Origin of the sequence: uncultured Maribacter sp. (genome assembly GCF_947496775.1) — a bacterium.
GTDB lineage: Bacteria > Bacteroidota > Bacteroidia > Flavobacteriales > Flavobacteriaceae > Maribacter_B.
The window spans coordinates 1-57,671 of sequence record NZ_CANMDU010000011.1 but is presented as its reverse complement, the minus strand read 5'-3'; the positions used below and the strand labels follow the sequence as shown (position 1 = coordinate 57,671).

Below are 57,671 nucleotides of genomic sequence, written 5' to 3'. Positions count from 1 at the left end.
TACTAAAAAATCTCCAAAATTGGCTCATAAGTTAATGTATATTTTTGGTCCTCCGGGATGGAGCCATGATGGTAGTACTATGACAGTAAAGCAGCAACAACGTTTGTTTAAAGACCAAAAAACTAAAAATCCAAACTCTGTTTTTAGTAGACCTAATTAGAGGATTTATTTTTTTTTAATAGTATTTAATTTGTAGCAATTTACATGGCTGGAGAAGCTAATTTACAAGAGCTTATTAAAGGGATAAGTCCTAAACTCCATGATGGAGAATATGTTTTTTGTACAGTAAAAAATATAGATAAAATACCTAGAAAAGATACTATCTGTGAGTTCAAAGAACAAGAAGGAACAACTATTGTTATTGAAAAAAACAAAGCAGATTCTTTGCAATTGAAGTATGAATTTATTGCATCTTGGATTACGCTTACGATTCATTCTGCGCTAGATGCTGTTGGTTTAACAGCTGCAATTGCAACGGAGTTAACTAAGCATAAAATTAGTTGTAATGTTGTTGCGGGCTACTTTCATGATCATATTTTTGTAGATGTAAAAGACGCAAAATTGGCTATAAATTGCTTAATAAGAATGTCGGAAATCTAGTTTAAACTGTTTATTATTGTTAATATATATAATTATCTGATTTTAAGCAAATTAAAATTTAATATATGTTGCTATGTGTAAAGATAGTTTTCTTTTTAGACCTGCTATTTTAGATGATTTAAGTGTTTTAAAAATTTTTGAACAAGGAGTAATTAGTGCAGAAAGACCGTTTGATTCTACGTTGAAACCAGATCCAATTTCTTATTATAATATTGCTGAATTAATTACTTCTCCAAAATCTGACGTACTAGTTGCTGTGTATAATAATAAAATAATAGCTTCTTCGTATGTAAAAATTTTAGAAGCAAAACCATATTTAAAACATAGCGATTACGCCTATTTAGGTTTCATGTATGTAATGCCTCAATTTCGAGGAAAAGGAATTAATAAAGCTATTATAGAAGAAATAAAAAAGTGGTGCTCTTCCAAAGGTATTTATGAATTGCGTTTAGATGTATATTCAGCTAATATTTCTGCTATTAGGGCATATGAAAAAGCTGGATTTCAAAACCATCTAGTTAATATGCGGTTGACAATAAAATAATTTAAGTGTAAAACACTAAAAGAACACATTGTTTTTTAAATTTAGAAAGTTTTTTTAAAATAGTTATGGCAGATAATTTAAAAGGAAAAATTAAAGAATATGGCTTAGGAACAAAGACTTCTTATGATGGACATAGGACTTTAAATAAAGATGGTACTTTTAATGTTACTAAAACTAATCGTCCTTTTTTGGAAAGATTTAATTTCTTTCACTCTCTAATTTCTATGCCGTGGTGGCGTTTTTTTGTTATTATTTTAATAGGTTATTTTGTAATAAATATTTTTTTTGCTGGCCTTTATGTATGGATAGGGGTAGAAAATCTTACGGGTATAAATAGTTCGGATAATGCAAAGGCTTTTTTAGAGGCATTTTTCTTTAGTGCGCAGACCGTAACTACTTTAGGTTATGGGAGGGTGGCACCTATTGGTGTAACGGCAAATATAGTTGCGGCGATAGAATCAATGCTAGGCTTGCTATCTTTTGCATTGGCAACGGGGATGGTTTATGGTAGATTTTCTAAACCTAGACCAAAGATAAAATATAGTTCTCATGCCGTTGTTGCTCCTTTTAAGGCAATTAATGGATTTATGTTTAAAATAGTAAATCCGCATGAAAATCAACTATTAGATGTGGAGGCAAATTTAACTTTGTCAATGAAGAAAGATGATTCCGGAGCAAGAGATTTTTATCAGTTAGAGTTACAAATTCCTAAAGTTATTTTCTTTCCATATATGTGGACTATAGTGCATCCAATAGAAGAAACAAGTCCATTGTTTAATTTGGATGAAGCTTGTGTTTTAGAAAAAGATGCAGAGTTTATTGTTAGCATAAAAGCATTTGATGAGTCTTTTTCACAACATATTTATTCTCGTTCGTCTTATAAAGCTTCTGAAATTAAATGGGGCGAAAAATTTGTGTATACGGTTAAGTCAGAAAATGGAGGGATGATTGTAGATGTTGGGCGTTTAGATGAAACGGAAAAGATAAATTTAAATTAAAGTAATATTTAAACTTTTGATTAAAGCTAAAATCTTTAATTTGCTGATTATAAGTTATTTATAAATTATATTTTATTATTTGATATTGAGTGTAAATGGGAGAAAATGTAGCCTGCAAAATCTTTAAAGGTCTTCCTTTATCCTCTCCAAAAAAGGATCGAATACGTACTGCGTTGACCAAGGTAGAAGTTAAAAAAAGCACTCTTATTTTAGAAACTGGTGGGCTCATATTGTATCAATATTTTGTGCCCTCTGGTTGTTTAAGGTCATTTTTTGTGGATCCACATAGGAAAGAACCTACCGTACAATTTGCAGTTAGAGATTTGTAGATTATCTACCATACTGCTTTCTTCTCTTCGGTTTTCGGAACCCTTCAAATATAATGTTTGCAAGATGTTGCCTCGTATAAAATATCTAGAGAAAGTTAGGGTCTTTTTATGTTGAAGTTCCAACATTAGAAGGCTTTTTTAGAAAGAAAATGTAAAAGGCTTTTGTTGGTTTTCAAAAAAGAATTTTTGGAAACTTTGCATACTCTACATAGCTTTTATAATGACGTATCTAAACATAGGGTAACGCGTAATAAACTATCATATAGTATCGTACTTAGGTGTGACTACAGAAAGCCTCAGTAGAAACAGAAAAGAAATACCTACTTCTGCTTCCTAGTTTCTTATCATATATCAATTTTTATCTCAATTTTGGCTTCTACCTTTGTGTTTTGGTTTTATATAAACGAAGGATACATGAGGAAAGGAATACTTATAATCTTAACATTAGGGCTATTTATAAATAGTTCAGCGCAGCTTAAAAAAAGAACAGTTAAAAATATACGCGAAAAATATAAAAGTACAAAAAAGGTATTATTTGTAGTAACAAGTCATGATGTGTTAGGAAATACCGGTAAAAAAACAGGGATCTGGATAGAAGAATTTGCTGCGCCTTATTATCTGTTAACGGATAAGGGGGTAGAAATAACTATTGCGTCTCCTAAAGGAGGGCAGCCACCAATAGATCCTAAGAGTGAGTTGTTGGATTTTAAGACACCAGTAACCGTACGTTTTAATACCGACAAAGTAGCACAAGCCAAACTAAGCAAAACAATAATGCTTGCAGAAGTAAATACAGCAGATTACGATGCTGTCTTTTACCCTGGCGGACACGGACTATTATGGGATCTTGTTGAAGATAAAGTTTCAATAGCAATAATAGAAACTTTCTATGCAAGAAATAAGCCTATAGGTGCGGTATGCCTTGCACTAGGAGTTTTTAAAAATGTTAAGAAAGTCGATGGTACGCCATTGGTAAAAGGGAAAAAAGTTACAGGGTTTACAAATACAGAAGAGGAGGCGGTACAATTAACCAATGTAGTTCCTTTTTTAGTAGAAGATATGCTCCTAGACAATGGTGCTATATACTCCAAAGGAGTAGATTGGAAACCTTATACAGTGGAAGACAGATTGCTTATAACAGGGCAGAACGCTGCATCTTCAGAGAGGGTTGCAGAGATTCTTTTAGAGCGATTAGAAAAATAGACGACTAACTACTTTTTTAATCCAAAAGCGGTATTGATGCATAATCAAGCCGTTTTTTTTGTATTTTTTCTTTTTCTAGGTATATATAGGGGTAGTGCAAATTGTTAATATTTGTAGGATAAATATTTTGTTTTTTTGAAGGTTGTATATAATTATGAGAGTATTTTGGAGTAGTGTTTTTGTGTAAGTATTATGTTTACACAGTTGTTGTGCTTAATTAACAAAACGAATGATTGAAGAATTTACGACAAAGGATAGAAAAAAAGAGTTTGACAAGATATTTAAAGAAAAGATTGTAGTTTTTTTCAAAACACAAGGATTTGAAAGACATACTAAAACATCTAAACGGATATTTAAAGATTTGGGAAATGGCTTATCGGTATTTATCTTTTTTGAATATAAAACCTTTGGACATGGATTTTATGACATAAACATAGTGTATTTCGATTCCGAAATTGGAGATGTCTACGATGATGAATATTTAGCGATGGCTCAAATAAAAAAGCCTACAATTCGCGGACATAACTCAATAGAGTTAAATTCTTCGACTGATTTATGGATAGAAGAAATGAAAATGAATATAATTCCATTTATTGAAACAAATTCAACCCATAAAGCCATATTGAATTCGGATAAATTTTACTTTTCTAAAGCACGAGAAAATGAATGTAAAGAACTAATGAAAAGAAAATCTGAAAAGCAATAACTAAGCACAACACGGTGTATAAGTAATAGCGGTTTAAATGATAAAACGAAAGTATAAACATATAACAAAGGTCATTGCAAAACCGAAAGATTTGCGAGTAGAAATCCGCTACTACTCATACACAAAACCGTTGTTGGTAATTACCAAAAAATGTCGATAGAAGATATAACTGAATTAGGTGAAAAAGAAAATAAAAAAACACCTCTTGAATTAGGACAAAGGTTAATTGAGCTAAAATCCAAAGAATATGGAATTTTAGAATGTATTGCATATGTTAGAATTAATCAAAATTGTTCTCTTTTAGAAGCTAAATCTATTACTATTAACTCTTCGGCTTGGATTGACAAAAAAGAAGAATTTAATAAACATCAAGAAGAGCAAATGCAAGAGTTTTTAGAAGTATATAAAAACGATAACCGAAATATAGAAATACAAGAATGTAATTTGAATATTAGATATGATTTACCTAATGAGGTTTTAGATAAATTACCTTTAGTATATAAAAAAATGAAAGGTTGGATTGGATTTGGAGAAAACAGAATTCCATATTGGTTCAGTTTTAATGAAAATGAAAAATCAATATATGCTTCTATTGAACCCAGCGGACTTCACTTTATTGGGAAAATGGAATTAAACGAATGGATAGAATGGAAAACTGAAATAAAAAAAATTGCAACGGAAATTTTAGAGTTTAAAGTTGGAGAAATCGAAGAGGGAGAAGTTGGACACGAAATTGAATGGTTAAAAAAGCCCAATGAAGAAAACATATCTAATAGTAAATGGTGGAAATTCTGGAATTAAAAAAACGACCTACAACACGGTGTGTAAAACACAGCTAATAGTTTCTTACCCAAAAGGTTTGTGTATATTTATAAAGTCCGCCAAATTTTTAATTTGGCTTTTAAAAAGAGATAAATTATAAACAAAATATAAAAATTCGGCTTTGTGTCAATCCGAAAAGTTAGTGTCTTTTTCCGCGCTACGTTTCATACACAAACACGTTATAACACATTTTAAAAAACATGTATTCAAATGAAATATAAGAATCTTATTTTAGATTTTGATGGTACATTAGCAGATACCAAAGAAAGTATTTTACAGTCAATGAAGTTTGTGGCTCATAGTTTTGACATTGATAATTATGACGAAAAATTAATAGAAAACTTAATAGGATTGCCACTGCAAACTACTTTTGAAGAAGCCTTTTCAATTGACGAAAAATTAATACAAGAAGCAACTTTAATTTATCGTAAACATTATAATGAAATTGTAATCGACACGATTTCTCTTTTTAATGGTGTAAAAAGCACATTGTTAGATTTTCATAAACAAGGAATAAATCTTACTGTTGCCTCAAGCAAAGGGAAAGAGGCATTAATTAAAATACTCAAAAAGCAAAATGTTTGCGACATTTTTACATTTGTTGGAGGCGAAGAAGATGCTAAAAATAAAAAGCCTTCACCAGACATTGTAAATCTCATAATAAATAAATATAATTATCATCCATCTGAATGTTTAGTAGTTGGCGATACAATTTTTGACATTGAAATGGGGCAAAGGGCCAATGTAGATACGTGTGGAGTTACTTATGGAAACAACACGAGGGAAAAATTAGAAAAACAAAAGCCAAATTATATAATCAATAGTTTTAAAAACCTGGCAGAGATTGTATAAATTAACCTTAATCCTCTCTTTTGTTTTTTGTAGTTTGTACTATGAATTTAAAGAAAATCAAACCTAAGGTGTATAATCGCTAATTTAACCCGTAACTGACGGTTATACGAGACCGTTGTTATTAATTTCGTTGCAATTTTTGATGCTTCAGCCTGTATGAAAAGATTAGTAGTTATGTCCTTTATTTTTCTTGTATCCGGACTTTCATTACATGAACAGGTTAATTCAATTACGGAATCTGACTTGTGTGGTTGTTGGATTTTTGATTCACCTAAAAACAATCAACGCCTTAAAAAAAATATATTTATCTCGTGTAAATTTTCAGGTTCTAAACTTTCGCTGAAAAAATCAAAACTCATATTTCTTGCTAATAAATGTGAGTTTCAAGAAGTAAAACTAAGTTCGGTAATTTGCCTAATAATAAAAATATGAAAAGAATTTTATTTGTACTATCAGTTTTAACTGTTACTTATTCGTACTCTCAAGAGAAAAAAATATGGGCTAAATCTTTTATGAATAAAAAAGCCCCGGAAATTGTGGTGGAAAAATGGTTAACCGATAAGCCAGAAACACAAGGAAAGTTTATTCTAATAGATTTTTGGGCAACATGGTGTGGTCCTTGTAAAAAAGCAATTCCTGAATTGAATGTATTTCAGAAAAAATTTATAGACAGCTTAGTGGTTATAGGAATTAGCGATGAAACTAAAGCTAAAGTAAAAAAAATGAAAACCCCAAAAATAGAATATTATAGTGCAATAGATACAAGGAAGAAATTAAAAGAGGTTTATGAAGTTCAGGGGATTCCCCATTGTGTGATTATTAATCCTGATGGGGTTGTGGTTTGGGAAGGTTGGCCGCACCTTAAAGGGTTTGAGTTAAACGAAGAAGTTATACGTAAATTATTAAATAGTTACTAGTTGTTTTAGGTGCTTAAAAAATCATGTTATATGTTATATTAATCATAAATAAATAACTGGGAATAACAACCTTTTAAAAAGTTTGTTATTTTTAATTGCGGGGCGATAGGCTATTAGGGCTTAATTTTCGGACGTTTGTGTTGAAATAAATAAGTGTTTTTCTTGTGTATTATTTTACGTTAAAGGAAGGGGTAAAGTTGTTCGTTTTTATGAATACCTATTAAAAATGTTGTTGTTTTTTTGGTTTCTCTTAATTCTAAAGTTTTAGTATTGCAGAAGTATTTACGGTTTTTAGTATTGCTAATTACATTGATTGTTTTTAAAGGGTTTAGCCAAGAAAATACAAAATTGCTGCATGGTAAAGCCATAAGCAGCAAGAATGATGTTTCTAATATCTTAATTGTAAACTTAAACTCCAAGAAATCTACTATTACAGATTCTTTGGGGTTATTTTCTCTTGAGGTTGCATGGAGAGATTCTGTTAGGTTTACTGCGGTGCAATACCAAGCAAAAGAGTTGGTAATTACAGATGCTATTTTAAAGAAAGATTTGGTAATAATAAACCTTGCGGATAATGTTATTAATTTAAAAGAGGTTACAGTTATGCCATATAATTTAACAGGTAAGATTAATTTGGATATAAAGGCGTTACAAGTTGAATCTGTTGTTACTTCTTCTAAATTGCATTTACCCAATGCAAATATTGAAAAAATGCCTCAAAGCGAACGTCTTCTTATAGAGGCAGATAGGGGTAAGTATATGCGTTTTTATGTTATTGCCTTGACTATAAATACCCATAAAGTATTGAATAAACTCTCTGGTAGGACAAAATCTTTTGAGGAAATGGTGGCTCGTGACCTAGATATGCAATTGGAGGGTGAAATAATAGATAAATTCTCTAAGAAAACAATGTCCGAAGATTTTGATATTCCTGAAACCAATATAGATGGGTTTCTTACCTATTGCATGTCTCAAAAAGACTTTTCGGAATTGGCTAAAGCAAAAAATGCAATGGAAATTTGGGAGTATTTAATAGTTAAAAGTAAGGAATTTAAAAAGGCGGTTTCCTTAAATAATTAAATGTCCTTGCAGTATATATACGCATGGCAAGTTTTATAGTATTACAACCTCAATCATCTCGTAAAAGTGTATTGGTCTTAATTGCTTAGAGACAAAAAATAAATATGTTTGTATATTTAAACCTTTATCTAGACTAAGAGTCTTAATTTAAATAAAATGCAGAACAAAAATGACAAATAAAAAGACTCCTTTTTCCTTTCAAATAAGAATTGTTCATAGGTATTTAGGCTTTTTTTTAGCGGGAATAATGGCCGTTTATGCCTTAAGCGGAATACTTATGGTTTTTAGGCAAACCGATTTTTTAAAAAGTGAGGTTGTTGTAGAAGAGCAATTTAAACCTAATCTATCGGAAGAGGCATTGCGTTCTAAATTTAGGAAAGGTGTAAAGGTGGAAAAAATAGAGAATGGAGTTTTTTATTTTAAAAATGGTAACTACAATCAAGAGACGGGAGTAGCAACTTTAAAAAAAATGAAATTGCCATTTCTTTTGGAGAAAATGGAGCGAATGCATAAGGCAACAACAAATAGCCCTCTGTATTTTCTAAACATATTTTTTGGCTTTGCACTATTGTTTTTTGTGCTTTCTGCATTTTGGATGTATACCCCTAAAATGCCTGTTTTTAAAAAGGGAATGTATTTCGCTGCTGCGGGAATAATACTAACTCTTGTTTTATTATTTGTATAAAAAGTTTTTGTGTAGTTATATTTAGCTATACTTTTAAAGAGTTGGAGTAGGAAGGCAGCTATCTATATAGTTTTATAGAGTGCTTTGAGTTATAGTATTATGGTGTATATAAAAATAGATTAAAATGAAAACTAGTAGTATTAGAATAACTAAAACTATAAAAATGTCCTTAAAGTATTCTTTTAATTTGTTTTTTCCATTTGTATTTATTTGGTTAACATCTTGTAAGTCAGATAAAAAAACAATTCCTAAAAATCAGCAACCCAATATTGTCTTAATTATAGCTGATGATGTTAGTTGGAATGATATTGGTCCTTATGGAAATTCAAAAATTAGAACCCCTAATTTAGATAAACTAGCGGACGATGGAATGTTATTTACAGAAGCTTTTTTAACCACGAGTTCCTGTAGTCCTAGTAGAACTAGTATAATATCGGGCCTTTATCCTCACAATACAGATGCGGAACAGCTCTCGTGGCCTTTGCCAGAAAACAAAAAAACTTTTGTGCAAGAGTTGAAAAATGCAGGATATTGGACAGGTTTAGCTGGTAAATATCATTTAGGGGACCCGGTAAGAGATGATTTTGATGTTCTTCTGGAAATGCAATGGAAAGATGCTCCTATTGGTTTAGATAGACGATTAGTTGGTGATGGAAGTGGATGCGATGACTGGATGTCTCTTTTGCAAAATCGTCCAAAAAATAAACCTTTTTTCACTTGGCTAGCATCTTTTGATGCGCATCGTCCTTTTTATAAAGGAATAAGTAACACTCCTCATGAGGCAGAAGATGTTATGCTGCCGCCATACATGCCTAATACCGAAAAAGTAAAAGAAGATTTTGCTCTTTATTATGATGAGATAAATAGAATGGATGCTTATATAGGTAAAGTAGTAAAAGAGTTAGAGAAGCAAGGGGTTGCAGAGAATACTATTGTCCTTTTTATAGCGGATAACGGTAGAGCTTTTCCTAGAGATAAAACAACGCTTTATGATGGGGGTATAAAAACACCATGGATTATGAAGTGGCCTGCTAAAATAAAAGCAGGGACCACGAGTAATAGTTTAGTGAGTTCTGTAGATATAGCACCTACGTTTATGAAATTAGCTAATCTTGAACCTTTGGAAGAGTTTAATGGTAGTAGTATTGTGCCATTGTTAGAAGATGGTAAAATTGAAATTCATGAAGAGATTTATGCCGAAGATCATTTTCATGACTATGAAGATTATACTAGAGCGGTACGTACTAAAAAATTTAAATACGTAAAAAATTATTATACAGATTTACCCAATACGCCTTCTGCCGATATAATTAGGGGGAGAAGTTGGCAAAGTATGCTTTCTGAAAAAGCTAAGAATTCTTTAAATAAAGCTCAGTTAAAATGTTTTGAAATTCCAAGAGATGAAGAGGAGCTTTTTGATATTGTTAATGATCCTAATGAGCTTATTAATTTGGCTAAAAATCCTGAGTATGCAGAGGTATTAGCCGATATGCAATCTAGATTGAGAAAGATTAGGAAAGAAACGAATGATGTTATGCCAACAGAAAGAACTCAGGATGATTTTTTTAGAGAAACAGGCTTTCCAACTAAGTATCGCATAAGGCCAAGACCCTCTAAGGCGGTATATATGAAGGCAAGAGAAGAAGGTAAGGTTTTGGAAAACCCTAATTTTAAAGAGTAGTTGTTAGGTGCTTTGTTTTTAGTTTATTAGCGAGGAGTAATAATTTTTTGGGACAGATGTAATTAGCATATTTACAGTAGTATTAATTTCTTTATTTAAAGTTTTAATTTAATTAATGAAACAAGATATTTAGGTATATATATAATATGTGTCTTTTTATGCGTTGTATCTAATACATTAGTTTCGTTTCATTTATTAACTCGTATTTAATGAAAAAAATTTCAATCTTACTTCTTGTAATATGTATCTCTTGTTCCACTAATGATGTGGATATTTCTAAGTATCCCATTGTTACCACTATTAAAGAAGTATCAAAAGAATATGATATCCAAGTAGATTTAAGTGGAAAATCAGAGACAAGTAGTTTGACCAAATATTTGGACGGCTCTATAGAGCTAGAATATACTTATGATTTAATTGAAACAGATTTCTATACTCCATTGTTTTATTCTATAACTATTACTAAAGATAAAACTATAAAAGACGCTAAGGAAAACTATAAACTTAGTAACGATGCGTTGGGTTTAGTTGTTAATTCTTTTGGACAAGGAACCGAAGAAGTTACAAACATGGATTTGCCTGGTGATGAAAATTACTATGCTAATCGCACTTATGATGGAGCTCCTAATGGTTTTTTATTCTCTATGAGAGAAGGTGTTTATTCATATAGTTTAATAGTATCAGGAATATACATGGAGGATAACAGTTTTATATATGATGTAATTTTACCTGAAATACAAAATTTAAAAGATTTTGATGTCATGGAATAGGGTGTAATTTGTTCCTTGCTGAAACGATTTAATAACAGAACATAGGTAAATATGTATCTTTAAGTTAAATTAGAAACTTAATGCAACATTATTTAGAAACGCTAACAAAAGAATTTGAGCATTATAAAAATGCTGAAATTGCTTTGCAACAAAAAGCTTATGTGCGTAATCAATTTGAATATTTTGGATTAAAGACAGCTGTTAGAAGAGGTATTCAAAAACCTTTTTTGGTTAAAGAATATTTGCCGTTGCATTCCGAATTAAAAAATATTATAGAAATGTTATGGGAGAAACCGCAAAGAGAATTTCAGCATTTTGGTCAAGAACTTGTTTTTAAATATGTTAAAAGATTAGAAATTAAAGATATAGCGCTTTTTGAGTTTATGATAATAAATAAATCTTGGTGGGATACCGTAGATTTTATTGCTGTAAAATTACTTGGAGCTTTTTTTAAAATATTCCCTGAACAACGTAAAAAGTATATAGAAAAATGGTTGTTGTCTAATAATATATGGCTACAACGGTCTGCTCTTTTGTTTCAGCTAAAATACAAAGATCAAATAGATACGGAATTACTAAGTAAGGTTGTCCTTTTTTTACTCGGGTCCAAAGAGTTTTTTATAAATAAAGCTATAGGATGGGTTTTAAGAGAATACAGTAGAACAAACCCTACATGGGTTGTTCGTTTTGTTGAAACTACAGAATTAAACCCTTTAAGTAGGCGAGAGGCTCTTCGTTTGATGTAGTATAGGTATCTTGCCTTGGTACAAGAAAGCCTTATATGTTTTATATATAAGGCTTTTTTGTTTTTATAAAGAGTTATTCTTCTATGGTGCTAGACTTCCCTTTTTTGTTTTTTTTCATGCGTAAATCAAAAAACTCAACCATTAAGGAAAATGCTATTGTAAAGTATAAATATCCTTTTGGTATTGTTCCAACTTCATTTCCAAATACTTCTAAATGTGCTAAATGAGCCGCTTCAGCAATCAGCATAAAACCTATTAATATTAGGAACGAAAGCCCCAATACTTGTATAGAAGGGTGTCTGTTTACAAATTCTCCGACAGGGTTAGCAAAAAGCATCATTATAACAACAGAAATTACAACAGCAACAACCATAAGAACAAGAGCGTCGTTTGGGTTTGGTGAAATTCCATTTGTCATTCCTATAGCTGTTAGTATAGAATCAAAAGAAAAAACAATGTTAATTATAGTTATTTGAACAATTGCATTGGAAAGTGAGGTAGAGCGTGCTTTGGTAACTTCTCTTTCGTCATGCCCTTTATCTTCTACTTTTTCATGAATCTCCTTCGTACTTTTATAAAGTAAAAACAAACCACCTGCAAATAGTATAAGTGCTTGGCCACTAATACCACCGCTGATCCAATCGGAGTTAAGTATCCAGAATGGTTTTTTCATGGAAGTTAACAGAGAAATACCAAAAAGAAGAACAATACGCATAGCCATAGCAAGTACTAATCCTATGTTTGTAGCTTTTTTTCGTTGTGTTTTGTCTAGTTTTCCGGCGGCTATAGAAATGAAAATGATGTTATCTATTCCTAAAACAATTTCTAAAAAAGTAAGAGTTAATAATGCAATCCAAGCATCTGGATTTGAAAAAATTTCGAACATGGTTATTTGGTTTTAGTAGCAGTTCCTGTTTTTACTATAAGTTTTTTATTTTCGTCTTTTACTGCGCTTTTGTATTCAAATGTATAAGAATCATTTGTAGTGCTAAGAATTTTGTAGTGTATAGCTGTATTGCTATGGATATCTTTTAAAACAAATTCGCAGTCATTTACCCAACGGATTGATGCGCTGTCTATCTTGTTGTCATAGTAGTCTATGCTGTAATTAGCATCTCTAATGAATGTGCCAGTTTTTGTTTCTCCATTTATTTTATAATTAAAAGTGAATTCTCCAGTCTTAAAGGCTTTGCAGTCTCTCTGAGGTTGGTAACAAGAAATGGCAACACAAAGTAATAGAATGCCTAGGGTGATTTTTTTAATCATAGATACAAATTAAATAAATTACAAGTTAATCCTAGCAAATATTTTGAAATACTTCTGGTAAACAATTTAAAGAAAGGTTTAACCTTTGAAAGATTTAAAAGTTCCGTCGGTGTAAAAGAAAACTATTTTTTCTATAGATTTTGATTCTGTTAAATCATCCGGCTTTTCTTTAGATACGTTTTTTGATAAAATAGGGGAGGTGGAGTTTAGCTTCTTTTCGTTTGCAGGAAAAGAACCTTCTCCTTTAAGAAGCCAATATAAATTTACTTCAGGAAAAACGTTAACCACTCTTAAAACAAAATCTAGACTTGGATTATTTCTGCCAGATAATAAATGAGAAATACTAGAGCGCTGTACATTTATTTTATCTGCAAAAGTAGAAGCAGACAAGTCGTGATACTTAAGAATTTGGGTTAGTCTTTTTATAAAATTTTCTTTGTTTACCATTGTAACCAATATGTTGTTTTATGAATTATATGCCATATATTTTTCTCGTTAATAGATTGTTCTTGTTAGAATTAATATTTAAATATATAGTTTTTATAAATAACTATAACTAATTGATTATTAAATATTTGAAACTTAGAAAAACAAAACATTAAGAATTCTTTAATTCATCATATTAGATGAAAGTAATTGTCATGTAACAAATGCATGATTTGTGGTTACAAATGTAATTTATATTGATTGTATTTTTGCATTGTTACTTAAAAAAAAATAAATGTTATCATCAATAGAATACCAGAATATTAAAGAAGAATCTGTGCAAGGACGTTATGTTGTTATGGAGCAAATTGAGCTCATTTTGGGTCGCCTTCCAGAGGAATTTACAATAGAAGAAATTGGTTATTCTGTAAAAAATAAAAGCATTAAAAGTGTTACAGTTGGTAGTGGAAGTAGAAAAATTTTAATGTGGTCTCAGATGCATGGAAATGAATCTACAACAACAAAAGCTGTTTTAGATTTATTAAACTTTTTACAACAAGATACCCAAGAGGTTGTAGAAATAAAGAATAAATGTACCATTAAAATAATACCAATATTAAATCCGGATGGCGCGTTTGCATATACAAGAATTAATGCAAATGAGGTAGATTTAAATAGAGATGCTCAAAACCGGAGTCAACCAGAAAGTGTTGTTTTAAGAAAGGTATATGACTCCTTTAAACCTAACTATTGTCTTAATTTGCATGACCAACGTACCATTTTTAATGTAGGGAATACCAATAAACCAGCAACAGTTTCTTTCCTTGCACCAGCGCATGATTCCGAAAGAAATATATCTAAGTCCAGAGCAATTAGTATGCAGTTAATTGTGGCAATGAATGAAGAATTGCAAAAAGTAATTCCTGGGCAAGTAGGAAGATATGACGATGGCTTTAATTCTAATTGTGTGGGGGACGCTTTTCAAATGTTAAATACACCAACTATACTTTTTGAATCCGGACATTATCCTGAGGATTACCAGAGAGAGCAGACTAGAAAATATATATTTATATCTCTTGTTAAAGTGTTGGTTGTTATAAGTAGTAATTCTGTTCAAGAGTATAAACTTAAAGAATACAGTAAAATACCTGAAAATGGCAAGCTGTTTTTTGATATTTTAATATTAAATACGGAAAAGCTAAATTCTCATATAAAAACGAAAAAGGATATTGGCATTCTATTTAAAGAAACACTAAAAGGTACTAATCTTGAATTTGTACCATATATTGATAAGATGGGCGATTTAAAAAATAATTTTTTTGGACATAAGACTTACGATTGCGAAAAAGAAGAAGAGCTGATGAACCTGAATAAATTACCTTTCATAGACGAAATTCTTAAAAATATTGTGTGATTTTACTAAAAACTTAAAAAACTTTACATTTTTGTTAAAAATACTCAAGTTTTATTAAATTTAATTCTGTAATTTATTATTTTTGCATCTAAATTAATTACAAAATGAGTAAGGTTAAGTTAGACGAAATTGATCACCAAATTCTGGATATGTTGATTGACAACACCAGAACACCATTCACAGATATAGCAAAAAAGCTTTTAATTTCTGCTGGAACGGTGCATGTTAGAGTTAAAAAAATGGAAGAAGCAGGAATTATAAAAGGTTCTTCTTTAACTTTGGATTATGTTAAATTAGGGTATTCTTTTATTGCTTACGTGGGTATTTATTTAGAAAAAACGCATCAGACTAAATTTGTTTTAGAAAGATTAAATGAAATACCAAATGTTACTGTGGCGCATATTACAACTGGTAAATTTAATATCTTTTGTAAAATAAGAGCTAAAGACACTACGCATGCTAAAAATATAATATTTAAGATAGATGATATTGAAGGCATTAGTAGAACAGAAACAATGATTTCGTTAGAAGAAAGCATCAATGATAAAAAGAGATTAATGCATACCATCTTCAACGAGTTGTAAATGTGTTAATTTATATTTAATTATAAGAGTCCCTTTCATTTTGGATTGGGACTTTTTTTGTTACTATTATAAATATGAAGAAATCAGAATTAAAACCAATAGAGTATAAAGAGTTTTATGCTACTTATTTAAATGCAATAGGGGATGTGAACTTATTTACTGAATTGGTGGATGGTAAAAATTGGATGATTCAATTTATAAATAGCTTAGATGAATCTAAATTAGGCTATTCTTACGGAGAAGGTAAATGGACAATTGCTGAAGTAATTATGCATATTATAGATACGGAAAGAGTGTTTCAGTATAGAGCCTTTAGTTTTTCTAAAAATGACAAAAGTGCTTTACCTGGTTTTGATCAAGATGAGTATATGGCAAATACAGATGTTAGTAATCGTACTAAAGAAAGTATCTTAGAAGAATATTTATCTGTAAGAGAAGCTAGTATTTCTTTATATAAAAATTTACAAAATACACAGTTAAACTATACCGGGACTGCAAGTGGTATAAGGTGGAGTGTTGCTGGTATTGGCTTTGTTATTAGCGGTCACCAAAAACACCACTGTACTATTTTGCAAGAAAGATATTCCTAGGATTTAGATTCCTCCTCATTCATATCTAATTCTAATTTCTCTGTTTCTTCTATTTTTTTAGAAGCATTTGAGTTAGTGCCTCTTTCTAAACTGTCTTCAAAATTTGCAATAAAGTTAGATAAGCTTTTACTGATTTTTACAAGGTATATGGTGTCTTCCGTGCGTAATTCTACAGTTTCTATAATTTCACCATTTAAATTCTTAAATATTATAATATCTTCATCGCCATAGCCATGTGGGTAGGTATCTATTAATAATGTTGTTAAATTATGATCTAATTTTTTGTAATCTACTAGTTTGCGTAACATGTGAATATGGTTTATAGGTTATTTGTAAACCTAAACTATATAATTTATGCTTTGCAAATTGTAGAGAGTTGTAAAATGAAGATTTTAGTACATGAATGTCTTATTCTTTGTAGTAAGAAAATGCTTCATAATATAAATCGTTAGAAACTTTTATATCGTATACAGCTTTTCCTATGCTATTTAATAAAACAAAATTAATATTGCCATGAGAGTTCTTTTTATCAAATTTTAATAATTTTAAAATACTTTCAATATCAGCATCCGCAAACTCAATTTTTGGGTAACGATTTAAAAATGTTTCTTTAATATCTTCTAGCTGTTCTTTTGGTAGCCCTGTTAATTTATATGATAAATAACCTTCGAGTATCATTCCTATAGCAATAGCTTCGCCATGTAAAAGAGTGGGTAGGTCTTTGCTTTCTAAATAATGAGATTCTACGGCATGGCCTAAAGTATGTCCGTAATTTAATATTTTTCGAAGATTTTGTTCCGTTGGGTCAATAGTTACTACATCATTTTTAATAATAACGGAATCATGTATATGATCTTCCATTTCTTTGAAAGAAGTAACTTTTTTTAACTCGCTCCAGTATTTTTCATCTTTGATAAGACCGTGCTTTAGCATTTCTGCAAATCCACTTTGAACTTGTCTATCTTCTAAAGTCTGTAGGAAATAAGGAACAATAAGCACCATCTGGGGTTGGTTAATTACTCCTACTTGGTTTTTTAAAGGACCTAAATCTACTCCTGTTTTTCCTCCAACAGAAGCATCTACCATAGAAAGAAGCGTAGTCGGGATATTTATAAAGTGTATACCTCTTTTAAAAGTAGAAGCTACAAATCCTCCTAAGTCCGTTAAAACCCCGCCGCCTAAATTCAACATAATACTTTTACGATCACCACCAAGTTCAGATAAAGCATTCCAAACACCTAAGCATGTTTCTATATGTTTGTTTTCTTCTCCAGATACTATTTCTATAATTTCAAAAGAATAATCTCCAGTTATTTGAGACATAAACATTGGAAGACAATGTTCATGTGTATTCTCATCTACAAGAATAAATACCGTAGAGTAAGCTCCTTTTTCTAAATGGGTATTAAGAGCTTCGAAAGCATCTTCATTAAAATGAATAGAATAAGAGGAGGTGGCTATAGATTTCATATAAAATTTAAGATTTTCTTACATAGTTAAACTGCCGCAGGACGAGCCTGCAAGGTACTAAATGGAAACTAATTTTTATTTAGAGGCAAGCCTCAGAACATTTACATTTTTATTCCAAAGTAAAGCTCTAAAAAAACGTTTATCACTGCAAAATAAAGGTAATTTTAAACGTAAAATATATAAAATGTGTTATTATATTTGATTCTGATTAATATAATAAAAAATGAAGCATATTTTTGAGAATACGGCAACAGCATTTGCTTTAAAAACGGATTCTGAATTAGAAAGAGGGTATTTCCTTTTTAAAATGATAGCTAATGAACCATTAGTGAAAATGGGAACGTTAATGACCAATTTTGCAATAAAGGCACATTTGCCTGTGGAAGGTTTAATAAGGGCAACCGTTTTTGATCATTTTTGTGGAGGTGTTAATGAGGAAGATTGTCTTCCTGTGGTTAGCAAGATGTGGAAAAAAGGAGTTTGTTCTGTTTTGGATTATTCTGTTGAAGGAAAAGCAGAAGAAGCAACTTTTGATCAAGCTCTTGAGAAAATATTGAAAATATTAAATTTTGTAAAAGAAAAAGATTCCATCCCTTTTGCAGTATTTAAGCCAACCGGATTTGGAAGATTTGCTTTGTATGAAAAAGTAAGTAAAAAAGAAGATTTATCTCCTGAAGAGCTTAAAGAGTGGGAGCGTGTTGTTTACAGGTTCGATAAAGTTTGTAAAAAAGCCTACGATATGGAAGTTTCTCTCCTTATTGATGGTGAAGAAAGCTGGATGCAAGATGCTGCGGATCAATTGGTAGAAGATATGATGGAAAAATACAATCAAAAAAAACCAGTTATCTTTAATACTTTACAGATGTATCGTTGGGATCGTCTGGAGTATCTTAAAAAATTACATAAACGTTCTTTGGAAAAAGGATTTAAAATAGGCCTTAAAGTAGTTCGAGGGGCTTATATGGAAAAAGAAAACGAGAGGGCTAAAGAAAAAGGATATCCTACGCCAATATGTGCAAGTAAACAAGAAACTGATATAAATTTTGATGCTGCAGTAGATTATATAGCAGCTAATGTAGATGATATTTCCTTATTTTGTGGTACTCATAATGAGGCGAGTAGTTATAGGTTAATAGAAATATTAAAAAACAAAAATATCTCTAGAACCGATAAGCGAGTTTGGTTTGGTCAATTATATGGGATGAGTGATCACATATCGTTTAATTTAGCGGATAACGATTATAATGTTGCTAAATATTTACCATTTGGACCAGTAAGAGACGTTATGCCTTATTTAATTAGGCGAGCAGAAGAAAACACTTCCGTTGCAGGGCAAACGAGTAGGGAACTTTCTTTAATAAAAGCAGAGCGTAAGCGCAGGAAAATTTAATATTCTAGAGTGCTAATTTGTGCTTTGCTGTTGCAATTTTTCACCGTTAAAAAGGCCTCTTTTCCGTGTAATTCTCCTTCAATAAGATATGTTTTGCACGGATTAGATTTTGTATCACTTTTGCTAAAATCTACATCTCCTTCTTTAAGTAGAAATATAATGTCTGTAGTATCTAACTCTTTGTTTAATAGCATTTGATTTATATCGTCTGAATAATGTAGTTGTTTAGATCTAATATCTTTTAATACCCTACAATTTGGTAAATAACAAAAGGAAACGCCAGTTTCCGCGGTTTTTTTCTTAAAAAAGAAAGTTAAAAAAACTATTCCTATAGATAAGCCAAATAAAAAATAGCCTAAACGTTTTACAAATGCCATATTAAAATATCAGAAAATTGATGTCGCTGTATTGTAGGTCGAACCATTCTCCTACAGTTTTATTGGTTAAAATTCCGTGGTAAAGATACAGCCCATTTCTTAGACCTTTGTCAAAACGCAAAGAATTTTCTATTCCGCCATCATCTCCCAATTTTAATAAATAAGGAGTAAAAATATTACTAATAGATACTGAAGCAGTTTTTGGGTACCTTGATGGAATATTTGGAACACAGTAATGAACAACATCATACTTTTCCACGGTGGGTTTGTTATGGTTTGTTATTTCACTAGTTTCAAAACAACCTCCCATATCAATACTGACATCTATAATTACGGCCCCTTTTTTCATGTTTTCTACCATTGTTTTACTAACAACAACGGGGGAGCGGTCTTTTCCTCGAGTAGCTCCAATAGCAACATCACATCTTTTAAGTGCTTTTAAAAGGTTTTTTGGTTGAATGGTTGATGTGTAAATAGTTTGATTTAGGTTCGTTTGTATTTTTCTTAATTTGGTAATAGAGTTGTCAAATACTCTAATATTAGCACCTAAGCCAATAGCGGATCTTGCAGCAAACTCACCTACAGTTCCAGCGCCAATAATTACAACTTCCACAGGTGGGACACCACTGATATTGCCAAACATTAACCCATTTCCCTTATTAGTATCTGCCATTAATTCCGAAGCAATTAAAACGGAAGAAATTCCGGCTATTTCACTTAAAGAACGTACCGCAGGATATTTTCCATCAGAATCTTGAATGTATTCAAATGCAATGGCAGTAATTCGTTTTTTTGCCATTGCCTCAAAGTAACTCTTATTTTGAGTTTTTATTTGTAAAGCAGAAATTACTGTTGCCTGAGGGTTAAGCATTTCTATTTCTGTAAGGGTAGGAGGTTCTACTTTTAATAGTAGTGGACAAGAAAATACTTTTTTGGTATCTTTAGTTACTTCTGCTCCTGCCTCTGTATAATCCATATCAGAAAAATTAGCACCTTCTCCTGCACCAGCTTCAACCAATACTCTATGTCCATTTGCAGTAATAGCATTTACCGCATCGGGGGTTAAACAGATACGTTTTTCTTGGTATTGATTTTCTTTAGGAAGGCCAATGAAAAGCTCCCCTTTTTGTTTTAAAATCTCTAAAGTCTCTTCTTGGGGTAGTAATTGGTCTTTGCTAAAAGGCGATGTTAATTCATTCATATAAACATATATAAAGATGGTACCATAAATAAATGGCTAATATCAAATTTACAATTTTTAATGAAATAATATGGGTGCGGATAAAACCCTTAGTAAAGTTCGTAAGGTGAGGTTAGAATTTTAGATGAAACCAATTAAGCAAAGTGTCTTGCATATGCTTAAATTGTTTTTCTATATTATGAGTAGATAGCTTTCGGTTTAATTCTTCGGATAGCGAATAGACTTTAAATTTGTCCTCTACCTCATATACCTTTTTATTTTTATCGACTTCTATTGTGTCAGTGCTTGTAGAATCTTTGTTAGCCTTTTTTTGTTTTTGTTTAAGAATGTTTAATTCTCTTTCCATGGCTTCAATGTCAATGCCATGAACATATCTGTCATAAAGTTTTATTCGTATAAAATAAACTATGGGTATCACCACCATACATACCGGGATTACCCACCATATGTTTTCGCTGTCAATAACATTATCTTCGGAAAATATTAGTTCAAATAATTGAAATGCGTATGTGGCTATTGGTATTATTATTATATGATACCACCAATTTTTAGAGGTAAAAAACCATAAGATTAGTAATGTAAGAGGGATTAATTTACTGGAGTAAAACCAAATATTAGTTGAAATACTATCAAAACCATTACTTCCTACTGTGATTCCTAAAAAAGAAATAGTATCATGAGCTCCACGGCTATTTGGTCCGGGAAAGTAATCGTATGCTTTAAATAGAAAAGGTGTGAGCGCTATTATGCTTAAGATAAATGATTCAATTATTATCTTTTTTTTTGCCTTTCTTGGATTTACTATGGAGTCCATATAGAGCTAACAATTTGGTTTAACTTATATAGAACAAAAAAGGAGCAATATTATTGCTCCTTTTTTCTAGATTTTTAATATTTAACTTTTATCGTTTTAATTTGATAGAGCCTTTATCTATCCCTTGTTCATATAACGAATCATCTTCTGAAGATGTGTTAGGGGAACAAGAAAAAGCCATTAAAGTAACCAATGCTGCACATGCAAAAATAATTTTTTTCATTTTCTAAGGTATTTAGTTAGGTATTCGGTGTTCTTCTCGATACGAAAGTAACTAAAATTACCTAGAAAATATGCATTTAAACGTTAAAATTCAACACTTAATCGGTAATACATGTATTTAATCGGTGTTGTAGGTAAGTAGTGAATTGAATTGACCAATCTACATTTGTAATTTTCTGTTTGTTGAATCTACGATTTCAATTTTAATAGATGTGGTGTTTTCTGGTAAGTAAGAAGGTATTTTTTCTGGCCATTCCATAAACACCCAAACATTTTTATTAAAATAGTCCTCTAAACCAAAATCTAAAGCTTCATTCTCATCATTTAAGCGGTAAAAATCAAAATGATAGGCTATTAACTCGCCTATATTGTTTTCATACTCATTAACTATTCCAAAAGTTGGGCTATTGGTGCCATCTATAACATCTAATTTTTTTGCTATTTCTTTTATTAAAGTAGTCTTACCAGCTCCCATTTCTCCATAAAAAGCAACAGTTTTGGTTGGGATATTTCTTAAAATTTCTTCAGCAACTTCAGGTAGTTGGTCTTCAGAGTATATTATTGTCATAAAAAAATTACTTAGGCTCTAATACCACAAAAGGAATAATCATTTCTTCTAAGGAAACACCACCATGTTGGTAGGTATTTCTATAATAGTTTACGTAATGATTATAATTATTGGGGTAAGCAAAAAACATATCATTTTTTGCAAAAATAAAAGAACTACTCATATTTATACTAGGTAATTGAATATTTTTAGGATTAGTTGCTGCAACGACTTCTTTATTTTCATAGCTTAAACTGCGACCCGTTTTATATCTTAAATTTAAACTGGTTTCTTTATCTCCGATAACCTTAGAAGGTTGTTTTACATTAATGGTTCCATGGTCCGTTGTAATAATTAGCTTCATACCCATACTTTGTGCTTGTTGTATAATCTCTAACAATGGCGAATTTTTAAACCAACTCTTTGTTAATGATCTGTATGCTTTGTCATTAGAGGCTAATTCTTTAATAACTTCCATCTCTGTTTTGGAGTGAGAAAGCATATCTACAAAATTATATACAATAGCTGTTAAATGGTTTTCTTTTTGCGATTTAAAATTTTGAGAAAGTTGTTTTCCTTGTTTTAAGCTACTGATTTTGTGGTATTCCCATTTTATATCTAAACCTAATCTCTTTATTTGTGCACCTAAAAATTTATCTTCAAAGAGATTTTTGCCTCCTTCATCGGTGTCATTTTTCCACCATTCTGGATGTCTCTTTTCCATTTCTAGTGGTGTTAGTCCAGAAAAAATAGCATTTCGGGCATATTGCGTAGCTGTAGGCAGAATACTAAAATAGGCAGATTCTTTGGTCTTTTTATAAAAAGAATTTACAGTATCTTCAAAAGCACACCATTGATCATAACGAAGGTTATCTATAACCACCAATAATGTTTTGTTATTTTTTAGTTCTGGAGCAATCCATTTTTTAAACAAAGTATGCGATAATATTGGAGCGTCTTTACTAGCAAACCAATCTTCATAATTCTTATCAATAAATTTAGAAAATTGATTATTAGCTTCTACTTTTTGAGATTCCAAAATCTCGAACATGCTACTGTCTTCAATCTCTTCTAATTGAAGTTCCCAATAAATTAATTTTTTATAAAGCTCCACCCATTCTTCTAAAGTATTTACCATGGATAAATCCATTGCAATTTTTCGAAATTCCTGCTGGTAATCCGCGGTGGTTTTTTCGGAAACAAGACGAGAATGATCTAGGTTCTTTTTTAGGGATAATAATATTTGATTGGGGTTTACAGGTTTTATAAGATAATCAGCAATTTTAGAGCCAATTGCTTCTTCCATAATAAGTTCTTCCTCGCTTTTGGTTATCATCACAACCGGGAGGGTAGAGTCTAGTATTTTAATTTCGCTTAGAGTTTCTAATCCAGAAATTCCTGGCATGTTTTCATCTAAAAAAACAATATCCACTCTGGTTTCCAGAAGTTCTTCTAGGGCTTCTTGTCCACTTTTACAGGTTACAACAGTGTAATTTTTTGCTTCAAGGAATAATATGTGAGGTTTTAGCAAATCTATCTCATCATCTACCCATAGTATTGTAATCTTGTTCATTTAGTACTTATATTTGTGCGTAAATAAAATTGATTTTGATAAAATCTAATAAACTTAAAATATTTAATGATCCAATTTACGGATTTATTAGAATTCCAAGTACATTAATCTTTGATCTAATTGCAGATCCTTTTTTTCAGCGCTTAAGGCGAATTTCGCAAATGGGTATGTCTTATTTAGTTTACCCCGGAGCACATCATACTCGTTTTCATCATGCTTTAGGTTGTATGCATTTAATGCAAAGAGCTATACAAGTACTTCGTTTTAAGCAGGTTGAATTGACTAAAGAAGAAGAAGAAGGACTCTTAATAGCTATTCTTTTGCATGATATTGGCCACGGACCATTTTCGCATGCTATGGAGCATAGTATTGTAGAAGGAGTGCATCATGAACATATTTCTTTATGTTTTATGGAAGAACTGAATAAAAGGTTTAACGGAAGTTTAACGCTTGCCCTGGAAATATTTAACGGAAACTACCCAAAAAAGTTTTTGAATCAGCTAGTTTCTAGTCAATTAGATATGGATAGGCTAGATTATCTAAAGAGAGATAGTTTTTATACCGGAGTTGCAGAAGGCAATACCAACGCAGAAAGGCTTATTACTATGTTAAATGTAGTAGACGGGGAGTTGGTATTAGAGGAGAAGGGGATTTATAGTGTAGAGAAATTTATTATGGCTCGTAGATTTATGTATTGGCAGGTATACCTACATAAAACAGGAGTTGCTGCAGAACAATTGCTCATGCGAATTTTAAAACGTTCCAAAGAGTTAATTTTACGAGGAGAAGTGTTAGATTGTAGTAAAAATTTGCTCTACTTTTTAGAAAACAAAGTAGATATAAATAATTTTGACTTAGAAGTTTTAATAAAATTCTCAAAACTAGATGACATAGATATACTCTCTGCAATAAAGAATTGGCAAGAGTGTAATGATTTTGTTTTGTCTCAATTGTGTCAAATGGTTATAAATAGAAGGTTATTACACGTAAAAGTTAAAAATGAACCTATATCTGATGCTAAACTGAATAAACATTTTAAAAAAATTAAGGAAAAAAATAATCTAACGGACGAAGAAACAAACTATTTTGTATTTACTGGAGAGATTAAGAATAAAGCTTATAATAAGGAGTATCAGACCATTAACATTCTTAAAAAGAATGGAAAAGTTAGCGATGTAGCTAAGTTATCGGATTATTTAAATATTAAGGCATTATCTAAGACGGTAACCAAATATTATATCTGCTACCCTAAAGATTACGTTTAACTATTTTTCTTACTTTTGTGCTCATGGTATTTACAGCGGGTCAAATTGCAGGCATATTGGAAGGGGAAATTCAAGGAAACCCAGAAATTGCCGTTCATAAACTAGCCAAGATTGAAGAGGGAGAAAAAGGGGCATTAACCTTTTTAGCTAACCCTAAATATACTTCACATATTTATACGACAAAAGCTTCGGTTACAATAGTGAATAAAGACTTTATTCCTGAGCAAGATTTATCTACTACTCTTATTAAAGTAGATAATGCTTATGAATCTTTTTCTAAACTATTGGAGTATTATAATGAAGTAAAGAATAATAAACATGGAATTGAAAACCCTGTATTTATTGCCGATTCCGCAAAATACGAGAAAGATGTTTACATAGGGGCATTTGCATATATAGGAGCTAACGTAGTTCTTAATAGTAATGTAAAAGTTTACCCAAATGTTTATATCGGAGATAATGTAACAATAGGAAGTAATTGTACCATATTTCCAGGTGCAAAAATTTATTCAGAATCTATTATTGGCGATAATTGTACTATTCATAGTGGTGCTATTGTTGGTTCAGATGGTTTTGGTTTTGCACCCAATAAAGATGGGTCATTTAGTAAAATTCCGCAAACTGGAAATGTTATATTAGAAGATAATATTGATGTTGGAGCAGGTACAACCATAGATAGGGCGACATTGGGATCTACAATTCTAAGAAAAGGCGTTAAACTAGATAATCAGATACAAATAGCGCATAATGTAGAAATAGGAGAGAATACGGTTATAGCAGCTCAAACTGGTATTGCTGGCTCTGCTAAAATTGGCAAGAATTGTATGATTGGCGGGCAGGTAGGCATCGTAGGGCATATTACTATAGGTGATAATGTTAGAATACAAGCCCAATCTGGTATTGGTAGAAATGTAAAGGATAATGAAATATTGCAAGGATCACCAGCATTAAATTATGGGGATTACAATAAGTCTTATGTTCATTTTAAAAATTTACCCAAATTAGTTAGTAAAATAAATCAATTGGAAAAAAAAAATCATTGTGAGTAAAACAACGCAAAACCAAAGAACAATTGGAAAAGAAGTTATTTTGACCGGTGTAGGTTTACATACGGGAGAAAATGTAACACTTAAATTTGTACCAGCTCCGGAGAACCATGGATACGCTTTTAAGCGAGTAGATATAGAAGGAGAGCCTATAATAGAAGCAGATGCGAATTATGTTGTTAATACACAACGAGGTACAAATTTAGAGAAGCAAGGTGTTAAAATTCAGACCTCGGAACATGTTTTAGCGGCTTTAGTTGGTTTAGAGATTGATAATGTTTTAATTGAATTAAATGCACCTGAACCTCCTATTATGGACGGTTCTTCTAAGTTTTTTGTAAAATCCCTGGAAGAAGCTGGTATAGTAGAGCAAGAAGCTGAAAGAGAGGAATATATTGTAAAAGATGTTATATCATATAAAGACGAAGCGACTGGTAGTGAAATAACTATAATACCTTCGGATACGTATATGGTAACTACCATGGTAGATTTCGGGACTAAAGTTCTTGGTACTCAAAATGCAACTTTAGAAAAATTAAGCGAATTTAAGAGTGAAATTGCAGACGCTAGAACATTTAGTTTTCTTCATGAGTTAGAAGCATTGTTAGAGCATGGGCTTATTAAAGGAGGAGATTTAAATAATGCTATTGTATATGTAGATAAAGAAATTTCAGAGGATACCATGAAAAAATTATTGAAGGCTTTTAATAAAGAAAAGCTTTCTGTAAAACCAAATGGAATTTTAGATAATTTAACCTTGCACCAACCAAATGAGGCGGCAAGGCATAAATTATTAGATGTTATTGGAGATTTAGCTCTTGCCGGTACGCGTATTAGAGGAAAAGTAATAGCAAATAAACCTGGACACTATGTAAATACACAGTTTGCCAAGAAAATAGCTAAAATCATAAAATTAGAAAAGCGTAATAAAATACCTTCTTATGATTTAAACTTGCCACCACTGATGGATATTCATCAGATAATGGATATGCTACCGCATAGACCTCCATTTTTATTAATTGATAGAATTTTGGAACTTTCAGATACCCATGTGGTAGGTATGAAAAATGTTACTATGAATGAGCCTTTTTTTGAAGGACATTTTCCTGGAGCTCCTGTAATGCCCGGAGTTCTTCAAGTAGAGGCAATGGCACAAACAGGTGGTATTTTGGTTTTGAGTACAGTTCCTGATCCGGAGAATTATTTAACATTTTTCATGAAAATGGATAATGTAAAGTTTAAGCAAAAAGTGTTACCTGGAGATACTTTAGTATTTCATTGTAGCTTAATTACCCCAATAAGAAGAGGAATATGTCATATGCAAGCGTATGCATATGCAAATAATAAATTAGTTTGTGAAGCTGAATTAATGGCGCAAATAGCTAAAAAGAAATAATATGAATCAACCTTTAGCCTACATTCATCCTGGCGCTAAAATAGCAAAGAATGTTGTAGTAGAGCCATTTACAACAATACACAATAATGTAACTATTGGCGATGGTACTTGGATAGGGTCCAATGTTACCATTATGGAAGGAGCTAGAATTGGCAAAAATTGCAATATTTTCCCAGGTGCAGTAATTTCTGCACCACCTCAAGATTTAAAGTATGAAGGAGAGGAAACTACAGTAGAAATTGGAAACAATACAACTATTAGGGAATGTGCTACGATACATAAAGGAACTTCCGATAGAATGAAAACCGTTATTGGAAAAAACTGTTTAATAATGGCGTATTGCCACGTGGCACATGATTGTTTAGTAGGTAATAATTGCATTTTTTCAAATAATTCTACTCTCGCGGGTCATGTTACTGTTGGAGATAATGTAATATTGGCTGGTTTGGTGGCTGTGCATCAATTTGTTTCTGTTGGTCAGCATGCCTTTGTTACTGGAGGGTCTTTAGTACGTAAAGATGTTCCTCCTTTTGTAAAAGCTGCTCGTGAGCCATTATCTTATGTTGGAATTAATTCCGTGGGCTTAAGAAGAAGAGGAATACCTTCTGATAAAATAAGAGAAATTCAAAATATTTATAGAATACTATATCAGAAAAGTTATAATAATACGCAAGCGGTTCAAATTATTGAAGCTGAGATGGAAGCAACTCCGGAACGAGATGAAATTCTTCAATTTATTAGGGATTCGCAGCGTGGTATTATGAAAGGATATTTCAGTAATAATTAAACGGTAGTTCATTTTACCAAAAACTTAAACTAACAATAGAATATGGCATCAACATCAGATATTAGAAAAGGATTATGCATTCGTTATAATAATGATATTTATAAGATAATAGAGTTTTTACATGTAAAACCGGGTAAAGGTCCTGCTTTTGTACGTACGAAATTAAAAAGTGTTTCTTCAGGAAAAGTTTTAGATAATACTTTTTCAGCAGGTCATAAAATTGAGGATGTTCGTGTAGAAACACGTTCTTATCAGTTTTTGTATCCAGAAGGAGAAACCTATCATTTTATGAATACAGATGATTATAATCAAATTACGTTGCAAGAAAGTGCTTTAGATGCTCCAGGCTTATTAAAAGAAGGGACTATCGTAAAGATTATGTTCAATACAGAGGATAGTATGCCTTTATCTGTTGATATGCCTGCAAGTGTTGTTTTAGAAGTAACGTATACAGAGCCAGGGGTAAAAGGAAATACGGCCACAAATGCAACTAAACCGGCAAAAGTAGAAACTGGAGCAGAAGTAAATGTTCCTTTATTTATCAATGAAGGAGATAAAATAAAAGTAGATACCGAAAAAGGTGCTTACATGGAAAGAGTAAAAGAATAATATTTTTTCTACAATGAAATTTCCTAAAACGTATACTTTAAAAGAAATTTCTCAAATAATTCAATCGGAATATGTTGGGGAAGAAGATTTTTTGGTTACTGGTATGAATGAGATTCATGTAGTAGAAACTGGTGATATCGTTTTTGTAGATCACCCTAAATATTACGATAAAGCATTAACATCAAAAGCTTCAACTATTTTAATTAATAAGAAAGTTGATTGCCCTAGGGGAAAAGCCTTGTTAGTATCCGATGATCCTTTTCGCGATTTTAATAAACTCACCAATCATTTCCGTCCATTTGAGTATTCTAATAACTCTATCGCGCAAAGTGCTAAGATTGGTGAAGGAACATTAATACAACCTAATGCTTTTGTTGGAAATAATGTAACGATTGGTAAAGACTGTTTAATACATTCTAACGTAGCAATTTACGATAATTGTATTATTGGAAATAACGTAACTATTCATGCAGGAACCGTTTTAGGAGGAGATGCATTCTATTATAAAAATAGACCAGAGGGATTTGATAAGTTGATATCTGGAGGTAGAGTTGTTATAGCCGATAATGTGGATATAGGAGCTCTCTGTACTATTGATAAAGGGGTTACAGGCGATACAACTATAGGAGAAGGAAGTAAGTTAGATAATCAGGTACATGTAGGTCATGATACTGTGATTGGAAAAAAATGCTTAATAGCTTCGCAAACAGGAATAGCGGGTTGCGTTATTATAGAAGATGAAGTAACCTTGTGGGGGCAAGTAGGTACTAATAGCGGTATAACTATTGGAAAAAAAGCGGTTATTATGGGGCAAACAGGTGTAACAAAATCTGTTGAAGGTGGTAAAAGCTATTTTGGAACTCCAATAGAAGAATCGCGTGAAAAACTAAAGCAATTGGCCTACGTAAAAAAAATTCCAGACCTTATAAAAAAGATAGAAAAATAAACCACCTGAGGTAACTTTATAAGGTATTAATTAGCCATTAGTTTTATTTAGAGGCAATCCTAGGAAAATTTAAATCTCGATTATCGAGTAAATTTAAAAGAAGAATATTTTAAAAATCATTTACAAACGCATATTTTTGTGCTGTTCAAAAAAAAGATAAAATCGTATGAGTGTTCTAGTTAACAAAGATTCTAAAATAATAGTACAAGGATTTACAGGAAGTGAAGGAACTTTCCACGCTGGTCAAATGATAGACTACGGAACCAATGTTGTTGGTGGTGTTACTCCTGGTAAAGGAGGGCAAGAGCACTTAGGTAAACCTGTTTTTAATACCGTTCTAGAAGCGGTTGAAAAAGTAGGAGCAGATACTACTATAATTTTTGTTCCACCAGCTTTTGCTGCCGATGCAATTATGGAAGCTGCTAATGCAGGAATAAAAGTTATAATAACTATAACAGAAGGTATTCCTGTTGCCGATATGGTAAAAGCAGCTAACTATATTAAGGATATGGACTGTAGATTAGTAGGTCCTAACTGTCCAGGTGTAATTACACCAGGTGAAGCTAAAGTTGGTATTATGCCAGGTTTTGTGTTTAAAAAAGGTAATGTAGGGGTTGTGTCTAAATCAGGGACATTAACATATGAGGCTGCAGATCAAGTAGTTCGTCAAGGATTAGGAATAACTACTGCAATTGGTATTGGTGGTGACCCAATTATTGGCACAACAACTAAAGAAGCTGTAGAGCTTTTAATCAACGATTCCGAAACGGAATGTGTGGTTATGATTGGAGAGATAGGTGGTCAATTAGAAGCAGATGCTGCTAAGTGGTACAAAGAAAGTGGTAGTAAAAAACCAATAGTTGGTTTTATAGCAGGGGAAACTGCTCCTGCAGGAAGAACTATGGGGCATGCGGGTGCTATTGTTGGTGGTAGTGATGATACTGCGCAAGCTAAAAAAGCAATTATGAGAGAATGTGGAATTCATGTTGTAGATTCTCCGGCAGAAATTGGACTTAAAGTAAAAGAAGTAATGGGATAGATAGCACACTATGTGTTAAATATTTTACAATTAGTACTTACATATAATCCATCATTCTTACATTAGAATGATGGATTTTTTTTACATTATATTTTAGAATTAGTTCCCCTAATAATTACGTAAATTACATTAGACTAATTTTTTTAAATAAATTTCAATGAAAAAAGTACTTTTTAGCTCAATTCTTAGCTTACTATTTTTGCTAAGTTGTAAAACAAACACAGAAAAGGAAGGTTATATTTCTTCTTCTATAAAAGATGCTAATGGTTTTACCTATGAAACTGTCAAAAATGACCCAACCGGTTTACGACTGTATACTCTAGAAAATGGGTTAAAAGTGTATTTGGGAAAAAATGCCGAGGAACCAAAAATACAAACCTTAATTGCTGTACGGGCTGGTTCAAAATATGACCCTGCTGACAATACTGGATTGGCGCATTATCTGGAACATATGGTTTTTAAAGGAACAGATAAAATTGGTACGCAGGATTTTGAAAAGGAAAATGTTTTATTAAAAGAAATTTCTAATTTATATGAGGCTCATAAAAAAGAAAAAGACATTATAAAGAAAAAGGAAATTTATAAAAAAATTGATTCCATTTCCTTAAAAGCTTCAGGTATTGCTATAGCTAATGAATACGATAAAATGGTTGGTTCCTTGGGTGCAGAAGGCACCAATGCTTTTACATCTAACGAGCAAACAGTTTATGTTAATAAAATACCTTCCAATGAACTGGATAAATGGTTAAGTGTAGAGAGTGAGCGTTTTAAAACGTTAGTCTTGCGACTTTTTCATACGGAATTAGAAGCCGTATATGAGGAATTTAATAGGGGGCAGGATAGTGATAGTAGAAAACAATATTACGCTGTTTTAGAAGGGTTATACCCAAATCATCCATATGGTACGCAAACAACTCTTGGTAAATCGGAACATTTAAAAAATCCGTCTATGGAGGCCATTCATGCTTATTTTGATGCCTATTACGTACCCAATAATATGGCTGTTATAATGGTTGGAGATATTGATTTTGAAGAAACTATTAAAAAAGTAAATTCTGCTTTTGGTACCTACAAAAATAAGGAGGTTATTCATCCAACTTTTCCGGAAGAGATTCCATTAGCAGCTTCTGTAAAAAAGGAAGTTTATGGACCAACAGCAGAATCGGTTTATGTTGCTTTTAGAACTAAAGGAAAAGGAGATAAGCAGGAGGTAATGGTAACATTAATAGATTATATGTTAGCTAATTCTAGTGCAGGATTAATAGATCTAAACCTGAATCAAAAACAGATGGTGCAGAATGCATCTTCTTATACCAATTTTGATAACGATTATGGATTTCATTTACTTTACGGTATGCCAAAACAAGGGCAAACTTTGGATGAAGTCAGAGATTTGTTGTTAGAACAAGTTGATAAAATTAAAAAAGGGGAATTTGAAGATTGGTTACTTGGTGCTGTTGTGAATGATTTGCGTCTTTCTAAAATTAAATCTTTTGAAAAATCATCCTCTACGGCTTACGAATATTTAGATGCTTTTATTGGTTTTCAAGACTGGAATAGCCGATTGGGTATGTTAGATGAGATGAAAAAAATTACAAAAGAACAAGTAGTAGCTTTTGCAAATGAATTATACGGGGATAACTATGTAGAGGTTCATAAAATTAAGGGAGAAGATAAGAATATAATAAAAGTCGAAAATCCAGGAATTACTCCTATTAAATTAAATAGAGATAAAGAATCGAACTTTTTAAAGGAATTTAATGCCGTTTCCTCTCCAAATTTAAAACCTCAATATGTAGATTATAAATCTGCTATTAAGGAAACAAAAACAGAAAATGGTTTAAAAGTATCTTATATCGAAAATCCAAATAATGATATCTTTAATTTAAGTATCATTTTTGATATGGGTAAGGATAATGACCCAATGGTATCTTTAGCGGCCGGTTATTTAAATTATCTAGGGACCGATAAGTTTTCTCCAGAAGAACTAAAACAAGAATTTTATAAAATTGGAATATCATATTCGGTAAATGCAGCCGATGACAAAACATATGTTGGTATTTCTGGATTAAAAGAAAATTTAAATGCTGGTTTGGAATTGTTAGAGCATCTTTGGGCAAATGCTGTTCCTGATCAAGAATCGTATGATAAATACGTGGACAAAATTCTTAAAGGTAGACAGGATTCTAAAACCCAGAAGGGCAATATATTTTGGAATGGACTTATGAGTTACAGTAAATATGGGGGTAATTCTCGTTTAAGAGATATTTATAGTATGTCTCAATTAAGGGCTATAACTCCGAAGGAATTAGTAGAAAAAGTAAAAATGTTAAAAGAGTATAAACAGCGTATTTTTTATTATGGTAAAGATATAGACAATGCTTTAACTTCATTGAATAAAAACCATGCTATTGATGTTAACGCATTGAAAGAGTATCCAGAAAGAAAAAAGTATGTTGAAAATGAAACTGGAGGTAATGTTTATTTTGTGGATTACGATATGGTACAAAGTGAGATGTTATTATTAGCAAAAGGAGCAGAGTTCGATGCTAAAAAAATGGCAGTTTCACGATTATTTAATACTTATTTTGGAAGCGGGTCATCTTCAATAGTTTTTCAGGAAATTAGGGAATCTAAATCTTTAGCCTATTCTGCCTTCTCTAGGTATAGCAATGCAAGAGAAAAAGGAAATTCAGATTATATTATGGCTTATGTGGGCACGCAAGCTAATAAATTACCGGAAGCTGTAGATGCAATGATGGAACTTATGACGAATATGCCCGAAGCCGAAGAACAATTTAATCATGCAAAAGAAGCAACTTTAAAAAAAATAGCAGCACAAAGAATTACAAAATCTAATATCTTCTGGACCTATGAATCTTTAAAGAAAAGAGGGTATGATAATGATAATAGAGAAGATATGTATAATGCTATTAAAGATATGAAATTGAGTGATTTAAAAACTTTTTTTAATAGTAATATAAAGGGAGAAAATTATAATGTGATGGTAATTGGTAACAAAAAAGATATAGATTTTAAAGCCTTAAAGAAGTTAGGAAAAGTGCAAGAAATGAATATTGATGAATTATTTAATTATGAAAAATCCGCACCAGTAAAAGGGTAGGTTTAATATTACCATAAAAGCCCTCTCATTATTTATGAGGGGGCTTTTTAATTGGTATATTTGTTATACCAACTTTTAAATAACAAATAAGGCTAGTATGAAATTATTAGAAGGAAAAAACGTAATTATTACGGGGGCAAGTAGAGGAATAGGAACAGGAATTGCGCAGGTTTTTGCAGAAAACGGGGCAAATGTAGCTTTTACATATAGCTCTAGTGAGGCACCTGCTTTAGAATTAGAAAAAGAATTAAGTGGCAAAGGTGTAAAAGCTAAAGCTTATAAAAGTAATGCTGCAAGTTTTAGCGAATCGGAAGAATTGGTAGTTAAAGTTCTAGAAGATTTTGGAGGTATAGATGTACTAATTAATAATGCAGGTATTACAAAGGACAATTTGTTAATGAGAATGGGAGAGGCAGATTTTGATAAAGTAATTGAAATTAACCTTAAATCTGTTTTTAACATGACTAAAGCTGTGCAGCGTACTATGCTAAAACAACGTAAAGGCTCTATAATTAATATGAGTAGTGTTGTTGGGGTTAAAGGAAATGCCGGGCAAGCAAACTACGCAGCTTCTAAAGCGGGAATGATTGGTTTTACTAAATCAATTGCTTTGGAATTAGGTTCTAGAAATATCCGTTGTAATGCTATTGCTCCCGGATTTATAGAAACTGAAATGACAGCTAAATTAGATGAAAAAGTAGTGCAAGGATGGAGAGATGGTATTCCTTTAAAAAGAGGAGGGGCACCTGAAGATATTGCTAATGCTTGTTTGTTTTTCGCTTCTGATTTATCTGGATATGTTACAGGGCAAGTGTTAAATGTAGATGGTGGAATGCTTACTTAGTATTTTTTAAAGAAAAAATTATGATATACGTTACTACAGAAACTATTGGAGGTCGAGAAATTGAAAAAAGTTTAGGTGCTGTTAGAGGAAGTACGGTAAGGGCTAGAAATATAGGTAGAGATATTTTTGCTGGACTTAAAAATATTGTTGGCGGCGAAATATCGGAATATACTAAGTTGTTAGCAGATGCAAGAGAGCAAGCTATAAAACGTATGTTGGATGATGCGCAACGTTTAGGTGCAGATGCTGTTGTTAACGTTCGGTTTACAACTTCCCAGGTAATGCAAGGAGCTGCTGAAATGCTAGCCTACGGTACCGCAGTAAAGTTGAAATAATCTATAAAATGGAGTTTCTTCCTTTGGTTATGATAGTTTTAATTTATGGAGGCTTTTTTGCTATTTTAATTTATTTAATAATTAGGAGAGTAGAAGCCAGGAAAAAGGAAGATTTCGAGAAGAGAGACAATTAATACATGCAAACACAAACGGTACTATTTATTATTTTAGCGGTTATAGTAGCTCTAATTCTAGTACTTGTACAGTATTATCATAGGCAAAAAACAAAAGGAAAGACCATTATGGTGCTTTCCTTTTTGCGTTTTATATCTATTTTCGGAGTTTTGTTACTTCTTATCAACCCAAAGTTTATACAAAACCAATACCAAATAGAAAAAGCAAATTTGGTTCTTTTGGTGGATAATTCCTCTTCTGTAAAAAACGAAAGTAATATAATAAAAAAGACTTTAGAGGAACTTGGTTCTTCAAAAGAATTAAAGAGTAAATTTAATATAAGTGCTTACTCCTTCGGAGAGAGTTTCAGGGCAAAAGACTCCCTTACTTTTTTAGAGAAAAATACTAATATTACCAAAGCATTACGAACTACCGAGGATATTTATGGTAGAACTACTACTGTTGGAGTTTTATTAACAGACGGAAACCAAACCATTGGAAGGGATTACGAAAATATAAAGTTAAAAAAGGAATTGCGAGTGTTTCCTATCTGTATAGGTGATACTACTGTTTATGAAGATGTTAGGGTCGAACAAATAAATACTAATCCTTATTCTTTTTTAAATAATAAATTCCCGGTAGAAGCTGTAATTAATTACGATGGAAACTCTAATATAAATAAAACGGTAAGTGTATTTGTTGATGGTAAAAAGGAATATCAAGAAAAATTATATTTTTCGGAAAAAGAAAATTCAAAAATTATACAAACTAACGTTACCGCAAAAAGTATAGGGGTAAAATCTATCACAATTTCTGTAGAGACTTTAAAGAACGAAAAGAATGAGTTTAATAATAAAAAATCGGCATATATAGAGGTCATAGATGAAACTACAAAAATAGGTTTGGTTTCTTCTATACTCCATCCAGACATAGGGGCTTTAAAAAAGAGTATCGAAGTTAACGAACAACGTCAGGTCTTTATAATTTCGCCAAATACGGACAAGTCTTCTTTAGAGAATATAGATGTATTTATTTTGTATCAACCAAATTCTTCTTTTACACAAGTTTACGACTTCATATCAAAAAAAAAGGTACATACTCTTACTATAAGTGGTATTAAAACAGATTGGAGATTTTTAAATAGTGTTCAGAGGCATATTGCAATTAAAAATGGATATCCAATACAAGATGTTTTACCTAAACTAAATTCTTCTTTTTCTAAATTCGATGTTTCGGAGTTTTCCGTAAATGACTACCCTCCATTAGAAACAAATGCAGGACCGATTACTCTTCATGGAAAAATGGAATCTATTTTAAAAATGACAATTAAAGGGGTGGATATTGATAATCCTTTATTAATTGTTTCTGGTGAAACTGCTAGAAAGGATGCATATTGGTTTGGAGAAAATATTTGGAAATGGAGAGTTCAGGAATACAGGAACAGTAAAGATTTTAAGAATTTTGATGATTTTATAGCCAAAATCATGGTATATCTTACGAGTTATAAAAACAAAAATCGCTTAAACGTAGATTATAAGTCGGTATATCAAGGAAGTAATAATGAGAAAATAACGGCCACTTATTTTGATGAGTCTTTTACTTTTGATTCAAACGCAAAAATAATGGCGACTATAATAAATAAAGAAACTGGGGTTAAAAAGGAGGTTCCAATGTTATTAGTTTCTAATTTTTTTGAGTTAGATATTTCTAATTTAACTCCTGGAAAGTATAGTTTTAATATTTCGGTTTTGGATAAGAGTTACTCCAAATCGGGCTTTTTTTCTATTACGGATTTTGATGTAGAAAAACAATTTCTGTCAGCAAATACAAAAAAATTAGAACGTTTAGCTAGTAAAACAAACGGAAGATTGTTTTTTTCTAATAAAACTACCGAATTAAAAAAACAATTAGTAGAAGATAATGCTCTTTTACCAGTACAGAAAAAGACCGAAAATATTGTACCTTTGGTAGACTTTAGAATTCTTTTGGGTATAATTGCATTAGCATTAACCATAGAGTGGTTCCTAAGAAAATATTACGGATTAATTTAAAAACAAGATAAATGGATAAGTTACCTAAAATTGCAATACCAGTGGTATTTGCACTAATTGTATTTGCAATATTAATCTCTAAATCAGCAGTGACAATAGGCCCAGGAGAGGGAGGTGTTTTGTTTGAACCCTTCGGAGATGGTATTAATACGGAACGTACTTATGGGGAAGGCTTTCATATTGTAGCACCTTGGAATGATATGATTGTACAAAAAGTTCGTCAGCAATCTATTTCTGATAATATGAATGTACTTTCTGTAAATGGTTTAGATATTACAGTTAGCGGTACAATATGGTTTGAACCTGAATTTAAAAACTTAGGATTATTAATACAAACTAAAGGAGAGGATTATATTAGAGAATTGTTAAGCCCTGCAATTAATGCTGCTGCAAAAAGTGTTGTAGGAAGGTATACACCAGAACAATTGTATTCTAGTAAAAGAGATATTATAGAATTAGAGATATTAGAAGAAGTAAGAAAAGAACTTGATGGGCAATATGTAAATGTTAAGCGTGTATTAGTGGAAAACGTAAAACTTCCTACTACTATAAAAGATGCAATTGAGCGTAAGTTAAAGCAAGAACAAGAATCTTTAGAATACGAATTTCGTTTGGTGACTGCAAAGAAAGAAGCAGAAAAAGTTACTATCGAGGCGCAAGGTAAGGCAGATGCTAACCGTATTTTGAGTGCTTCTTTAACAGATAAGATATTACAAGATAAAGGTATAGATGCAACCTTAAGATTATCCGAGTCTCCAAATGCAAAAGTAATTGTTGTTGGAAGTGGGGATTCTGGGTTACCTTTAATTTTAGGAAATAATTAATTTACTGTTAGTTTTATTAAGAAAAAGCTAATAGTTGTTAAAAAAATGATTTTTAATTTTTTCAGATTAAAATAAATTTTACTTTTACACTATCATGAGGAATACAAATACACATCATCATTTTCATACTGGCTTTCAAGCGAGGTGATAATGTATTGTGTAAACTAAATATATATAACCCGTTTGAGAAATCAAGCGGGTTTTGTTTTTAAATCCCTTTGATTTCCAAACAAAATAAAAAAAAGGAATGACTAAAATTAGAATTGCAATTCAGAAGTCCGGGCGTCTTAATCAAGATTCCATTGAGATATTAAAAAATTGCGGAATATCAATTGATAACGGAAAAGACCAATTAAAAGCTTCTGCTAGGAATTTTCCAATGGAAGTATTTTATTTGAGAAATGGAGACATTCCGCAATACCTAAAAGATGGTGTTGTAGATATAGCTATTATTGGAGAAAATGTACTAATTGAAAAAGGAGAAGGAATAGGTTTTGACGTAAAACTAGGTTTTTCTACATGTAAAGTTTCTTTGGCCGTACCCAAAGATGTGGAATATACATCTGTAAATTATTTTGAAGGAAAACGCATAGCAACCTCTTATCCAAATACTGTTAAAGGGTATTTAAAAGAAAAAGGAGTTCAGGCAGATATTCATATAATTAATGGTTCTGTAGAAATTGCTCCAAATATAGGTTTGGCAGATGGTATTTGTGACATTGTTTCTAGTGGTAGTACTTTGTTTAAAAATGGCTTAAAAGAAGTGGAGGTTATGTTAAAGAGTGAAGCTGTATTGGCTGTATCTCCTAAAATTTCTGAAGAACGCAAAGAAATACTTAAAAAATTACAATTCAGAATACAGGCCGTATTAACAGCAAGGCAGTCTAAATATGTTCTTTTAAATGCTCCTAATGAAAAACTAGAAGAAATTATATCTTTATTACCTGGTATGCGAAGTCCTACGGTACTGCCATTAGCGGAAGAAGGATGGAGTTCTGTACATACTGTAATTAATAAAAATAAGTTTTGGGAAGTTATAGACGAGCTTAAACAAGCGGGTGCAGAAGGTTTATTAGTTTGCCCTATTGAAAAAATGGTCTTATAGTTTTTTATGGACTATGGAAAAGAATTTAAGAATTATAGTAATTCCCGAAAATGAATTGGATACGATAATTCCAATGATATTTCTGCTGAATAATGGTAAAGTTTCAGAAGTTACTTTAAAAGAAAGGCTATCCGAAATGATTAAGTTAAACTACCAATGTATTGGCGTTTATGATGGTTGTAAGTTGATTGGTATTTGTGGTTTTTGGATTCTTAATAAGTTTTATGTAGGTAAACATATAGAGGCAGATAATGTTTTTATTAGTAAAGAATATCGTAGTATGGGAGTAGGCAAATTAATGTTAGATTGGATAGCAAACCATGCTAAGGACATAGGATGTAATAGTAGTGAAATAAACTGTTATGTTGATAATAAAAGAGGTATTCAATTTTGGGAAGACCAAGGGTATGTTGCAGAAGGATACCATATGAGAAACGTTTTTGATAGGAAAAATGAATAAAATATATAATCCAAATAATAAAGATTGGAAAACCATTCTAATGCGACCAACACAAACGGTGGCAGATATAGAAGGTACTGTAAATAGTATTTTTGGGGAAGTGCAAAAGGGTGGTGATGCTATTTTAGCCAAATACACCCAAAAGTTTGATGGTGTAGATTTAAATTCTAATATAGTATCTCAAGAAGAAATTTCTTCGGCTATAGCATCTATCCCTGAAGATTTAAAAAAAGCCATTCAATTAGCAAAAACCAATATAGAGGTTTTTCATGCAGCTCAAAAAACTAGTAGAGTAGAAGTAGAGACTACAAATGGTGTACAATGTTGGCAAGAAAAGCGACCTATACAAAAAGTTGGTTTGTACATTCCCGGAGGAACAGCACCCTTATTTTCTACAATTTTAATGTTAGCAATACCAGCGAATATTGCGGGTTGCGAAGAAGTAATATTATGCACACCGCCAGATAAAGAAGGTAAGGTAAACCCAGCAATTTTATATACAGCAAATTTATGTGGTGTTACAAAAGTTTTTAAAGTAGGTGGTATTCAGGCTATTGCAGGGATGACTTTTGGAACAGAAACGATTCCGCAAGTGTACAAAATATTTGGACCGGGAAATCAATATGTAACTGTAGCAAAGCAAATAGCTACTAAACATGGGGTAGCTATAGATATGCCTGCTGGTCCTAGTGAACTTTTAGTAATGGCAGACGATTCTGCAAATGCTGCATTTGTAGCATCAGATTTATTGAGTCAGGCAGAACATGGTGTAGATAGTCAAGTAATTTTAGTTTCTACTTCTAAAGAGTTTATATTAAAAGTAGAGAGTGAAATAACAAAGCAGATTAAGAATTTACCACGAAGGGATATTGCAGAAAAAGCTATTGCTAATAGTAAATTAATTTTTGTAGAAGAAAACCAAACTGCAATAGATTTAATCAATGAATATGGTCCGGAACATTATATTCTATGTGTTTCTAATGAAGATATATTTTTAAATCAAATTAAGAATGCAGGTTCTGTATTCATTGGTAATTATACTCCAGAAAGTGCTGGCGATTATGCATCTGGAACAAACCATACATTACCTACTAACGGTTATGCCAAACAATATAGTGGTGTAAATTTAGATAGTTTTATGAAAAGCATGACTTTTCAAAAAATATCATCTAATGGTATTAAAGAAATAGGAAAGGCTATTGAATTAATGGCAGAAGCAGAAGGGTTACAGGCACATAAAAATGCTGTAACATTACGTTTAAAAAGTTTAGAATAGAGAAATGAGTAATTTCAATTTAGATAGTCTTGTAAGACCAAACATTCGAAAATTAAAAGCATATTCTTCTGCCAGAGGTGAATTTCAAGGGAACGGAGAAAAAATGATGTTATTAGATGCTAATGAAAGCCCATTCGAGAATGGATTAAACAGGTATCCGGACCCGCAACATCGTAAATTAAGAGCTAGAGTTTCGGAAATTAAAGATGTTCCAGTAGAGAATATTCTTTTAGGTAATGGTAGCGATGAACTAATTAATTTGTTTTTTAATGCTTTTTGCCAACCAAGAGAAGATAACGTAATTGTGTTACCACCCACATTTGGAATGTATGAAGTTCAAGCCAATATTAGTGATATAGAATTACAAAAGATTGAATTGTCGGAAGACTTTCAGCCCAATATAGATCGTATTTTAGAAGCTAGTAATGCCAATACCAAAATGCTTTTTATATGTAGTCCTAACAATCCAACAGGCAATTCAATTGATACGGATAAAATAGAACAATTATTAAACCAATTTAAAGGATTGGTGGTTATTGATGAGGCTTATATAGACTTTAGCAGTAAACCAAGTTGGACTAAAAGATTGAATGATTTTCCTAATTTAATTATTATTCAAACCTTATCTAAGGCATACGGTTTAGCAGGTATACGTTTAGGAATGTGCTATGCATCCAAAGAAATTATAGAGATTTTAAATCGCTTAAAATTACCGTATAATATAAACTCATTAACGCAAAGAAAAGCACTTAGTAAATTGGAAAATTTGCCTTTAATTCAAGAAAAAATAGAAAGATTGCTTGAAGGTAGAGAGTTTGTTGTTAGTCAACTGCAGAAAATAGATTGCATAACTACAATATACCCTTCCGATGCAAATTTTGTTTTGGCGAAGTTTGATGATGCGGATAAAAGATATAAAGAACTAATAGCTAAAGGAATAGTAGTTCGTAATAGAAGTACTCAGCATGGATGTTCTAGCACGTTACGTTTAACTATTGGCACCAGAGAAGAGAATATAGTATTGATTAAAGCTTTAAAAGATTTAGTATAAAATGAAAAAAGTACTTTTTATAGACCGCGATGGAACTTTGGTATTAGAACCACCTGTAGATTATCAATTAGATAGTTTAGAAAAGTTAGAGTTCTATCCAAAGGTATTTCAATACATGGCCAAAATTGCTAGTGAGCTAGATTATGAGTTGGTTATGGTTACCAATCAAGATGGTCTAGGTACCGATTCTTTCCCAGAAAATACCTTTTGGCCTGCGCAGAATAAAGTAATTTCTGCTTTTGAAAAAGAAGGAGTGGTTTTTAAAGATGTTCATATAGATAAAAGTTTTCCTCATGAAAATGCGGAAACTCGGAAACCAAGAACGGGTCTATTAACCAAGTATTTTAATACCGAAGAATACGATTTGCAAAACTCCTTTGTTTTAGGAGACCGTATTACAGATATGGAATTGGCTAAGAACCTAGGTGCTAAAGGAATATTTTTATCAGAAGACCCAGAATTAGGCGCAGATGAGATAGAAGCCGATAAAAGGAGTATTCTAGATGTTATAGCACTAACATCTACCGATTGGGCAGCAATTTACGAGTTTTTAAAGTTAGAGGATAGAGTCGCGGAGATTACTCGTAATACTAATGAAACCAAAATATATATTAAATTAAATTTAGATGGTTCTGGAAAAAATGACATTAGTACAGGGCTCGACTTTTTTGACCATATGTTAGACCAGATAGGCAGACATGGATCAATGGATTTAACAGTAAAAGTAGATGGCGATTTACATGTAGATGAGCATCATACAATTGAGGATACCATGATAGCCTTGGGTGAATTATTTAATAAAACACTTGGAAACAAACTTGGAATAGAACGCTATGGTTTTTGCCTACCAATGGATGATTGTTTGGCACAAGTTGCCGTTGATTTTGGAGGTCGTAATTGGTTGGAATGGGATGCCGAGTTTAAGAGAGAAATGATAGGAAAAATGCCAACTGAAATGTTTTTCCATTTGTTTAAGTCTTTTACCGATGGAGCTAAATGTAATTTAAATATAAAGGCGGAAGGCGTTAATGAGCATCATAAAATAGAAGGAATTTTTAAAGCTTTTGCAAAAGCAATGAAAATGGCAGTTAAAAGAGATGCTAACAAAATGTTTTTACCAAGTACTAAAGGATTGTTATAATTAAGAGGTCAAGAATTAAGAAGTAGCTATTTTTTAACTACTTATATTCTTAACTCCTTAACTACTTAAATAAAAATGAAAATAGTAATTATAAATTACGGAGCCGGAAATATTCAGAGTATAAAGTTTGCCATTAAACGTTTAGGATATGATGCAATATTAACAGATGACGTTGCAGAAATAAAATCTGCCGATAAGGTTATTTTTCCTGGAGTAGGAGAGGCTAGTAGTGCTATGAGTAAACTAAGAGAAAGCGGTTTAGATACTTTAGTCCCCAATTTAAAGCAACCAGTTTTAGGTATTTGTTTGGGTATGCAGTTAATGTGTAATAGCTCCGAGGAAGGAAAAACGAAAGGTTTAGGTATCTTTGATGTAAATGTTGTAAAATTTACAAAAGACGTAAAAGTTCCTCAAATAGGGTGGAATGAAATTTCTAGTCTTAAATCTACTCTCTTTTCTAGTATTCCTGAAAAATCACATATTTACATGGTACATAGTTTTTATGCTCCAGTTTGTGAAGAAACTATTGCAGTTTCGGGTTATGGTGTTAATTATAGTGCCGCTTTGCAAAAAGATAATTTCTACGGAACTCAATTTCATCCTGAAAAAAGTAGTAAGATAGGTGAGCAAATATTACGCAATTTTTTAAAAATGTAATGAGTATAATATCCTATAATATATCTACTAACAAAGAATTATTGAATGTACATTTCATTCATAATTATATAAGTGCAATTTCTTATTGGGGAAAAGGAAGAACTTTGGAAGAGGTAAAAAGCACAATAGAAAATTCATTATGTTTTGGGGTATATACAGATGAAAAAGTTCAAATCGGTTTTGCCAGAGTAGTTACCGATTATACTTTTTTTGGATACATTATGGATGTTATTATTGATGAAAAATATCAAAGAAAAGGTATTGGAAAACGGTTAATTTCTTTCATACTTAATAATAAAATAATTAAAAATTTAAGCACTGTAGCTCTAAAAACTAAAGATGCGCAAGAGCTTTATATTAAATATGGATTTAAAACAATAGGAGACTCTCCGTTATGGATGTCCATGGATAAACAAAATTTAGAATGAGAATAATACCGGCAATAGATATTATAGAAGGGCAATGTGTACGCCTTTCTAAAGGGGATTATAATACAAAAAAAGTATATAATGAAAACCCTTTAGAGGTAGCTAAAGAATTTGAGGCACACGGAATAGAGTACTTGCATTTAGTAGATTTAGATGGTGCAAAGTCTAAGCATATTGTAAACCATAAGATTTTAGATCAAATTGCATCTAAAACAAGACTAAAAATTGATTTTGGAGGTGGTTTAAAGACCGATGATGATTTGCGCATAGCATTTGAGAGTGGTGCTAATCAAATAACAGGAGGAAGCATTGCTGTGAAGGATACCAAAACATTTACCCAATGGATTTCCACATACGGAGCAAATAAAATTATTCTTGGGGCAGATGCCATGGATGAAAAAGTTGCCGTTTCTGGTTGGTTAGAAGAATCTAAAGAAGAATTAGTGCCTTTTATACAGGAATATCAAAAAGCAGGCATAAGTTATGTAATATGTACAGATATTAGTAAGGATGGTATGTTAGAAGGTCCATCTTTTGCATTGTATAAAAAAATATTAGAGCAATCTAAACCAGGTTTAAAACTAATTGCAAGTGGAGGTATTTCTACTTTCGATGAATTACCTAAATTGAAAGAAATAGGCTGTGAAGGCACTATCATTGGAAAAGCAATTTATGAAAATAGAATAAGTTTAAAGCAGCTAGAGAATTTTATTATTTCTAATTAATTCCACACAAATACTATTAAAGAAATGCTTACTAAAAGAATAATTCCTTGTTTAGATATCAAAAACGGAAGAACCGTTAAAGGAATCAATTTTATTGATTTACGTGATGCCGGAGACCCTGTAGAATTAGCAGAAATATATGCAGAAGCAGGAGCTGATGAATTGGTTTTTTTAGATATATCAGCAACCGAGGAACGTAGAAAAACCTTAGCCGAATTGGTGTACCACGTTGGGGAAAAAGTGAATATTCCTTTTACTGTCGGAGGAGGAATCTCGTCTATTGAAGATGTTGATATACTTTTGCAAAATGGAGCAGATAAGGTATCTATAAATTCTTCAGCAGTAAAAAACCCACAATTGATTAATGATTTAGTTGCCAAATTTGGCTCGCAATGTATTGTGGTTGCAATTGATGCTAAACAAATAAATGGTGAATGGGTAGTTCATTTAGTAGGAGGGAAAGTACCTACGGAGCTTAATCTATTTGCTTGGGCTAAAGAAGTAGAGCAAAGGGGGGCTGGCGAAATTTTATTTACATCTATGAATAATGATGGAACAAAAGATGGTTTTGCCAATAAAGCACTGGCCCGTTTATCTACTGAATTGAATATTCCTATAATAGCTTCGGGGGGCGCGGGTACTATGCAGCATTTTACAGATACTTTTATAGAAGGTAAAGCAGATGCTGCATTAGCAGCAAGTGTTTTTCATTTTAAAGAAATAGAAATTGTAGATTTAAAACGTCAATTAAAAAAGGAAGGAATTCCGGTAAGATTATAAATTTTGATTAAGGCTACGAAAGAACATAAAGAGTTAGTAGTTAGAATTTTAGTTTCTGCTTTTAAGGATTTAGAAGAAGATAATTCTATAAACTTTATTGTTAAAAATGATGAAAACAGAATTGAGAGAATGAAAGCTCTTATGGGTTATCTATTTGAAAAATCTTTACTCTTTGGAGAGGTATATTTATCTCAAAATAAGAATGCATGTTTATTGCTTTCTTTTTCCGAAAAAGAAAAAATTACGTTGCGAACTATTTTTTTGGATATTCAATTGCTATTTAAATGCATCGGAATTAGAAATATTTTTAACGTGTTAAAGAGACAAAAATTAGTTAAAGAGTTTTATCCAGAAGAGAATCATATAAAGCCCGTAATCATGGGAGCTTTAAAAGAAGCTTATGGTAGTGGTTCTGCGGCAAGATTGGTATTAAAAGTAATGACAACTTACAAAAGAAATAAAAAACCTGTTGTTTTAGATACAGTATCAGAGTATAATATAAAGTTGTATCAAAAATTTGGTTTTAAAATAATAAGAGAAGAAAAAACACTTGGTTTTCCAATAAGTTTACTTCGTTTAAATTAATAAAAAATGAATATAGATTTTAATAAAAGTAACGACGGTTTAGTACCTGCAATTATACAGGATGCCATTACAAAAAATGTATTAATGTTGGGTTATATGAATGAAGAGGCTTATACCAAAACAATTGAAACTAAAAAAGTAACTTTTTATAGTAGAACTAAGAACAGATTATGGACCAAAGGGGAGGAAAGTGGCAATTTTTTAAGCCTACTCGATATTAAGATTGATTGTGATAGTGATACTTTATTAATTTCTGTAAACCCAATAGGACCTACATGTCATAAAGGAACAGATACTTGTTGGAATGAAAAAAACATATCTAATTTTGGGTTTTTAAGTAAATTAGAAAAAACCATAGAGGAGAGGAGAACTAGCTCCGATGGTACAAAATCTTATGTGGCTTCTCTGTTTGAAAAAGGAATTAATAAACTAGCGCAAAAAGTAGGGGAAGAAGCTGTTGAAGTGGTTATTGAAGCAAAAGATAATGATGATGATTTGTTCTTGAATGAAAGTGCAGATTTACTATTTCATTATTTAATGCTACTACAAGCTAAAGGTTTTACATTAAAGGATATAGAAAAGGTTTTAAAAAGTAGAGAAAAGTAGTTATTTATTTTTAATAGATTCTACTAATTTATCTTTTTTCCATATACCATTGATTACTTTACCGTCATGGCTATAGAAAATGCCTTTGCCTGAGCGTTGGTCTTTATTCCAATTTCCTACATATTTATCGCCATTGGGCCAATGATAGATTCCTTTACCTGTTCTTTTGTTATACTCGTAGTTACCTATGTAATATTCGCCGTCTGCCCAAAAGAAAGTTCCTTGGCCGTGGTATTTATTATCTTTCCATTCACCTTCGTACCGACTACCGGTACTTAAGAGGGCTAAGCCTGCGCCATTAGCTTTATTATTTTGTACGGCTCCTACGTAATGTACATCACTACCTTTAGCACTTTTAAAGGTTAAATATTTGCTTGTGGCTTTAGACGCTATGCGTTGTTTTAATCTAGAAATTTGTACTTGTCTTTTTTCTAAAGCAAAACGTAGGGAATCTATAGTCCTAATATTATTTAATAAAGTACTTTTAGAAATATCTGTACTATCCAAAGTTTTAGGTGTATTTGTAAGAGAAATATTATTTTGTAAATTTTCCTTTAAAGCTTCAAACTTATTTACAACTTCTAAACGTAATTGTAAGCTACTTTTATCTAGAGATCCCAATTCTAAATTTTGCTTTTTAAAAGCATTTTTAACGCCAGAATAATTATCCTGGAGCAGCATGGAATCAATTTGTACTAAGGCTTTATTTGTAGCAATAGTTTGTTCTACTTTTTTCTGCTGTGTTGTTATTTTTTTTAATTGATTATCAAGAGAATTTGCTTTTATTCCATAATATACAGCCAAACCTAATGCTCCTATTAATACTATATATATGCTAATGTTTGCCTTGTTTGCTTTCATAATACATTATAAATTAATCATTAAAGTGTATCGCCGGGAGTTTATTTTTTACTTTTCTAAAATCAGGGGAGTAATACATATGGAATCTTAGAGTAAAAGCCTGCTTAAATTTTCCGGCATTTTCTAAAGATTGGCCCATGGAATACATTCCACCTGCAGCAATGGTAAGTCTGGGTGTTAAAATATATCCAAGAGTAGTAGTAAGTCTAAGGTCCTCCATAACACTCCCTACAACGGCTTTTCCGCTTTGCATAATTAATTCGGATTCTGGAGCTATATAAAGTGTTTTAGGTTTAAGTTTATGATGGTTTAAAGGAATTTTTGCTCTAAATAAATAACGCCATCTATTTCTAAAAATATACTCGCTATTATTCTCGAACCCTTGTGTCCATCGGTGTTCAATACGTAAACGATGATAAACCATTGCTCTGTATACCGGTTGAGCAAACTGGTATTGGTGCCAAATTCTCCATTCTGGCACTAAACTTCTATCATTAATATCTTGTTCCTTATTGGTATTTAAATTTAGTCTTAGAACGCCTCCTAAACTAAAATTTACTTTTTTAGAGTATATATACCCTAAAGCATGGCGGTTGTATATTTGTGCAACTTGCCCTATGAATGGTGTATCTTCTGTTTCTTGAAAGCGAAAATGTGTCTGGGCATCCCAGTATAATCGTTTAGAAATTCTTATTTTCCCATAGGTATTTACCCATAATTTAGTTTTGGGCTCTTTGTAATAAGATTCTTCTGGTAATTCTTCTCCATATTGACTAAATAAAGGTACGTTAAAGAAGAAAAGTGCTCCAATAATGATTAGTTTTAATTTTTTCATTTTTCGGAAACCTCTTTTATTATATGTAATAAGCGCATAACCTTAATTGGATCTTCTGTTTTCTTTATTTTACGTTCTAGTTTTCGAGTGTCTTCTTCTCTTAATTGTAACATACGCTGATATGTAGTAGTATATAAAAGCGAGATAGATTTGGCTTTTTCGCAATCTAAATTGACTGAGGTTTGTTCTAATAAATGAGGAATAATTACTTTGGAATATGCCGAAATAATTCTTTTCTTAACCCCCTCTGTCATTAGATTAGACATAAAAGGATTCCAAACTTGGTCTTTATATAATTCGGTTATAGTATCTTGCTGTGTAGAGAGTTGCAATACTCCATTTTCTAATGCTATCAAATTTTCAAAACAATCTACAAGGTGGCGACCTATCTCTAATTTCTTATCTAAATCCGTAGTTTTAGAATAGCCACTAAGTTTACTTTCCGCAAAAGTCTTAATTTTAGATAAAGCGTTGGTATGCTTTTCTGGAATTTGGTTATTTACCGAATCAATTACATTTTGTAGGTTATTGATTTGTTTAATCATGACTTTTTCAATATTCTCAAACTCATCCGCTCTTTTTATATCATGAAGTTTAGCATCTAATTTTTCTTTAATAGTTTGTATAGCACTATAGTTTTGCATAAAATAGGAGTTTAAATCTTCTAGATTATTTTTACTATTTGTACCAAATCCGTCGGGCCATAATTGAGAAATCAACTTATTTAGTTCTACATATTCTAATATACCTTTAGAATAATTTTCTATTAGTAAGCCAACAGGAATTATTGTGTTGGTATTTATATTTTCTAATTGATTATATAAACTGTTGGTTTCTTCATCGGATACTTTTAAAATGTTTAATTGTGTATCGTTCAATAAAGCTTGGTTTAATTTTTCGCCGGTAGAATAAGTAGATGCAATACTATCTAATATGGAGCGGTCTTTTTTATTTAAAGGATAATAAGGGACTTTAACTTTAAATTTTGGAGAAAAAGTTGATTCTCCTATTGCATTTAGGATGGTGTTAATTTCATTAAAATATAGACTATTTTCTTTTAACAAACTTTGAATTCCTTCTTTAAAAGCAATAGAATTAGAAAGGTTAGGATTTTGTATGCAAATAATACTGAGATACTTAGCATCCAAATTAATTACTTTGCTGTTAGGAATAGATGCTTTAAATACTGGGAAATCTTGTAAATTTCCATTATAATCAACTGCGATTTTTTCTAAAATTCCATTTTTAAAAAACCAAGTTTCGGGGTTGTCGTTTGTATAGTTAACCCATTCATCATGAGCCAAACCATCTCTTAGAAACCTACCTACTAGAACACCTTCATTATTCTTAATCTGAAAACTCTTTTGAGGAATTCCTCTATTAAAAAAAATGCTACTTTTAAAAAGAGTGTTGGCAATTTTAGATTCAGAAATATTATTTACAACTATGTCCCATTTGCCATCTGGTTTTCCTTGATATAAAACTCCTTTTGCCTCTTTTTGTACACCACTTATATCAATTTTATACTGTAAATTAACAACTTCGGTATTTTTATTGGATTGGAATTTGCCAAATTGGAAAACCCATGGACCATTTGGTAAATTATCAGTGAAATTACCTTTGAAAAAAAATGTAGAGTCTTCTTCCTTTAATAATGCATTTAAATTAGAACGCTGCATTTTAAAATTTCCATGAAAAATAGTATCTACGTCCTTTAAATAATAATTAAATGAAGCCTTACCTTTATAAGCATTAATTTGGTATTGCCCCGTGTAAGAAAGGTTATCTTGAGCATTGTTTGTGCCTATTGCTCCAAATAATAATAACAAAAAAGGGAATATTAAAGAGTCTTTTTTTATAAACCGAATCATGCGGTATAAGTATAATTTAATTATTAGTTACACATGAATACGTTCAATAAGGGGTTTTGGATTTTTTAAATAATATTATTTTATAAAAAGTTATTAATTTTGTTTTTTAATAGAAGTTATAAAATTGGTTGGGACTATATAAATAAGGGACTTCTAATGTTTTATTTCTATTAGAAGCCCGTTACTTTTTACGGATAATATTACTCCTTTTTTATAATTTTAGACCCGCTGTTTACTCTTTCACGTGTTATAACAGCATCTCCTTTATAATAAAATTTACTTCCGGCTTTAGCTTCAATATCAATGGTATTAGAAACTGTTAAATAGGCTCTTGAATCTGCTAGTAAATTTAACTCTAAATCTTCTATTTCTAGATCATAATCTCTTAACTCACAATCTGCAGAAAGTTTTGCTTTAACATGTTTCGCAGTTCCAAACAAATCTGCTTTAGAGTCAGCTGTTAATTTTAAGGTTAGATCATTGACCATTACTTCACCTTTAAAAGAACCATCAGCAAAGGCTTCTATGCTTGCCTTATCTGTTACTAAAGTATTTTCTAATTCAATTTTGGCATCGGTAGAAACTTTAAACTTTTTAATTTCTTTTGCAGAAATATATACATTCAGAGTTTCTTTACCATGAATGGTTACAAAGTTTTTCAGTTTAACAATTAGTTTACTCCCATCTTGTTCTATTTTAATTGCCTTAAAAATATTGCTATTCGCCTCTATTTCTACAGATTCTTCTGCATCGGTAAAATGTACATATGCATTAAAATCATTCGCTATTTCTATAGATGTAAAATTGGAAAAGTTATATTCTTTAGTTTCAATTTCATCCGATGCTTTAATAATGTGGTGATCACAAGATATAAGCGAAATTAGAATAACAACAATTGATAAAAGTTGTAAATAAGGTAGATGTTTTCTTTTTTGATTTTGCATGATTTTTTTTTTTGATTGATTATAGATGAACTTATATTAATGTTTACAATTTTTTCTAAGTATTACAGTGCCTCATAAATAAAAACAATGAGATGCATTATTACCATCATTATATTCAATATGATTTTAGTTTTTTTGTGCTTTACTATAGGTAGTAAAGGCCAATATTACATGGAGTAGTAATACATTTTTGCTTTTTTATGAAGCCACTTTTACAATGTTTCTTGAATGCTATATTTAAACAGAAACCCATTGAATTGCTACAGGTTGCCATTCTTCGTCATTAATAGCATTTTTCTTGTTTTTTCTGAAAAAAACTTGATTATTTTTAACAAAAACGGCTTGTGTTTTTATTCCTTTTCTTTGTTTGTTTTTAAACCACATTATAGCTTCTTTTTGTAACGATTTCTTCCCATGTTAAATACACCAACTTTTATTCCAATTCCTGCCGAAAAACCATTTATTCTTTTTAAGGTTGCAGGTTCTAAATTAGTTTTACTTGAAAAGCGATATTTAATACCAGCTTCAAGTTGTAAATAGCGATTTACATTAAATAAGAAGTTAACACCGGGTTCTACTACAGCAAAAGCATCTGATTCTCTATAATCACTCTTTTTTGCTTCCTGATTCTCAAAATCAAAATCAGAGTCAATAACCCCTAAGCCACCTCCACCAACTAATAGTGGAAATGATAAATTGATCATAGATTTGCTAAATAGAATTGGTTCTATATGCAAACCGCCATAGGCTCCTATTATGTCTTCATTAATTCCTTCAATAGCATTAAAATAATTTTGTTGAGAATAAAAAAATGTACCAACAAAACCTACTTCTACTTTCCTATTCGCAACATAAGCCACTTTAAAACTTGGCAAAAAAGTATCTTTATTGTCCATTTCGCCAAGATGCACGGAAACACCTAGATAAACACCATGAACTACATTTTTACGATCATTAAACTCTATATAATCTCCTTCTTCTTGAGCTGTGCTTATAAAGTTAAAGCCAAGTAGGATTATAATTAATACTAAATTTTGATTTTTCATTTTTTGTTTTTTTTGATTGCTATTTAGTAGACTTTTTATTAATCATATTGTTACATTAACAGCTGTTAATTTTAGTTGTCTTTGATTAAAATGAGCCCTTTTTTTCCTTGTATAGATATACTCCCTAATTGCTCTTTCCCGTAGGTTGCATTAATTTTTCTAATTCTATTGCCTTTATGTATGACATCGGAAGTAACATTGCTAAAAGACTTAGGTAAACGTAAAAGACCTTCTTCTAATGTAGCATGGAATTTTAGAGAAGTATCTACGACGTTAATATTGATTTCTGATGATTCTTGATTTAATTTTATGAAAGGCTTTTGAGTGCGTATTTCATTAATGTTTAAGTCCGCTATTTTAAGAGTTAAATTCACTTCATTCTTTAAACTATTAACATCTATACCTGTAAATTTAATGTCTCCTTTAATTTTATTTATGACATCTATTTTTATTTCATCTTTACTAGAATATAGTTCAAGGGCTTTTATAGTTTCAATATTTAAGGTGGAGCCAGAACTATTAATTCTTAAATCTTCAGCATTTTCAACAATGAACTTTCCGTTTTTTATCCGAATATTACCATAGTTAATAGTCTCTGCTTTAATTTTTCCATATTTCATGGTAATGTCTGCAAAATTCAAATTACCATTAAGCCATAAATCTCCATGCTGTATATCTGTTTTAAACTTACCGGTCCAATCTTCTACTATAACATCTCCGAACTTATTAGTAATATCTAATTCAGCATTTTTTGGCAGATATACCTTATAATTAATTTTTAAATTACTTTTATCATAATCAAAGGGGTTAGCTTTGCTCCAATATTTAGCAAAAAAGCCTGTACTTTTTTCTGCTATTGCAGTTTTAAAAATGATATAATCTTTATTTTCATTTATAGAAGTACCTATTCTATCAATAAGATTTTTTGCATTCTCACTTTTTTTATGCGTTACTTCTATTTCCATTTTAATAACGAGACTCTCTTTGCTCCATCCTTGAACAGAAATATCTCCATAGTTATTTTCTAGATAAAGCTTTCCTGAATTTGTCATAGGAAAAGTTTTTTCTATTTTTTTAGAAATTTTATTTTGTGCATGTAGGCTAAAGTTTAAAACAATAGCCATTAAGAACAGCAATAGTTTTTTATAATGTATAACCATAATCCTCGTTTATTTTTTTTGAAGAATTTATTTGTTTAAGTAAATTCTCTATTAATTCAATTCTTTTTTTATAATTACCAATAAGTGCTTCTAGTATACGCTCATTGTCTAAATTTTTCTTCATTTCAATTTTTAGTTCATCATACTCATTATCTAAATCTTGCATAAAGGATAAAAATTCTTTTTTGTCTTCGTTAGATAAAGCGGGGTGTTCTTGCACTAATTTTACTTGGTGCTCTACCAGGCTTTTATAATGAATTTCTATATCTAAAACTTCTTTATTTGCATAACTAGTTTCTATACTTGCGTTATTTGGTTGTAATAAAAATGGGCCAGCTATAGTTAAGAGCCCTAAAACTAAAATGATACTAGCTGCTATTTTAAAACCTGTAGACCTCCATAACGGAATAACTTTTTTAGGTTCTGTAGCATCTAATTCTTTAGATATAGCATCCCACAACTTATTTTTATCGGCCTTTTTATCATTAAAAAAGTCTTTGTTCTCCCGTATATGTTTTTCAAAATTATCCATCATAACCCTTTAATAATTTCAATTAATTTCTTTTTTGCTCTATGGTATTGCGATTTAGAAGTGGAGGTACTTATTTCTAAAATTTCTCCAATTTCATTATGATCATAACCTTCAATTAAGTACAGACATATTATTTGCTTATAACCTTGTGGCAATTTTTCTATTCCTAGTTTTACTTTTATCAAATCTATTTTTTCTATAGGTTCTGGAGTTTCCTCTTTTAAATGATATTCATGATCCTCTATAGGTGTTAAGGAAATACGCTTAACTTTTAAATGATTTATACTTTTATTAATTACTATTCTTTTTAACCATGCTCCAAAAGAACTTTCATATTTAAAACTGTTAATTTTTTTAAAAGCATCTATAAAACTGTCTTGTACTACATCTTCAGCATCTTCCTTAATGCCAACCGTACGCATACTTATAGAATACATAGCATCTACATATAACTCGTACAATTTGTATTGTGAGTTTCTATCGCCAAGCTTGCTTTTTTCAACAAGCTCTTTGTGTGTATTTTGGACTATAGTTTCCAATTAAGTAATTACGATTCTTTGGTTGTTTTCTTAAATTTTAGTTATGTTCTTATTATAAAGACAATTGTAAAAGTAAAAGGTTGCATTTCAATTAAAAAATATTTACTTTTTTAAGTATGAATTTATTCACCTAATTCATTTTTACATTTTGGCGTTAAGAAAAACGATATGTTTATCTTACAAATTATTATGTTTTTAAGAGCTAACGTATTGTAAATTAATGGGATATTCTTTAATTATGTGCTATTAGAAAAATAGAACCTTATTTTTTTAGTAATCATTAACTTAATGACCTGGAATGAACGATAAGATTTTTATAGTACAGCCCCATTCCTGTAGCGGTACGTTGCCGTCCCAAACAAAGCAGGCAATCGTGCTTTACCAAAAAATACAAAAGCTATCTAAATGTTTAGATATCTCTTAGTTTGTTGTTTCTTAATCCGTACGGCACTAGTTGCAAACGAGCGCTAGCGGGGCTTGCATATCTTTATCTGCCACATAGGCATGGAAAACATTTTCGCGCAATCAGATTTACTTAACAAAATTTCATATACCTAAAATCAAAATCAATATCGATTCCATTTAAATTTTGTTTTTGAAAATTTATTTCTTCTTCTTTACTAAATTCAACATCACCCATTAACTTCTGTATTTCAATAATTTCATACCTTAAATATTGATTGAAGTTTTCAAAAATTTTCAAACTTTTAAAAGGATCATGAGAAAAGAAATGAATAGAAAAGTCTTCTAAATTCAAACAAACAGGGTCATTACTCGGGCTTTCAGAAAAAACGATAAACTTTTCAAGCTCTTTATCTTGAAAATTTTCTTTTAAAAAGCTCCAGTCAGATTCAATAAGTTTTACAAATTTCTCAGGTTTATATAAATTATACATAAAATCACTACTGTCGATTCCTCCAAAATTTTCGTAGTAATCACGGATTTCTTTTGGTAGCTTGATATCAAAATTAAAATCCAATGATTCAACTTCTACATCATATTCTTCCAAGAAATCAGTTAGTTTTTCTATCCAATTTTCTTCTCCAATCTTTTTTATAGGAATAATAGGTTCACTCATATTTGATATTATATTTAAAACATTAACGACAGCCTGTACCACCGCCCCATTGATTTCTCCCTCCGATATCCTCTGGATGATAAATTTTATGATACTTTGAGTGGTCTTTCATATCTACCAGTTGTAAAACACCCTTTTTACCACCAGTTTGAGCGGTAGTAGCATGATGCCATGTTGTTCCTTTTGGTGAAGTACTTCTGAATGTCCCTCTTCTAGTTGGTGCTACATGTTTTTGAATTCCAGGATAATTTTTCTCCATTTTCGCAGCATACTCAGGATGTCTTTGGAACTTATTGTGTAATGACTCATTAGATTTAGAGAAATGATATTTATCAGGTTTAGTATACTCATTTGGCTGTAATTGATGATTATGAAATGAATTATAAGCATCCAAATCCCTTACACCTTCTCCATTATATAAACCAAATACGTCTAATTGTGAATTACTATCCCAACAGTAACTATAAAAGTTGGGTTGCCCAGAGCCTAACCCAATCGGGTCTTGGGATATATAAGTACCTGTATCTGCGTATGCATTAACACTCTTTACCTTTATAAATCAGTTGCTTTTTTACATCGCCAGCAATTTCTTGAGTTGAATAAATCTTAACTTTTGAATTGCCATACTCAAAAGATATTTTTCTTTCAGGTAAAACGGTAGCTTTCATTTCATAAAAACCATTCCTAATTATAGAGTCTAATTTACCATCTTTATTATAATTGAATAAATCAACCATTAAAGTCTCTTCCTCTGCATCTTTATCCGATAAATAAAATATCTTTTTTATAATTCTATTATTCTGATAATAAGCTGTTTTTAATTGCTGTAAAACCATTTCATCATCATAATTTTCAGAAAATAATAACCATTTAGTATTATCGTTGTCGTAGTCAACAAAAACACTTCCCCAGTTCTCATTTTCTTTATTAAAACTATAAATCAATTTATCATTAACATAGTGATTTTTAATTGATGCCATTTTTTCTTTTTCAAAAACTTCAGGAGGTTTTAATTGGTTAATTATTGACTCATATGTAGTAAAATCTAAATATGAGTTACTCCAATTCGTTTTTGAAAATGGAATAGTATTCATTTTTTCTTTCCTTTCTATGAAGGATTTCTCATGTTGTTCAAAAATTTCAACAATCTTTTTGTATTCCTGTTTAATCATCGACAAGTTTTTCCTAGTTTTTTAGGGGTAGCAGTATCCCAAGTTCTACCTGCTTTTAATTCTTGCTTGATTTTGCCCATTTCCTTCTTAAAATCTTTCTTATTCTTACCATCTAATCTATCAAACAATTCATCTTTATATGCATTTCCATGTAATCCGTCCTGTTTATGAGAAGTATTTGGCGAAACCCCTGGTATTTTATCTGCATCAGTTCTAGCTAGCCATATTCCATTTTGCTTACCATCTGGATCAATTCCATGAGTTTTCATTTGATCTACTAATGAGTTCATCTTAGGGTTCTTAGTTCCTGTCATTACAATATGGCGTGCATCATGATTAGATCCAGGAGAAGGACCTAAGTTACTTCCTAGTAAAGCAGAATTTGAACTTAATCCGAATATATCTATAAGTTTATTTGAATCGCTTGAATAAGAGTAATGATTTGATATTCCCCCATCAAGTCCAATTGGATCCTGAGATATATAAGTTCCGCTATCAGGCGAGTAATACCTAAATCTATTATAATAAAGTCCCGTTTCTACATCCTCGTACTGCCCTTGGTATCTAAAAGGACAATCTGTTAAAGAACGTCCTTCAAACTTACGTACTTTTCCGTAAATATCATATTCTAC

65 protein-coding genes (1 of these 65 running past the window's edge) are annotated in these 57,671 nt (G+C 31.3%); 41 read left to right on the top strand and 24 right to left on the bottom strand.

Features of this window, described 5'->3' with window-relative positions; genetic code table 11:
• From Q0856_RS15690 to Q0856_RS15625, 14 genes are all read left to right on the top strand, one after another.
• A protein-coding gene (locus tag Q0856_RS15690) for a sterol desaturase family protein (RefSeq protein WP_298480045.1) crosses the window boundary here: on the top strand, positions 1-160 show its final stretch. The gene continues 797 nt to the left of window position 1, outside the view; 160 of the gene's 957 nt are visible here — the last part of the coding sequence; its start codon lies beyond the left edge, outside the window; it ends in the stop codon at positions 158-160.
• Between the two features lie 44 nt (positions 161-204).
• Positions 205-600 (top strand): ACT domain-containing protein, encoded by a 396-nt coding sequence (locus Q0856_RS15685; protein WP_298506571.1) that lies wholly within the window; start codon positions 205-207, stop codon positions 598-600.
• A 73-nt stretch (positions 601-673) separates the two neighbouring features.
• Entirely contained in the window at positions 674-1,144 is a 471-nt protein-coding gene (locus Q0856_RS15680) for a GNAT family N-acetyltransferase (RefSeq protein WP_298506569.1), read from the top strand.
• 65 nt (positions 1,145-1,209) lie between these two features.
• Positions 1,210-2,142 (top strand): ion channel, encoded by a 933-nt coding sequence (locus tag Q0856_RS15675; RefSeq protein WP_298506566.1) that lies wholly within the window; start codon positions 1,210-1,212, stop codon positions 2,140-2,142.
• Positions 2,143-2,885: 743 nt separating this feature from the next.
• Positions 2,886-3,674 (top strand): type 1 glutamine amidotransferase domain-containing protein, encoded by a 789-nt coding sequence (locus tag Q0856_RS15670; protein WP_298506563.1) that lies wholly within the window; start codon positions 2,886-2,888, stop codon positions 3,672-3,674.
• Positions 3,675-3,903: 229 nt separating this feature from the next.
• Positions 3,904-4,380 (top strand): hypothetical protein, encoded by a 477-nt coding sequence (locus Q0856_RS15665; protein WP_298506559.1) that lies wholly within the window; start codon positions 3,904-3,906, stop codon positions 4,378-4,380.
• A 150-nt stretch (positions 4,381-4,530) separates the two neighbouring features.
• Positions 4,531-5,181 (top strand): hypothetical protein, encoded by a 651-nt coding sequence (locus Q0856_RS15660; RefSeq protein WP_298506556.1) that lies wholly within the window; start codon positions 4,531-4,533, stop codon positions 5,179-5,181.
• Between the two features lie 231 nt (positions 5,182-5,412).
• Positions 5,413-6,054, top strand: coding sequence for an HAD family hydrolase (locus tag Q0856_RS15655; protein WP_298506552.1), 642 nt, complete (start codon positions 5,413-5,415; stop codon positions 6,052-6,054).
• Positions 6,055-6,482: 428 nt separating this feature from the next.
• Entirely contained in the window at positions 6,483-6,971 is a 489-nt protein-coding gene (locus Q0856_RS15650) for a TlpA disulfide reductase family protein (protein WP_298506550.1), read from the top strand.
• Positions 6,972-7,241: 270 nt separating this feature from the next.
• Positions 7,242-8,051 carry a hypothetical protein gene (locus tag Q0856_RS15645; RefSeq protein WP_298506548.1) on the top strand — a complete coding sequence of 270 codons (810 nt, stop codon included), beginning with the start codon at positions 7,242-7,244 and terminating at the stop codon, positions 8,049-8,051.
• 169 nt (positions 8,052-8,220) lie between these two features.
• Positions 8,221-8,736, top strand: coding sequence for a PepSY domain-containing protein (locus Q0856_RS15640; protein WP_298480083.1), 516 nt, complete (start codon positions 8,221-8,223; stop codon positions 8,734-8,736).
• A gap of 124 nt (positions 8,737-8,860) precedes the next feature.
• Complete coding sequence (locus tag Q0856_RS15635) at positions 8,861-10,417, top strand: sulfatase (RefSeq protein WP_298506545.1); 1,557 nt, start codon at positions 8,861-8,863, stop codon at positions 10,415-10,417.
• 266 nt (positions 10,418-10,683) lie between these two features.
• Entirely contained in the window at positions 10,684-11,187 is a 504-nt protein-coding gene (locus tag Q0856_RS15630) for a hypothetical protein (RefSeq protein ID WP_298506542.1), read from the top strand.
• A gap of 80 nt (positions 11,188-11,267) precedes the next feature.
• The gene (locus Q0856_RS15625; RefSeq protein ID WP_298506541.1) at positions 11,268-11,933 is read left to right on the top strand and encodes a DNA alkylation repair protein; all 666 of its coding nucleotides are present in this window, start codon (positions 11,268-11,270) and stop codon (positions 11,931-11,933) included.
• A 73-nt stretch (positions 11,934-12,006) separates the two neighbouring features.
• Here Q0856_RS15625 and Q0856_RS15620 read toward each other — a convergent pair whose 3' ends face one another.
• The 3 genes from Q0856_RS15620 to Q0856_RS15610 all read right to left on the bottom strand — a co-directional run bounded on the left by Q0856_RS15620 (position 12,007) and on the right by Q0856_RS15610 (position 13,646).
• Positions 12,007-12,819: a TerC family protein gene (locus Q0856_RS15620; protein ID WP_298480094.1), complete on the bottom strand. Its 813-nt coding sequence runs from the start codon at positions 12,817-12,819 to the stop codon at positions 12,007-12,009.
• Between the two features lie 2 nt (positions 12,820-12,821).
• On the bottom strand, positions 12,822-13,199 hold the full coding sequence (locus Q0856_RS15615) for a hypothetical protein (RefSeq protein WP_298480097.1): 378 nt from the start codon (positions 13,197-13,199) through the stop codon (positions 12,822-12,824).
• 78 nt (positions 13,200-13,277) lie between these two features.
• Positions 13,278-13,646, bottom strand: a complete 369-nt coding sequence (locus tag Q0856_RS15610) for a helix-turn-helix transcriptional regulator (protein WP_298506538.1) — start codon at positions 13,644-13,646, stop codon at positions 13,278-13,280.
• A 274-nt stretch (positions 13,647-13,920) separates the two neighbouring features.
• Here Q0856_RS15610 and Q0856_RS15605 point away from each other — a divergent pair, with 274 nt between their 5' ends.
• From Q0856_RS15605 to Q0856_RS15595, 3 genes are all read left to right on the top strand, one after another.
• A complete protein-coding gene (locus tag Q0856_RS15605) occupies positions 13,921-15,039 on the top strand; it encodes a M14 metallopeptidase family protein (RefSeq protein WP_298506536.1) in 1,119 nt (372 codons plus the stop codon).
• Positions 15,040-15,143: 104 nt separating this feature from the next.
• Positions 15,144-15,623 carry a winged helix-turn-helix transcriptional regulator gene (locus tag Q0856_RS15600; protein WP_298480102.1) on the top strand — a complete coding sequence of 160 codons (480 nt, stop codon included), beginning with the start codon at positions 15,144-15,146 and terminating at the stop codon, positions 15,621-15,623.
• A gap of 74 nt (positions 15,624-15,697) precedes the next feature.
• On the top strand, positions 15,698-16,213 hold the full coding sequence (locus tag Q0856_RS15595) for a DinB family protein (protein WP_298506533.1): 516 nt from the start codon (positions 15,698-15,700) through the stop codon (positions 16,211-16,213).
• On the opposite strand, the gene Q0856_RS15590 is transcribed toward Q0856_RS15595, so the two are convergent.
• Positions 16,210-16,521, bottom strand: a complete 312-nt coding sequence (locus Q0856_RS15590) for a hypothetical protein (protein WP_298480106.1) — start codon at positions 16,519-16,521, stop codon at positions 16,210-16,212. The two genes, Q0856_RS15595 and Q0856_RS15590, sit on opposite strands and share 4 nt — an antisense overlap.
• Before the next feature lie 100 nt (positions 16,522-16,621).
• Entirely contained in the window at positions 16,622-17,683 is a 1,062-nt protein-coding gene (aroB, locus tag Q0856_RS15585; protein WP_298506530.1) for a 3-dehydroquinate synthase, read from the bottom strand.
• 223 nt (positions 17,684-17,906) lie between these two features.
• Here aroB and Q0856_RS15580 point away from each other — a divergent pair, with 223 nt between their 5' ends.
• The gene (locus Q0856_RS15580; RefSeq protein WP_298480110.1) at positions 17,907-19,073 is read left to right on the top strand and encodes a proline dehydrogenase family protein; all 1,167 of its coding nucleotides are present in this window, start codon (positions 17,907-17,909) and stop codon (positions 19,071-19,073) included.
• Here the strand turns inward: Q0856_RS15580 and Q0856_RS15575 are convergent.
• From Q0856_RS15575 to Q0856_RS15550, 6 genes are all read right to left on the bottom strand, one after another.
• Positions 19,070-19,450, bottom strand: a complete 381-nt coding sequence (locus Q0856_RS15575; protein ID WP_298506528.1) for a DUF4258 domain-containing protein — start codon at positions 19,448-19,450, stop codon at positions 19,070-19,072. The two genes, Q0856_RS15580 and Q0856_RS15575, sit on opposite strands and share 4 nt — an antisense overlap.
• A gap of 1 nt (position 19,451) precedes the next feature.
• Complete coding sequence (locus Q0856_RS15570; RefSeq protein ID WP_298480114.1) at positions 19,452-20,651, bottom strand: alanine dehydrogenase; 1,200 nt, start codon at positions 20,649-20,651, stop codon at positions 19,452-19,454.
• A gap of 112 nt (positions 20,652-20,763) precedes the next feature.
• On the bottom strand, positions 20,764-21,465 hold the full coding sequence (locus tag Q0856_RS15565; RefSeq protein ID WP_298506525.1) for a hypothetical protein: 702 nt from the start codon (positions 21,463-21,465) through the stop codon (positions 20,764-20,766).
• Between the two features lie 88 nt (positions 21,466-21,553).
• Positions 21,554-21,688, bottom strand: a complete 135-nt coding sequence (locus tag Q0856_RS15560) for a hypothetical protein (protein ID WP_298480119.1) — start codon at positions 21,686-21,688, stop codon at positions 21,554-21,556.
• Positions 21,689-21,847: 159 nt separating this feature from the next.
• On the bottom strand, positions 21,848-22,255 hold the full coding sequence (gene tsaE, locus Q0856_RS15555; protein ID WP_298480121.1) for a tRNA (adenosine(37)-N6)-threonylcarbamoyltransferase complex ATPase subunit type 1 TsaE: 408 nt from the start codon (positions 22,253-22,255) through the stop codon (positions 21,848-21,850).
• A gap of 7 nt (positions 22,256-22,262) precedes the next feature.
• Entirely contained in the window at positions 22,263-23,807 is a 1,545-nt protein-coding gene (locus Q0856_RS15550; RefSeq protein WP_298480124.1) for a PglZ domain-containing protein, read from the bottom strand.
• A gap of 35 nt (positions 23,808-23,842) precedes the next feature.
• On the opposite strand from Q0856_RS15550, the gene Q0856_RS15545 reads away from it, so the two are divergent.
• The 23 genes from Q0856_RS15545 to hisIE all read left to right on the top strand — a co-directional run bounded on the left by Q0856_RS15545 (position 23,843) and on the right by hisIE (position 47,001).
• Positions 23,843-25,072, top strand: coding sequence for an HD domain-containing protein (locus Q0856_RS15545; protein WP_298480127.1), 1,230 nt, complete (start codon positions 23,843-23,845; stop codon positions 25,070-25,072).
• Between the two features lie 23 nt (positions 25,073-25,095).
• Entirely contained in the window at positions 25,096-26,121 is a 1,026-nt protein-coding gene (gene lpxD / locus Q0856_RS15540; protein ID WP_298480131.1) for a UDP-3-O-(3-hydroxymyristoyl)glucosamine N-acyltransferase, read from the top strand.
• Positions 26,114-27,514, top strand: a complete 1,401-nt coding sequence (locus tag Q0856_RS15535; RefSeq protein WP_298506522.1) for a bifunctional UDP-3-O-[3-hydroxymyristoyl] N-acetylglucosamine deacetylase/3-hydroxyacyl-ACP dehydratase — start codon at positions 26,114-26,116, stop codon at positions 27,512-27,514. Before lpxD ends, Q0856_RS15535 begins: the two co-directional genes overlap by 8 nt.
• Before the next feature lies 1 nt (position 27,515).
• On the top strand, positions 27,516-28,301 hold the full coding sequence (lpxA, locus tag Q0856_RS15530) for an acyl-ACP--UDP-N-acetylglucosamine O-acyltransferase (RefSeq protein ID WP_298480139.1): 786 nt from the start codon (positions 27,516-27,518) through the stop codon (positions 28,299-28,301).
• A 42-nt stretch (positions 28,302-28,343) separates the two neighbouring features.
• The gene (gene efp, locus Q0856_RS15525) at positions 28,344-28,910 is read left to right on the top strand and encodes an elongation factor P (RefSeq protein ID WP_298480142.1); all 567 of its coding nucleotides are present in this window, start codon (positions 28,344-28,346) and stop codon (positions 28,908-28,910) included.
• Positions 28,911-28,923: 13 nt separating this feature from the next.
• Positions 28,924-29,856: a UDP-3-O-(3-hydroxymyristoyl)glucosamine N-acyltransferase gene (locus tag Q0856_RS15520; RefSeq protein WP_298480145.1), complete on the top strand. Its 933-nt coding sequence runs from the start codon at positions 28,924-28,926 to the stop codon at positions 29,854-29,856.
• Positions 29,857-30,022: 166 nt separating this feature from the next.
• Positions 30,023-30,895, top strand: a complete 873-nt coding sequence (gene sucD / locus Q0856_RS15515) for a succinate--CoA ligase subunit alpha (protein ID WP_298480148.1) — start codon at positions 30,023-30,025, stop codon at positions 30,893-30,895.
• A 157-nt stretch (positions 30,896-31,052) separates the two neighbouring features.
• Positions 31,053-34,019, top strand: coding sequence for a M16 family metallopeptidase (locus tag Q0856_RS15510; RefSeq protein WP_298506520.1), 2,967 nt, complete (start codon positions 31,053-31,055; stop codon positions 34,017-34,019).
• A 97-nt stretch (positions 34,020-34,116) separates the two neighbouring features.
• Entirely contained in the window at positions 34,117-34,863 is a 747-nt protein-coding gene (gene fabG / locus Q0856_RS15505; RefSeq protein WP_298480153.1) for a 3-oxoacyl-[acyl-carrier-protein] reductase, read from the top strand.
• Between the two features lie 20 nt (positions 34,864-34,883).
• Positions 34,884-35,198, top strand: coding sequence for a YbjQ family protein (locus tag Q0856_RS15500; RefSeq protein ID WP_298480155.1), 315 nt, complete (start codon positions 34,884-34,886; stop codon positions 35,196-35,198).
• 137 nt (positions 35,199-35,335) lie between these two features.
• Positions 35,336-37,363 (top strand): vWA domain-containing protein, encoded by a 2,028-nt coding sequence (locus Q0856_RS15495; RefSeq protein WP_298506517.1) that lies wholly within the window; start codon positions 35,336-35,338, stop codon positions 37,361-37,363.
• Between the two features lie 11 nt (positions 37,364-37,374).
• On the top strand, positions 37,375-38,187 hold the full coding sequence (locus tag Q0856_RS15490; protein ID WP_298506514.1) for a prohibitin family protein: 813 nt from the start codon (positions 37,375-37,377) through the stop codon (positions 38,185-38,187).
• A gap of 247 nt (positions 38,188-38,434) precedes the next feature.
• Positions 38,435-39,292 carry an ATP phosphoribosyltransferase gene (hisG, locus tag Q0856_RS15485; protein WP_298506511.1) on the top strand — a complete coding sequence of 286 codons (858 nt, stop codon included), beginning with the start codon at positions 38,435-38,437 and terminating at the stop codon, positions 39,290-39,292.
• 13 nt (positions 39,293-39,305) lie between these two features.
• On the top strand, positions 39,306-39,752 hold the full coding sequence (locus Q0856_RS15480) for a GNAT family N-acetyltransferase (protein ID WP_298506508.1): 447 nt from the start codon (positions 39,306-39,308) through the stop codon (positions 39,750-39,752).
• Positions 39,745-41,028, top strand: coding sequence for a histidinol dehydrogenase (gene hisD / locus Q0856_RS15475; protein WP_298506506.1), 1,284 nt, complete (start codon positions 39,745-39,747; stop codon positions 41,026-41,028). The genes Q0856_RS15480 and hisD overlap by 8 nt, the downstream gene beginning before the upstream one ends.
• Positions 41,029-41,032: 4 nt before the next feature.
• Positions 41,033-42,079 carry a histidinol-phosphate transaminase gene (gene hisC, locus Q0856_RS15470; protein WP_298480173.1) on the top strand — a complete coding sequence of 349 codons (1,047 nt, stop codon included), beginning with the start codon at positions 41,033-41,035 and terminating at the stop codon, positions 42,077-42,079.
• A gap of 1 nt (position 42,080) precedes the next feature.
• Positions 42,081-43,220: a bifunctional histidinol-phosphatase/imidazoleglycerol-phosphate dehydratase HisB gene (gene hisB, locus Q0856_RS15465; RefSeq protein ID WP_298506503.1), complete on the top strand. Its 1,140-nt coding sequence runs from the start codon at positions 42,081-42,083 to the stop codon at positions 43,218-43,220.
• Between the two features lie 75 nt (positions 43,221-43,295).
• The gene (gene hisH, locus Q0856_RS15460; RefSeq protein ID WP_298506500.1) at positions 43,296-43,877 is read left to right on the top strand and encodes an imidazole glycerol phosphate synthase subunit HisH; all 582 of its coding nucleotides are present in this window, start codon (positions 43,296-43,298) and stop codon (positions 43,875-43,877) included.
• Positions 43,877-44,305 carry a GNAT family N-acetyltransferase gene (locus Q0856_RS15455; protein WP_298506497.1) on the top strand — a complete coding sequence of 143 codons (429 nt, stop codon included), beginning with the start codon at positions 43,877-43,879 and terminating at the stop codon, positions 44,303-44,305. Before hisH ends, Q0856_RS15455 begins: the two co-directional genes overlap by 1 nt.
• Positions 44,302-45,030, top strand: a complete 729-nt coding sequence (hisA, locus tag Q0856_RS15450; protein WP_298506494.1) for a 1-(5-phosphoribosyl)-5-[(5-phosphoribosylamino)methylideneamino]imidazole-4-carboxamide isomerase — start codon at positions 44,302-44,304, stop codon at positions 45,028-45,030. Before Q0856_RS15455 ends, hisA begins: the two co-directional genes overlap by 4 nt.
• Before the next feature lie 24 nt (positions 45,031-45,054).
• Positions 45,055-45,810 (top strand): imidazole glycerol phosphate synthase subunit HisF, encoded by a 756-nt coding sequence (gene hisF / locus Q0856_RS15445; RefSeq protein WP_298480190.1) that lies wholly within the window; start codon positions 45,055-45,057, stop codon positions 45,808-45,810.
• Between the two features lie 3 nt (positions 45,811-45,813).
• Positions 45,814-46,395 carry a GNAT family N-acetyltransferase gene (locus Q0856_RS15440; RefSeq protein ID WP_298506491.1) on the top strand — a complete coding sequence of 194 codons (582 nt, stop codon included), beginning with the start codon at positions 45,814-45,816 and terminating at the stop codon, positions 46,393-46,395.
• Positions 46,396-46,401: 6 nt separating this feature from the next.
• Entirely contained in the window at positions 46,402-47,001 is a 600-nt protein-coding gene (gene hisIE / locus Q0856_RS15435; RefSeq protein ID WP_298506489.1) for a bifunctional phosphoribosyl-AMP cyclohydrolase/phosphoribosyl-ATP diphosphatase HisIE, read from the top strand.
• Here the strand turns inward: hisIE and Q0856_RS15430 are convergent, their stop codons facing one another.
• From Q0856_RS15430 to Q0856_RS15370, 13 genes are all read right to left on the bottom strand, one after another.
• Positions 47,002-47,862, bottom strand: a complete 861-nt coding sequence (locus Q0856_RS15430) for a hypothetical protein (RefSeq protein WP_298506487.1) — start codon at positions 47,860-47,862, stop codon at positions 47,002-47,004.
• 13 nt (positions 47,863-47,875) lie between these two features.
• Entirely contained in the window at positions 47,876-48,697 is an 822-nt protein-coding gene (locus Q0856_RS15425) for a DUF2490 domain-containing protein (protein WP_298480202.1), read from the bottom strand.
• Positions 48,694-50,568 (bottom strand): hypothetical protein, encoded by a 1,875-nt coding sequence (locus tag Q0856_RS15420; RefSeq protein WP_298506486.1) that lies wholly within the window; start codon positions 50,566-50,568, stop codon positions 48,694-48,696. The genes Q0856_RS15425 and Q0856_RS15420 overlap by 4 nt, the downstream gene beginning before the upstream one ends.
• Before the next feature lie 200 nt (positions 50,569-50,768).
• Positions 50,769-51,512, bottom strand: a complete 744-nt coding sequence (locus tag Q0856_RS15415) for a head GIN domain-containing protein (protein ID WP_298506483.1) — start codon at positions 51,510-51,512, stop codon at positions 50,769-50,771.
• A gap of 237 nt (positions 51,513-51,749) precedes the next feature.
• On the bottom strand, positions 51,750-51,896 hold the full coding sequence (locus Q0856_RS15410) for a hypothetical protein (RefSeq protein ID WP_298506481.1): 147 nt from the start codon (positions 51,894-51,896) through the stop codon (positions 51,750-51,752).
• The gene (locus Q0856_RS15405; protein WP_298480214.1) at positions 51,896-52,558 is read right to left on the bottom strand and encodes a hypothetical protein; all 663 of its coding nucleotides are present in this window, start codon (positions 52,556-52,558) and stop codon (positions 51,896-51,898) included. Before Q0856_RS15405 ends, Q0856_RS15410 begins: the two co-directional genes overlap by 1 nt.
• Positions 52,559-52,629: 71 nt before the next feature.
• Positions 52,630-53,610, bottom strand: coding sequence for a hypothetical protein (locus tag Q0856_RS15400; RefSeq protein ID WP_298506479.1), 981 nt, complete (start codon positions 53,608-53,610; stop codon positions 52,630-52,632).
• A gap of 91 nt (positions 53,611-53,701) precedes the next feature.
• Positions 53,702-54,253, bottom strand: coding sequence for a hypothetical protein (locus Q0856_RS15395; protein WP_298506476.1), 552 nt, complete (start codon positions 54,251-54,253; stop codon positions 53,702-53,704).
• Positions 54,250-54,789: an RNA polymerase sigma factor gene (locus Q0856_RS15390; protein WP_298506456.1), complete on the bottom strand. Its 540-nt coding sequence runs from the start codon at positions 54,787-54,789 to the stop codon at positions 54,250-54,252. The genes Q0856_RS15395 and Q0856_RS15390 overlap by 4 nt, the downstream gene beginning before the upstream one ends.
• A 535-nt stretch (positions 54,790-55,324) precedes the next feature.
• Positions 55,325-55,867 carry an SMI1/KNR4 family protein gene (locus tag Q0856_RS15385; protein WP_298506453.1) on the bottom strand — a complete coding sequence of 181 codons (543 nt, stop codon included), beginning with the start codon at positions 55,865-55,867 and terminating at the stop codon, positions 55,325-55,327.
• 22 nt (positions 55,868-55,889) lie between these two features.
• The gene (locus Q0856_RS15380; RefSeq protein WP_298506451.1) at positions 55,890-56,261 is read right to left on the bottom strand and encodes an HNH endonuclease; all 372 of its coding nucleotides are present in this window, start codon (positions 56,259-56,261) and stop codon (positions 55,890-55,892) included.
• Between the two features lie 142 nt (positions 56,262-56,403).
• Positions 56,404-57,039 carry a hypothetical protein gene (locus Q0856_RS15375; RefSeq protein WP_298506449.1) on the bottom strand — a complete coding sequence of 212 codons (636 nt, stop codon included), beginning with the start codon at positions 57,037-57,039 and terminating at the stop codon, positions 56,404-56,406.
• Positions 57,036-57,671: RHS repeat-associated core domain-containing protein (locus Q0856_RS15370; protein ID WP_298506448.1), on the bottom strand; the 636-nt coding region annotated here is incomplete at its 5' end. The genes Q0856_RS15370 and Q0856_RS15375, both read right to left, overlap by 4 nt.

Excerpts from the sequence above, each read along its gene's own strand:
- hisIE (WP_298506489.1), top strand. The coding sequence starts at position 46,402 with ATGAATATAGATTTTAATAAAAGTAACGACGGTTTAGTACCTGCAATT.
- hisA (WP_298506494.1), top strand. The coding sequence starts at position 44,302 with ATGAGAATAATACCGGCAATAGATATTATAGAAGGGCAATGTGTACGC.
- tsaE (WP_298480121.1), bottom strand. The coding sequence starts at position 22,255 with ATGACAATAATATACTCTGAAGACCAACTACCTGAAGTTGCTGAAGAA.
- sucD (WP_298480148.1), top strand. The coding sequence starts at position 30,023 with ATGAGTGTTCTAGTTAACAAAGATTCTAAAATAATAGTACAAGGATTT.
- fabG (WP_298480153.1), top strand. The coding sequence starts at position 34,117 with ATGAAATTATTAGAAGGAAAAAACGTAATTATTACGGGGGCAAGTAGA.
- Q0856_RS15550 (WP_298480124.1), bottom strand. The coding sequence starts at position 23,807 with ATGAACAAGATTACAATACTATGGGTAGATGATGAGATAGATTTGCTA.
- Q0856_RS15455 (WP_298506497.1), top strand. The coding sequence starts at position 43,877 with ATGAGTATAATATCCTATAATATATCTACTAACAAAGAATTATTGAAT.
- Q0856_RS15595 (WP_298506533.1), top strand. The coding sequence starts at position 15,698 with ATGAAGAAATCAGAATTAAAACCAATAGAGTATAAAGAGTTTTATGCT.
- efp (WP_298480142.1), top strand. The coding sequence starts at position 28,344 with ATGGCATCAACATCAGATATTAGAAAAGGATTATGCATTCGTTATAAT.
- Q0856_RS15570 (WP_298480114.1), bottom strand. The coding sequence starts at position 20,651 with ATGAATGAATTAACATCGCCTTTTAGCAAAGACCAATTACTACCCCAA.
- Q0856_RS15615 (WP_298480097.1), bottom strand. The coding sequence starts at position 13,199 with ATGATTAAAAAAATCACCCTAGGCATTCTATTACTTTGTGTTGCCATT.
- Q0856_RS15565 (WP_298506525.1), bottom strand. The coding sequence starts at position 21,465 with ATGGACTCCATAGTAAATCCAAGAAAGGCAAAAAAAAAGATAATAATT.
- Q0856_RS15490 (WP_298506514.1), top strand. The coding sequence starts at position 37,375 with ATGGATAAGTTACCTAAAATTGCAATACCAGTGGTATTTGCACTAATT.
- Q0856_RS15430 (WP_298506487.1), bottom strand. The coding sequence starts at position 47,862 with ATGAAAGCAAACAAGGCAAACATTAGCATATATATAGTATTAATAGGA.
- Q0856_RS15590 (WP_298480106.1), bottom strand. The coding sequence starts at position 16,521 with ATGTTACGCAAACTAGTAGATTACAAAAAATTAGATCATAATTTAACA.
- Q0856_RS15660 (WP_298506556.1), top strand. The coding sequence starts at position 4,531 with ATGTCGATAGAAGATATAACTGAATTAGGTGAAAAAGAAAATAAAAAA.
- Q0856_RS15635 (WP_298506545.1), top strand. The coding sequence starts at position 8,861 with ATGAAAACTAGTAGTATTAGAATAACTAAAACTATAAAAATGTCCTTA.
- Q0856_RS15425 (WP_298480202.1), bottom strand. The coding sequence starts at position 48,697 with ATGAAAAAATTAAAACTAATCATTATTGGAGCACTTTTCTTCTTTAAC.
- Q0856_RS15625 (WP_298506541.1), top strand. The coding sequence starts at position 11,268 with ATGCAACATTATTTAGAAACGCTAACAAAAGAATTTGAGCATTATAAA.
- Q0856_RS15500 (WP_298480155.1), top strand. The coding sequence starts at position 34,884 with ATGATATACGTTACTACAGAAACTATTGGAGGTCGAGAAATTGAAAAA.
- Q0856_RS15655 (WP_298506552.1), top strand. The coding sequence starts at position 5,413 with ATGAAATATAAGAATCTTATTTTAGATTTTGATGGTACATTAGCAGAT.
- Q0856_RS15575 (WP_298506528.1), bottom strand. The coding sequence starts at position 19,450 with ATGGCATTTGTAAAACGTTTAGGCTATTTTTTATTTGGCTTATCTATA.
- Q0856_RS15405 (WP_298480214.1), bottom strand. The coding sequence starts at position 52,558 with ATGAAAAATCAAAATTTAGTATTAATTATAATCCTACTTGGCTTTAAC.
- Q0856_RS15640 (WP_298480083.1), top strand. The coding sequence starts at position 8,221 with ATGACAAATAAAAAGACTCCTTTTTCCTTTCAAATAAGAATTGTTCAT.
- Q0856_RS15480 (WP_298506508.1), top strand. The coding sequence starts at position 39,306 with ATGGAAAAGAATTTAAGAATTATAGTAATTCCCGAAAATGAATTGGAT.
- hisF (WP_298480190.1), top strand. The coding sequence starts at position 45,055 with ATGCTTACTAAAAGAATAATTCCTTGTTTAGATATCAAAAACGGAAGA.
- hisG (WP_298506511.1), top strand. The coding sequence starts at position 38,435 with ATGACTAAAATTAGAATTGCAATTCAGAAGTCCGGGCGTCTTAATCAA.
- Q0856_RS15400 (WP_298506479.1), bottom strand. The coding sequence starts at position 53,610 with ATGACAAATTCAGGAAAGCTTTATCTAGAAAATAACTATGGAGATATT.
- Q0856_RS15375 (WP_298506449.1), bottom strand. The coding sequence starts at position 57,039 with ATGATTAAACAGGAATACAAAAAGATTGTTGAAATTTTTGAACAACAT.
- Q0856_RS15675 (WP_298506566.1), top strand. The coding sequence starts at position 1,210 with ATGGCAGATAATTTAAAAGGAAAAATTAAAGAATATGGCTTAGGAACA.
- Q0856_RS15385 (WP_298506453.1), bottom strand. The coding sequence starts at position 55,867 with ATGAGTGAACCTATTATTCCTATAAAAAAGATTGGAGAAGAAAATTGG.
- Q0856_RS15685 (WP_298506571.1), top strand. The coding sequence starts at position 205 with ATGGCTGGAGAAGCTAATTTACAAGAGCTTATTAAAGGGATAAGTCCT.
- Q0856_RS15415 (WP_298506483.1), bottom strand. The coding sequence starts at position 51,512 with ATGCAAAATCAAAAAAGAAAACATCTACCTTATTTACAACTTTTATCA.
- aroB (WP_298506530.1), bottom strand. The coding sequence starts at position 17,683 with ATGAAATCTATAGCCACCTCCTCTTATTCTATTCATTTTAATGAAGAT.
- lpxD (WP_298480131.1), top strand. The coding sequence starts at position 25,096 with ATGGTATTTACAGCGGGTCAAATTGCAGGCATATTGGAAGGGGAAATT.
- Q0856_RS15410 (WP_298506481.1), bottom strand. The coding sequence starts at position 51,896 with ATGTGGTTTAAAAACAAACAAAGAAAAGGAATAAAAACACAAGCCGTT.
- Q0856_RS15580 (WP_298480110.1), top strand. The coding sequence starts at position 17,907 with ATGAAGCATATTTTTGAGAATACGGCAACAGCATTTGCTTTAAAAACG.
- hisD (WP_298506506.1), top strand. The coding sequence starts at position 39,745 with ATGAATAAAATATATAATCCAAATAATAAAGATTGGAAAACCATTCTA.
- lpxA (WP_298480139.1), top strand. The coding sequence starts at position 27,516 with ATGAATCAACCTTTAGCCTACATTCATCCTGGCGCTAAAATAGCAAAG.
- Q0856_RS15420 (WP_298506486.1), bottom strand. The coding sequence starts at position 50,568 with ATGATTCGGTTTATAAAAAAAGACTCTTTAATATTCCCTTTTTTGTTA.
- Q0856_RS15670 (WP_298506563.1), top strand. The coding sequence starts at position 2,886 with ATGAGGAAAGGAATACTTATAATCTTAACATTAGGGCTATTTATAAAT.
- Q0856_RS15560 (WP_298480119.1), bottom strand. The coding sequence starts at position 21,688 with ATGAAAAAAATTATTTTTGCATGTGCAGCATTGGTTACTTTAATGGCT.
- hisB (WP_298506503.1), top strand. The coding sequence starts at position 42,081 with ATGAAAAAAGTACTTTTTATAGACCGCGATGGAACTTTGGTATTAGAA.
- Q0856_RS15510 (WP_298506520.1), top strand. The coding sequence starts at position 31,053 with ATGAAAAAAGTACTTTTTAGCTCAATTCTTAGCTTACTATTTTTGCTA.
- Q0856_RS15600 (WP_298480102.1), top strand. The coding sequence starts at position 15,144 with ATGAGTAAGGTTAAGTTAGACGAAATTGATCACCAAATTCTGGATATG.
- Q0856_RS15610 (WP_298506538.1), bottom strand. The coding sequence starts at position 13,646 with ATGGTAAACAAAGAAAATTTTATAAAAAGACTAACCCAAATTCTTAAG.
- hisH (WP_298506500.1), top strand. The coding sequence starts at position 43,296 with ATGAAAATAGTAATTATAAATTACGGAGCCGGAAATATTCAGAGTATA.
- Q0856_RS15520 (WP_298480145.1), top strand. The coding sequence starts at position 28,924 with ATGAAATTTCCTAAAACGTATACTTTAAAAGAAATTTCTCAAATAATT.
- Q0856_RS15620 (WP_298480094.1), bottom strand. The coding sequence starts at position 12,819 with ATGTTCGAAATTTTTTCAAATCCAGATGCTTGGATTGCATTATTAACT.
- Q0856_RS15665 (WP_298506559.1), top strand. The coding sequence starts at position 3,904 with ATGATTGAAGAATTTACGACAAAGGATAGAAAAAAAGAGTTTGACAAG.
- Q0856_RS15650 (WP_298506550.1), top strand. The coding sequence starts at position 6,483 with ATGAAAAGAATTTTATTTGTACTATCAGTTTTAACTGTTACTTATTCG.
- Q0856_RS15395 (WP_298506476.1), bottom strand. The coding sequence starts at position 54,253 with ATGATGGATAATTTTGAAAAACATATACGGGAGAACAAAGACTTTTTT.
- hisC (WP_298480173.1), top strand. The coding sequence starts at position 41,033 with ATGAGTAATTTCAATTTAGATAGTCTTGTAAGACCAAACATTCGAAAA.
- Q0856_RS15605 (WP_298506536.1), top strand. The coding sequence starts at position 13,921 with ATGTTATCATCAATAGAATACCAGAATATTAAAGAAGAATCTGTGCAA.
- Q0856_RS15680 (WP_298506569.1), top strand. The coding sequence starts at position 674 with ATGTGTAAAGATAGTTTTCTTTTTAGACCTGCTATTTTAGATGATTTA.
- Q0856_RS15495 (WP_298506517.1), top strand. The coding sequence starts at position 35,336 with ATGCAAACACAAACGGTACTATTTATTATTTTAGCGGTTATAGTAGCT.